The organism is Paenibacillus sp. LK1, from assembly GCF_002750415.1.
In the GTDB taxonomy this organism is placed as follows: domain Bacteria; phylum Bacillota; class Bacilli; order Paenibacillales; family Paenibacillaceae; genus Paenibacillus; species Paenibacillus taichungensis.
This window is the reverse complement of the sequence record NZ_PEII01000018.1, coordinates 1-57671: the sequence shown is the minus strand read 5'-3', so window position 1 is coordinate 57671 and position 57671 is coordinate 1. Positions and strand designations below refer to the sequence as shown.

Here is a 57671-nt window from a genome sequence, read left to right as displayed (position 1 = left end):
TCAAGCCAATGTGCCGCACTTTTATGGGGAAGCTGCAATGAATGGGTGGGCACATGTTGTATCTGAAGTACATGAAGCTGGCGGTCGAATTATTCCACAGATCTGGCATATGGGAGCCAAAGGTCATGTTAATGATTATTCGGAAGCTGAGATTGCTACAATCGTTCAGGAATTCGCAAAAGCAGCCTCAGAAGCGAAACGCGTTGGGTTCGATGGTGTTGAAATCCATGGAGCACACGGCTACCTGATCGACCAATTCCTGTATGAGAAAACCAACTCTCGTACGGATCGTTACGGTGGAGATATGATGGCTCGCACACGTTTTGCAGTTGAAGTGATTGAGGCTTGCCGTGAAGTAGTTGGACCGGACTTCCCGATTGTACTGCGTTTATCTCAGTGGAAGACAGATGATTATCAGGCTAAATTGGCTGAAACACCGGAATTACTGGAGCAGCTTCTCGCACCGTTGGTTCAAGCTGGAGTCGATATCTTCCACTGTTCCACACGCCGTTTCTGGGAGCCGGAATTCGAAGGTTCTGATCTGAATTTTGCTGGATGGACCAAAAAACTGACTGGCAAACCGACAATCACCGTTGGTTCGATTGGTCTTGATGGTGACTTTACAAGTCTGTTCACAGAAGGTAAAGGCGCAAGTAACGTCGGTATCGATGGATTGGTACAACGACTTCAGAATGATGAGTTTGATTTGGTAGCTGTAGGACGCGCTCTTCTGGTCGACCCTGAATGGGCTAAAAAAATTCAAGAAGGACGCACCGATGATCTGGTTCCATTTACAAGAGAGGCGATGACCGTACTTACTTAATTGCAGTTATACTCATTAGGAAGATGTATCTGATAAAGAAAAGCAGTGACATACCAACGTAGCAGTTGGACTGACCCCATAACTTGGGAGAAATAAAACACCTTCAAGAAAATGAAGCCCTGTCATAAGATAGGGAGATCATCTTGGAGGTGTTTTTGTAATGGCAATGGTATCGAAATGGAGAATTAGCCTAATTATTAATGAATCGTCCCTTATTGAGATGTAGCGAACTGGCGGGAGGTATTCCGGTATTCGGTTGGTGACAACCCTCTTTTAGCTGTAAATTGTTTGATAAAGTAAGTGTCATACTCAAATCCAGTGGCACGTGCAATGTCGTTCAAGTTCATCCCTGTGTGGGTGAGAAGATCCGCCGCAACTTTCAAGCGGTGGGACAGCAAATACCCCATTGCTGTTAATCCGCATCTTTCCTGGAACATCTTATTGAGCGATACTCGATTCAAGTGTACGCATTTCGTTAAGTCTTCCAAGGTGATTTTATTGGAATAATTAGTGTGTATATATTCCAGCACTAAATCAACAGGTGATTGTTCATGTTTGAGACTCAAATTTTCTAACACGCCCAAAATCTGAATGAGATATTTTTTTATTCTACATACCCAGCTTGCATCGCTTTGCGCATAAACTTCGGTTCCAATCACAAAAAACCACTCCATTAATTGTGGAAAGGCTTTCTCGGTTACAAAAGGTACTCCGGTGCGTGTTGAATTATTCTGAAAAAGTGAAAGCCCTGTTTGTATCTTAGGGTGGATTGGAAAATAGTCTTCCGTTTCAGAAATCGGGATGCTATTAAGTACATCGGGATGGTAACTGAATGATTGCGCAGAGATATTACGCTTCTTGAGAATTTGTATCGTATCCTCTTCAGACAAACACAGAACACCGGGTGCAGAAACCGCTATTGGTCGTTCGTTAAGTACACCGTTGATGCTACCGGAAGTAAGAAAGATTATTGTAAACCGTTCGGGATAGGGAAGAGAGTCCAAATCATCGGCGGCAACAAATTCAATATTTACTATTCTGTCTTTGTGGCGGTCAATTTGCGGCATAGTGCTCTCCTAACAGATAGTATAGTCAATGTATTCATATAAATCAGTGTAACACAAAGATTCCAGGGATATAATATTATCTAAGTTGAAGAAAGGTGGTTATTATAGTGGGAATTAATATTGCAATAAATGGTTTTGGCAGAATTGGCAGACTTGCCCTTCGGCAGCTTTTTGGTGAGGAAGGTTATCATATTGCCGCCATTAATGACCTGACGAGTCCGAAGATGCTTGAGCATTTGCTAAAGCACGACACAACGCAGGGACGTTATAATGCGAAAGTTGAGTATAGCGATAACAGTTTAACCATAAACGGCGTGTCTATTCCGATTTATGCGGAAAGAGATCCCGGTAAACTTCCATGGAAAGAATTGCAAATTGATGTGGTACTGGAGTGTACAGGCTTTTTCGCTTCCAAAAAAGCATCTACAGCTCATATTGAGGCAGGTGCAAAAAAAGTGGTCATCTCAACCGTAGCTGGGAACGATGTTCCCACTATAGTATATGGTATTAATGAACACACGTTAACTAGAGAGGATACTATTGTTTCGGCTGCATCTTGCACGACGAATTGTCTGGCCCCGATGGTCTATTACCTGAACGAACTGACGCCGATTAAAAAAGGTTTTATGACGACGATACATGCTTATACAAACGATCAAAATACCCTTGACGGCCCTCACAGCAAAGGCGACTTGCGCCGGGCGCGCTCTGCCGCCGGCAACATCATTCCAACGTCAACTGGGGCAGCAAAAGCAATAGGACTTGTAATTCCTTCATTGGATGGAAAACTAGACGGTATATCCCAAAGAGTACCGGTTATGGCTGGCTCCTTGACGGAATTGACAGCAGTCGTGGACGGTTCTGTAACTGCAGAGCAGGTCAACAAGAAAATGGAGCAGTCCCAATCGGAGCAATATGGTTATACAGAGGAAGAACTTGTTTCATCCGATATTATCGGCATGACTTATGGTAGCTTATTTGACGCTACGCAAACGAAGGTAACGGAACTAGGAACAGATACACTGGTGAAAATAGCAGCATGGTACGATAACGAAAACTCATTTACCAGTCAAATGATTCGCACCGCCAAATATCTCGCAGAATTGTAATAGTAACTAAATTTAAAAGAGCCAAACTATCTTAGCGGTTTGGCTCTTTTAATATGTAAGTAGTGAAGGTAGGAGCCTAATCGCTATTTTGCCGGTTAATTCATTAAACTAACGGGTAGGTTAACGTGATTGTATTCATGGCAAATGTATTATCAATAAATTGGATTATTTTGTATATTATCGTAAAAAGAGGTTGTCTATGAATCCTATCATGGTTGATTTTCCAGATGAGTTTTTTACAGAGCGTCTACTGGTTAGATTGCCTAAACCAGGTGATGGAAAGGTAGTATGTGAGGCTGTAAATGCTTCGATTGAAGTGTTGAAGCTTTGGATGAAATGGGCTCAGGAAAAGCACACGGAGTATAATCAGAACTTGGGATAAGAGAAGCACATATTAAATTCCTAAGCAGAGAAAACCTAAGGCTACTTGTATTTTTAAAGGATACCGGGCAATTTATAGCTTCTTCTAGCGTACACAACATCGATTGGGAAGTTCGAAAGTTTGAAATCGGATATTGGATTGATAGTAGGTATAGTGGGAATGGTTACATGACTGAAGCTGTACAAGGTATCACTGATTTTGCTTTTAATCATCTGAATGCAAATCGAATAGAAATACGTTGTGACACTAAAAGCAAGATGATTCCCGAAAGATTGAGCTTTGACCTGGAATGTGTTATTAGGAATGATGACCTGTCTGTTGATGGAAGCGAATTAAGGGATACGAACATATATGCATTAGTTAAATAAGCATCATTTACTGATGCGATAAGTAAGCTAATGGGAAACGATAACTCAATGTTACCAAGAAAGCAGCTGATCAACGTGATCGGCTGCTTTTATTTAAACTAACAGGAAAATTCTTCTTATTAATCGGAAACAATAAATCCATCGAAATTTCCGGCCCTTGCAAGCGACGATCTATTCATTAATGCTAAGTGACAACAAGTGTTTTAGATTGTCATTAATAAATTGATTATCGGCACTGTTGATTCCACGACCGGCAAAATGGCCCCAGATCGATTGGATAGGTTTCAAGACAGCATTAGGTATACGCTTAGCTTCGTATTCATTATCGTCCGCTGTGCAGAAGAGATCCGTGCTCCCTGGCATGATGCAGGCAAGAGCTTTTATGCTTTTAAGCGCTTTATCAAAGTCTCCATTATAGGAGGGGTTGGCACTAATATCTGCATGTTGGCCTGTCCATAACATTGCCAGAACATTATGAGGATCCATATTCATAAAGCTATCTTCCCAGACACCAGCTACAAAATCCTCCAATGTGTCAAATCCCATCTCACGGTAAAGTTCTTCTCTATAAAACGCATGTGATAGTCCCCATCCCGCATACACCCGACCAACGGCACGCATGTCTGTAGAACTTAGTTGGTTCATTTTACTTGAGTCGAAGCCGACTGCAGATAGCAGCGAAGCTTTCACTCCTTCCAGGACCACAAATGTGTGAGGCCAAGGTTTGGCGATACCTCCGAAAGGTGCGATTCGTTCGACCATCTCCGGGTAACTTGCCCCCCATTGAAATGCCTGAATGCCGCCCATCGACCACCCGACCACGAGAGCAATCTTTTGAATACCGAATTTTTCGGTCAGCAGTTGGTGCTGTAATCGAACGTTGTCATAGATGGTTACCTGTGGAAAGGTAGCCCGATCAAATGGAGGAGGCGTGTTACTGGGAGAGGAAGATAGCCCATTGCCCAGCAAATTGGGAACGATAATAAAATATTTCTCTGGATCGAGTGCCATCCCGCTACCAATGAGCCATTCATTCTGAACATGCTGATCTCCAAAAGCCGTTGGATAGACAATAACATTATCCTTCTGTTCATTTAGTTTTCCGTAAGTTTTATAAGCAAGAAAAGCATTTGGTAACGTCACTCCTGATTGTAAGAGTACATCACCCAAATTAAAAATTTCATAGTCCATCGTATAGTCGCTCCCTTCAAAATGAAAAACCACATGTTTAGTGTGATCTCTTGTACTTAGTATAGAGCCGTGGTACTCTCAATAAAAGTGAATAGAATTCAAAGTAGTATTCAATAAAATTGAAAGATGAAGGGGAGAGCATCGAATGGAATTGCGTCAACTGAATACGTTTTGTACGGTTGCAACAACATTGAATTTCACGCGGGCAGCAGAAGTGCTGAGCTACGTTCCTTCCAACGTCACGATGCAAATTAAAGCATTGGAAGATGAACTGGGTGTTCGCCTCTTTGATCGGTTGGGCAAGCAACTCGCTCTTACAACTGCGGGCAAACGCTTTTTAACACACGCCCAAGGTATTCTTGAAAAAATGAACGAAGCTCGTAGTGCTGTCCATGATAATGAAAAACTAACTGGTACCTTAACGATAAGTGCGAATGAGGTTATTTGTTCCTACCGGCTTCCACCTGTCTTCCAACGGTTTCGCTCGCAGCATCCGGGAGTTCGTCTAATCTTCCGCTCAGTTCCGAATCAAGAGCTCAAGCAAACGCTCTTCGAGGGAACCACGGATATTGTTTATATGTTGGATGAACCCATCCGCTCGAGTGGACTTTCGGTGGAACCTTTGCTGGAAGAAAATTTCCGATTGTTAGCTGCTCCAGATCACCCACTCGCCAAACGAACTGTGCTGCAATTGGAAGATTTTCATGAAGAAGTGTTCCTGACGAATGAGAAGGGTTGTCCATATCGAACGATGTTTGATCGGTCATTTGAGAAAGAGGGCATTGATAGCATCACGTATCTGGAGTTTCAAAGTGCCGAGGCTATTAAACAATGTGCGATCTCGGGAATCGGTATCGGTTTTCTTCCTGAAATCGTTGTAGAAGCCGAAGTTGAACGAGGAAAACTTGTTGTTCTTCCATGGAAAATTCCGGATCTGCGGGTGTATACACAGATGCTGTGGCATAAAGACAAGTGGCTTTCACCAATCATGTTATCTTTTATAGAAACATCAAGGGAAGTTTTTCGTTTGCAAAAAGAGAATGAACTGTAAGACTATGTATAAATGAGCAAAAGCAGGTACCGTTTCGTACACGTGGTTAACCAAATGAAAATCCACCAGGAGATTCTTTCCTGAATTCTTGAAGTGAACATGCTAAATAAGAAATTCAATCGATGATCCTTAAACCGAGAATTGGAATTAACACGGCAATCAGTACAAGAAGTAAAATATAAAGACCGCTCATCCAATACTCGGGTGAGCGGTTTTTTAAGTGTTATTGTCGCGGGACACAAACATTGTGTCATTTCGGTTTAGTTAATTATCTAAATAGTATCATGATGTAGATCATCTGGCGAGATAAAAGCACAGGAGTGCGGTTTCGATCTCTTGAAAGGATGCTTTATAGTCCATTAAATTTCCCTGCATGTCTGAAATCATTGTCTTATGATTTTAGAATAAATAATTTCAAGTTTTAAAGTTGATGAATCATATAAATGTTGTTTCTATGATTATAATATTAACAATACTACACAGAGTATTGATGCAGTGAATTTGAAGCAAGAGAGTGTTCTGGATAATTCGCTTGCTTCCAATTGAACGGTGTTACTATGTGTGAAGCTGCCATTGACTTAAGCCCTGATGGGAGAAGGGAAAGATGTTTGCGTGAACAGCAAGGAAATCAACGATGCTTCGTACGAAAGTGTAACAGATCAGCAGCTTCAGGAGCAGTTGAAATATTATAAAGAACGAGCTCCAGAGTATGATGACTGGTGGTACCGTCGAGGCACATTTAATCAAGGAGACGAAGCTAACCAAATCTGGTTCGATGAGATTAATTCGGTTAAGGATGCTTTTAAAGCTGAACATTTTCATGGTGACTTTCTTGAACTTGCGGCGGGGACTGGGACTTGGAGTAGTCTGTTCTTAAAAGAAGCCCTTATATTGACCCTTGTAGACGGTTCCGAAGAAATGCTTTCGCATAATCCGGTAGTATCTGAACCCAATGTAAGAACGATCATTGCAGATCTTTTCAATTGGTCTCCGGATCAGTTATACGATTCAGTTGCTTTTACTTTCTGGATATCTCATTTACCCAGAGAAAGACTGGCGAGCTTCTTCACCATGGTCTCATGCTGTTTGAAGCCCGGAGGGAAAATGTTCTTTATCGATGATCGAGAAGTATCAGGAACCCGCGAGTCTCATGTAGTGGGGACATCTGGGCAAACGATGGTTCGGAAGCTTAATAATGGTGATCATGCTACTATAGTGAAGAATTTCTTTGACGATAACGAGATCGAGCAAATTGCTGCTAGTGTGGGAATTGAATTGCATGTCCATTGCACCTCTAAGTACTTTCAGTATGGGATAGGATCCAAAACTGTCTAAAACAGCAATTATCTCATACTTAATGAAGAAATCACTGAACTAACGGAGCACTTTAGATCAAAAAAATAAAGGAGCAGTATCGTCGGCGGCGACTGCTCCTTTATTACGCTAATAAGCTTTTGATGATCCAGTAGTGCTCATGTTTACCAAATTGGCCAAAAGAGCCAGCCCAAGAATCGACTTACCACTGATTGCAGTCGTTTGCCCTTCAAATCCCTATCTTCGAGCAGATGGTTCCTCATAGCTTTGCAAGCCGGTGTCGCGCAAAGTTCTTCCGACATAGCCTAACTCTCGACGTGCAGCGGCATCGTTGACGGTGAACTCACGCCCAATCATGCGTATCATCGAGCGTGAGATCGGCGGATCGCCGTCTTTCCGTGTGATGTCCCAGATCGTGTCGAACAGCCGGCCAATCGCAGAGACGAGCCAGTAGGACAGCGAACGCATCTTATCGATGGACAAGCCCTGCAAGTTCGCAAGTGAGGCGACAAACTCACGGAAACTCTGCCCTTCCTGATCCTTGATAAAGTAGGCATGGCCGCCTTCTCCGTGTTCAAGAGCGCATTCCTTTCGGTTCGGAATTCAGGATAGTCCGCCTGGTGCCGCCACGGATTGATAGTTTAGCTCAACCGACGCGCATCCGGTCAAAAACAGACTAATACCGAACAATCGATCATCGTACTGTGGAGCGCATCCTTCATAGAATTTTACATCTCTCCATCTTACGATTATTTATCTAGTGATCTTAGCGAAGTGCTCCAGAGTTCGAACCAATTGGGCTGTATAAGACATTTCGTTATCGTACCAAGCTGCGGTTTTCACCAATTGATGGTCACCGACAGTCAGAACTTTCGTCTGTGTGGCGTCGAAGAGCGAACCGAATGTGATGCCTTTGATATCGGAAGATACAATTTCGTCTTCCGTGTAGCCGAAAGTTTCTGGATCGGAAGCTTCTTTCATAGCAGCGTTAACTTGCTCAACTGTTACATTGGTATTCAAAACGGCAACGAGTTCAGTCACAGAACCTGTTGGTACAGGTACACGTTGAGATGCCCCATCCAGTTTACCCTTCAGTTCCGGAAGAACCAAACCAATGGCTTTTGCGGCACCGGTAGAGTAGGGAACGATGTTCTCTGCTGAGGCGCGCGCAGCTCGGAAATCTCCTTTTGGATCCGGAGCGTCAAGCGTGTTTTGGTTACCCGTGTAAGCGTGAACGGTCGTCATCAGCCCGGATTGAATACCAAACTTGTCGTGTAGAGCTTTAGCCATAGGGGCCAGGCAGTTGGTCGTGCAGGAGGCGCCGGAAATGACGGTTTCCGTTCCGTCCAGTGTGTCATGATTCACGTTGTATACAATCGTTTTCATGTCTCCTGTAGCAGGGGCAGAAATGACGACTTTCTTCGCTCCGCCTTTCAGGTGAAGCTCGGCCTTTTCTTTTGTAGTGAAGAAGCCTGTGCATTCGAGAACAATATCAACGCCAAGCTCTCCCCAAGGAAGCTCTTCAGGATTCCGCTTAGCCAAAACCTTAACCTCTTTGCCGTTTACTTTGAAGGTTCCGTCATGGACTTCAATGTCACCTTGAAAAGTGCCTTGCGTCGTATCATATTTGAGCAGATGAGCTAACATTTTAGCGTTCGTAAGGTCGTTAATCGCTACTACCTCGACGCCTTCCACATCTTGAATTCGGCGAAAAGCGAGTCGTCCAATTCGTCCAAAACCGTTTATACCTACTTTTACAGTCACTGAAAATCCCCCTATAAGTTTTATTTATTCCAACAAGCCAATGCCTACAATGAAATAAAAATGACCCAGCACTATTTCAATCTAGAATAGCTTATTGTATAATGTGAAAAGAGACCGTTAGGTATCTTTATATTAGCATGATATTAGTGAATTGCAAGGACGAATTGGATAATTCGTTTAAAGCAAATATATGGTTCATATGGAGGAGATCATGAAAAAAGGGGACAGAACACGAAAACACATCATTATGAAATCGGCTGAAATTTTTAACCAGAGAGGATATGCCGGTACATCGCTAAACGATATTATTGCCGACACAGGAATTCAAAAGGGGGGCATTTATCGACATTTTGCTAGTAAAGACGAGATAGCGCTTGAAGCCTACAATTATGCTGCCAGTATGGTCGCCAGTAAATTTTCTGAAGCGGTCGATCAAGAGCAGTCTGCGTCAGGAAAGTTGGTTGCTTTTTTTCGTGTCTATGAGAATGTCGTAGACGACCCCCCATTTATTGGTGGATGTCCCATGCAGAATACAGCTGTAGAAAGTGACGATACTCATTTGGAGCTTTGTGGTCAGGCAAGGCAAGGGATGCATAACTTCTTGGATATGATGAAAAGTATTATTCGTGACGGCATTCAAGCTGGAGAGTTAAAGGAGGATCTGGATGTGGATGCGCTAGCATCATTTGCATTTTCCTTGTTGGAGGGAGGGATCTTGCTCAGCAAGTTGGATGGGGATAACAAGCACATGCTGATGAACAAAAAAATTTTCTCGTCCTATTTGCAGGAATGCTGCTTAAAGATCAGTTAATCTGATGTACTGGCACATCGGAATAAAAATGGGCATCATCGATGACAACTCAAGTTCAGAATCTAAACTTTCGATGGATCGTCTCTTTTAAGTATAAGCTGTCTTATTCAATAGCCCAGCCCGAACGGGTGGTTTTTATATTTTTCACGCAGTTATAAGAAAGAATGTTTTTTTGTTGCAGTAATGTCGAGGGACAAGAACATATTCCCAATGAAGTCGCTAATTTGGCGGCTTTTTTGTAATCGGTACAAGTTCGTGTCTGAGCCAAGAATAAGAACTTGATCAGAATAACGATTAGAGATATCTGAATATCATACATATGTAGTTAAAACCTCAATAAGTAACATGATTCATGACAGTTTCACATTGTAGTGGAATAAGCGCGGTGAAGGACATTGTACAAAAGGCATGAGCCAGTTACAATACTAGGCTCATCTCAAACAGTTGGCATAAAAATATCCCTCAAACTTTATGGGGACACTTCCAACATGATTCGCTGCTTTATTCAACTAACGGGCAGGTTAGTCATGAAATTATAATGCAGAAATAGTCAAGTTAATCAGAAAAAGGTGCTCCTAAAATTCGGGGAGCACCTTTTTTCTATAGGCCAGGTATACCAGACCGTATGGGTTTTAAACAATGGATGTTACAAGGGGCGATCTGATAAACAGTTGTAATCCGAACAAAACAACAATGCCATTTCCCATCGTTGTAATTGTCAGCCAAAAAAATAAAGCCGAACCGAAAATCATGAAAAGGTAAACGCAGAGATTTATCATAACTTCTCAAATATTACCACAGTTGCAAATAGTCAGCTTGAAAGCCGTTCGACTCTGTGAGCCGGATATGTTGCTTGGTGCCGAAAAAAAAATATGCCCGCCCATATAGGGAGTAAATTTAAAATCGTCACTGGAAGCAAAACTGCCGTCTTTCTTAACGAGTGTGATCTAGTGTCACATGTATTGAACCTCCGAGTGTGACAATATTTCCGATAGCACACAAGATTCGCTTAACAATGAAATAACATTTAAAGGGTACAATATTTTTGGGAGTACATAAAGTGGAGTTATTATGTGGACAGAGGAGAGGTTCGGTTGGAATTCGTAGTAAGTCGCTCTGAAATAATGGAAAGTGTTTTGAAAGCTGCACCGTTTTTTGCTCAGCTTTGCCAGGAGGAAGATATTGCACTAGCTATTGCTGACAAAGAGAGATTGATATTTTATTCGCCGGATCGCAGCAATCCGCGGGATGTAAAACCTGGTTCACTGATCTCGAAAGGTCAAGGTATTGAAGTCGCGATGACAACCAGACAGATGGTCATCAAGTTGATTCCAAAAGAAGTGTTTGGCATCCCATCGCGTACGATTGCGATTCCAGTAATCGATGAGGACGATGAGGTGGTAGGCGCGATTGCGTTCGGAGTTAGCTTGGGTAGACAGTCCAAGTTGTCCGACTTGGCGGAACTGCTCGTCTCGGCCAATACACAAATTACGGTAAGTATGAGCAATTTGCTGGAAACGTCCAAAGAGCTTCGGGAAGCACAGGAATCGATGAGCAAGTCAGCGGATCAAACGAAGAAGGAAGTTCTTGAGACAACGAAGATTGCCGATTTGATAAAAAAGATCGCCTCGCAGACGAACATCCTTGGACTAAATGCTGGTATTGAAGCGACACGTGCAGGCAGCTCAGGAAGAGCGTTCCAGGTTGTGGCCAACGAAGTACGCAAGCTGGCCAGCGATAGTGTGAAGGCGGTCCAACAAGTCGAAGAGCGTATCGGCCACATGAGGGAGAAGGTAGAGACGATTCTCTCTAAGACCTCCACGGTCGATGCGACGGTGCTGCGTCAGTCTGTGGAATTCAAGGAAATTGAAGAGACACTTGCCAGTCTAAATGATTTGTCGAATCGCTTACTGGAAGCTTCGAAATATTTTTAAGTATATAGGGCGCAGTTCCTGGTCCTGAGTATGGATCTGCTGTTGTTCATTCAGACAACTGATGTCGAGAGACAATAACATGGTCTAATTAACTATTCAACCGTTGATCTTAATGAAAAGATCAACGGTTATTTGATTTGAAAATTGTTCTGTTCACATGAAATGAGATTGACTGTAGCTTTTCTTCAGAATCATTTGTGGCAGCTCAATCAATAGTTTATCCATCGTGAGGGGATCATCAAAATTATACTTGTTCTCAGAAACGATAATTTGGTCGGCATGTTTTGAATTCCAGTATGGTAAATGCATTAGTTCTCTATATAACCCTATCGTACGGGGATCGTTATCCATGAGAAAAAAATGAATATCTGACTCGTAGGCACGAGCATGTTCCAGTCGTGTTAGTTGAAAAGGAATACCTGCTTGGATCATTTCCTTCACCTTTGGTGGCGGTTGCATGCCATCAGGATGGTAGACGGTGACCCCAAACCCCTTCATGCTCATAACGTAAAGATTGCCTTCAACAATGGAAAACACGGACGCCGTTTGTTTGACATCCACATGCTCAGCTAGATTTTCCCACATCCGCTTGCTTGCAGTACGAAGTCGATAGATCCATTGTTCTGCGAACTTTTGCCGATTCACTAACTCTGCTAACTGCATAATTCTGGAATAGACGGGTTCATAGCGATCGATAAGTACCGTTGGAGCTATGGATGCTAGCTCGTCGACCCAATCCTGACGGAAACCAGAATGAACAATTAAATCAGGATGAAGCTCACGTATTTTTGCCGGCTCACCAAGTAACCCAACATCCTCAACGTCTTTGATTGCATCCCAATAAAGCCCTCGTTTACCGATAATCTCTACATCTGCGCCAACCGGTTTAATGCCCAAGGAAAGCAAATCGCCAAGTGAATAACCAATGGCAACAATACGTTTGTAAGGAACCTCCGGCATGAGGATGGGAGATGAGTTTACTGACGAAGCCTCCTCATACTGACGAGGAGTAATCCCTTCTGTCTGTTTGAATTTGCGTGAAAAATAGTTTTCGTCCTTGAATCCAACGGCGTGGGCAATCTGCGCAAGCGTGTCATCCGTTTGTAACAACAGCCGCTTGGCGTGTTTCAGACGAATGTCCAGCACGTAGTCCAGCGGTTTTTTTTCGGTAATGGACTGGAACAAGCTGCTATATTGCCATTTGGCTACGCCAGCGATGCTGTATAACTGACGTGCTGTAATGTTTTGCTGATAGTGGGACTCGATATAAGCGACGGTCTGCTTCACGGCTTGAATATTATCGGACATTTCCGTATTCCTCCGAATATTCTCTATCAGAAACAGGAGTAGCTCTTGTAACGGGATCTGCTGTTTCAATCGTGACTCTTCAGGAAAGGGAGAAAGCTTCAGTGAAGTCTTCAACGACCCTACTAGATCAAGAAACCTTGATTCGTCCGTTATATTCATTCGTGTCTCGTATGGAATCATGGACAGAAGTTCGTTGGATGGTGTCGACTCTCCTAATCGGTATACATGAAAAACGATGATGATGGCTGCGGAGGTATCCAGTTGCGGATCCAAATCCAATAATTCGGAGGCCTCCTCATGCTGGTCGATAAATTGGATGCTGGCCTGTGCACCTGGTGCAAGAAGCAATATATCGTTTTTTTCGCTCTGCACGAAATGCTTCCCCAAATGAAGCAAACCGGAAGGTGACCTAAACACGATAAGGCGATGCGCCCCGGGCGGGCTAGCTATACACTGTTTACAGGAAAGCCTGCGTAACAGAATCACGCTCTGAGGGATGTATAAGCTGAATCCTGCGTCTGGAAAATAGTGGATTCCAGTATTGTCAGTAGGTGAATGTTCCATGTCTTGCTCCTTAACATGTGTATTTTCATCGGTGCTTCCGAGCAGCAATCCTAAACAAATAAGTTGCTGCAAGATCGTTTCTGCTTTTTGTGCTATAAAAAATCAGAAATATATTCATTGTTCAATCATACCAAACTCCTTAACATGATTGAAGATGATTTTCATTCTCATTAAAGTATTAAGGGGAGGATTTACCATGCTAAAGAGAAAAATGTTCCGAGTTACATTCGGTATGCTGTTTGTACTTCTGATTACCGTAACAGCGGCTTGTTCTAAACAGGAGGAAGCTGCTCCATCTGTAACTGCCAACGGTGAACAGAAAAAAACTAAAGAAATTACTGTATCTTGGATGAGGGACTTAGGTCCGTCCAATCCGCACGCGTATTATCCATCGCAGTTGTTTTCACAATCCATGATATACGAACCTTTGGTTGAGTACGGCGAAGGAGGAGAAATCAAACCCCATTTAGCTTCCAGTTGGGAAATTAGTGACGATGGAAAAGAGTATACTTTCCATCTTCGCGAGGACGTCAAATACTCGGACGGCACACCGTTCAATGCAGCTAGCGTTAAGCGTAATATAGACGCCATTCTGCAAAACAAAACGACCCATAGCTGGTTGGGAACAGCTAAATTGCTTGAACAAGCCGAAGTCGTAGATGAGTATACCGTCAAACTGGTCATGTCCGAGCCGTATTACCCGGTCTTGCAGGACTTGACGACCGTACGTCCCTTTCGTTTCTTGGCTGATGCAGGCTTCCCAAAAGGGGACAACACGCTGGAGAGCATTCAATCTCCAATCGGCACAGGGCCATGGATGCTTGAAGAGTACAAGCAGGATGAATACAGCGTATTTGTGAAGAATCCGAACTATTGGGGCGAACAGCCTGAGCTGGATAAGATCACTGTCCGCATCATACCCGATGCGGAAACCCGCGTGCTAGCTTTTGAGAAAGGTGATCTGGACCTCATCTTCGGAGAAGGTTCCATAAGTCTTGACGAATTTACGCGCCTGCAAAAAAACGAGAATTTCGAAACAGAATTGTCAGGCCCGCTGGGTACGCGGAACCTGATCCTGAACACGCAGAATACAAAACTGGCAGATGTGCGTGTAAGGCTCGCTTTACATCAAGGATTCGACAAAGCCGGATTGGTTAAGGGAATCACATCAGATGTGGAACAGCCCGCAACGCAGGTACTAACTACTGATTATCCTTATGTTAGCCAAACATTCCCTGGATTTGAGTATGATGCTGCCAAAGCATCAGCCTATTTGGATGAAGCTGGATGGGCAGTCCCAGCGTCAGGAGGGACCAGGGAGAAAAATGGAGAGAAGTTGTCATTCGAGCTGATGTACGATACAACGGACCGTATCCAAAAAGCAATGGGTGAAACACTTCAGGCTGAATGGGCGGGACTCGGCGTCGAACTTCGCTTGACAGGACTTGAGCTAACCGAACAAACCAAACGTTTTCGCGAAGGTGATTACGACATGAACTTCTGGTTCAACTCCGGCGTGCCATACGATCCGCATACGTTGGTCAATGCGGTAGCCGAGCCCACTTTCGGCGTTGCTGAGGCACATGTCAATATTGAAGGCAAGGCAGAGCTTGACGAACAAATCAGGCAAGTACTTGCTTCTGTTGACGAAAAGCGTAGACAGGAGCTCTATGACCAGATATTGCAAAAAATTCATGATGAATCGGTCATTATACCCTTGTCCTATATTCGTCAATTCAACGTATACCAAAAAACACTTGATAACGTATCGTTTCCGGAGAGTCGATGGGATCATCCATTTAACAGCATCCGCCTAAAATAAAAGAAAAGGAAGGGCCGCTCATGGCAGGTTATATTTTGAGAAGAGCACTAACGCTGATTCCACTCGTACTGTTCGCCACATTTGTAGCGTTTGTACTGATGAGGCTCTCTCCGGTTGATCCGGCCGAGGCTTACTTCTCAGCAGCACATATCAAGCCTAACGCGCAAATGCTTCAGGAAAAACGGACTGAACTTGGACTGGATCAATCGTTTATTTCCCAGTATGTGCATTCTGCTGTTCACATGTTGCAGTTGGACCTTGGAACGTCTTACTTGTCCTCCAAGTCCGTGTGGGAAGAAATATGGAGTCGATTACCGGCAACACTGCAATTAGCCGGAACCAGTATGATAATTGCATTTGTCGCCGTTGTCGTACTAGGATATTTCTCGGCGGTGCATGCCGGAAAGTGGATAGATTACGCGGTTCGCTTCCTTTCCTATATCGGAGCCTCATTGCCACAATTCATGCTGGGTTACTTGCTGATCTATCTGTTTTCTCTACAATGGGACTTGCTTCCAGTAGAGGGGAAGGGCACGTGGCAGCATTTGATTTTGCCATCGTTGACTCTGGCTTTAGCACTTGTGGCAACCTATGCGCGACTGTTTCGTGAGAGTATTTTGGAGCAGTTGAAGCATGCGTATGTGGACTATGCGCATACAAGAGGACTGAAATCACACAGCATCATGCTCAGACATGTGGTCCGGATTGCCATCCTGCCCGTCATTACCGGATTCGGTATGAATCTGGGTAGGATGATTACCGGAACAATTATAGTCGAAAGGGTATTCTCTTGGCCAGGACTTGGACGTTTTTTTGTCGAAGCCATCTTCAACCGTGATCTGCCTGTTATCCAAGGCTATGTCTTTTTTGCTGCCTGTCTTTACCTATGTACAAGTCTTCTAACCGATCTTCTGTACATGGCTGCCGATCCGAGGCTTTCCTTGCAAGAAAGGGGCAGGTGACATCATGAAGTTAAGAAGTTCGATTTTTGGCAAACGATTGGTCGTAGGTATGTGCTTATTGTTTTTGGGTATTTGTGCGGCAACCGCCGTCTTTGCACCATGGATAGCACCCCACGATCCTTATAAGATTGGAATGGCTATTAAACTGTTGCCATCTTCGGCAGAGCATTGGTTGGGTACGGACCATTTGGGCAGAGATGTGTTATCCAGACTCATCTATGGCGTTCGCATTTCGTTTGGACTGGTATTAGGTGTCTTTTCCGTGTCCGTGCTTATTGGCGTATCGATCGGCATGTTATCCGGTTATGTCGGTGGCTGGTTGGATCAGCTGTTCATGCGAATATGCGATGGCATGCTTGCATTTCCGAATCTGGTTCTTGTGTTAGGCATTGTTGGCATGCTTGGACCGGGCATATATCAGGTCATCATCGCACTGCTACTGGTACAGTGGGTGTACTATGCACGGATGACCCGAGGTCTTGTGCAACAACTGCGTTCGGAGCCATACTTGATGGCTGCCACTATTTGTGGCTCCAGTCGATTAACCATCTTAAGAAGACATGTTTTCCCACATATTTTTCCGCAGATTGTGGTAATTGGTACACTTGAGATGGGGTGGGCCATCATGGATATTTCAGCCCTTTCTTTCCTGGGCCTGGGCATTCAGCCTCCGACCGCTGAATGGGGAGCGATGATAAATGAGGGACGTGGCTATTTGCGCGAACATCCTTCTCTAATGCTGTATCCTGGAATGTGCATTTTAATGGTAGTGACCGCGTTCAATGTATTAGGGGAATCGTTGTCCCAATTGCTTGGTGTCAAAAAAGTGAAGGAAAGGAGCGCACCCCATGTTCGAAAAGCATCACGCAAGGTCGGCAACTCCTGAACCATTGCTCGTACTTTATAATGTCTGTGCCGACGTGATCAGTGACGGATCCTCTCAGCGGTTGCTTCACCACGTTTCGTTCTCGTTGCAGCCAGGACGCGTCATTGGTCTCGCAGGACAGAGCGGCAGCGGAAAAACGCTGACCTGCCGATCCATTCTTCAATTACTCGATCCCAGCATCCGCGTAAACGGTAGCATCAGGTTAAGAGGTAAGGAACTGAACAATATGACCGAAAAGGAGTTACGGACCATTCGTGGCAACGATATAGGCTATATCGTGCAAAATCCAATGAATGCACTAGTTTCCGTTCACACCATTGGAAGCCAGTTTGTCGAAACGATTCGCACGCATTCCCAGTGCAGCAAAAGAGAGGCTTTGAGTCTGGCCGTGCAGGCTCTCGAAAGTGTAAGGCTTCCAGACCCGGCTGGACTTCTTAAGCGGTACCCGTTCGAGCTTAGTGGTGGCATGTTGCAACGTGTGTTGATTGCACTCACGATGAGCTTGTCACCCTCCATCGTCATCGCGGACGAGCCGACTACCGCCCTGGATACGGTCAATCAATACCGCGTTCTGGAGGAACTCGAAAGGCTAAGGTTAAACAAAAATGTTGCCATACTGCTCATCACGCATGACTTTGATGTCATTGCAGAGATGGCCGATGAAGTTATTGTCATGAAGGAAGGGCGGATCGTGGAGCATAACGACGTATTATCCATATTCAATCGGCCACAGCATGCCTATACTCAGGAATTGCTGCGAAGCCGGTTGAATGACTGAACGGAGGAGTAAACATGGCATTGCTGGAAATTTCCCGCGTTACGCACGCTTATGATTCTGCCCACGGCTTCTTACGGAAATCGAAACAGGAGCCTCAAGCAGTGGTAAAGGATGTCTCTATAACGCTGGAGGCAGGACAATGCATTGGGTTGTTGGGAGGCAGTGGTGCAGGCAAGAGTACGCTCGGGAAAATCATGCTCGGCTTGCAGCGGCCTCAATCAGGCTCGGTACTTATTCATGGTAAGGACTTGTATACGAGCGACAAACGAACGAAGAAACAATTGCGGAAGCATGTACAGGCCGTATTTCAAGATTGTTATTCTTCGGTCAATTCTAGGATGACGGCAGCACAAATCATTTCAGAGCCGCTCGACAATTTTGAGCGGCTATCGAGCAGGGAGAAGGCTTATCGTATCTGCGAAGCTCTGGACTTGGTAGGGTTGCCCGCAAGTGCCATGAACAAGTTACCAAAAGAATTTAGCGGTGGACAACTGCAGCGCATCAGCATCGCGCGCGCCATGATCTCTAACCCCAGTGTCATCGTGCTTGATGAAGCGGTCAGCAGCCTTGATGTCGCCAATCAGGTGCACATTATCAGCGTTTTACGAGATTTAAAGGCACAACGAGACATGTCCTACATATTTATCACGCACAACCTAAAGGCTGCTTTTGCACTGTGTGACCGATGGACTGTATTGGATCAGGGTAGCCTGTGCGGGAGCTTCTCAACGAAGGCTGAAATGAAGGCATCCGAGGAGTCAGCAGTTAAGCAGCTGTTGGACGCTTCACTCTCTACACGTCCGGAACTCGGCACGATTCGCAAGGATAGGTACTTTCTTACTGACACAGAGCAGCGAGAAGGCGCATGGGCATGAATCGCAGCGAAGTTTTGGCAGACACCTACAACGGCGTATTTTCGCCCGCGTTGCTGCGCTTGTATGCCCTGACTTTTTTGTTTTACAGTGCTAACGCCTTCGTTCAGATGATATTGCCTCTTTATTCGCGTAGCGTCGGTTTGGGTAACGATAGAATAGGCATAATCGTGGGTACATATTTGCTGGTTAGCATGCTGCTACGACCATGGGCGGGATTAGTGGTTGAGCGAATCGGGGTTACCCGTATTCTGCGTTTCATCTTATTGGGGCATCTGTGCGTTTTGCTTCTGTACGTATGGCAGGGCAACGTTCCTCTTATCTTTATCAGGGGTTTGCAAGGCGCGGTTGCCGCCTTTTTCTCACTGGTCGTGCAGATGACCGTGATGGACCTGTTATCCGAACGCGACCGAACTCAGGGATTGTCACTGTATTTGCTGTTTGGCTTGTTGCCATCGGTTATGATGCCCGCTCTGGGATGGATCGCCTGGGACCAAGCGGGAATGAACGGATTTTATGCTGGCCTTGCAGTTCTTGGCGCATTGACTCTCATATCGGCTTATGGAACAGGAAGAGACACGAAACGCATTACAGTGGCCACCCGTTCCACTGAGCAGAAGACGAGAAAGCATGATATTACTGTAAGTATACAAGCCACGCTCTGGAACCGTCATTTCATTCTAAGCAGCCTCGTGATGATAAGCACAACGGTTGGATTCGGTGCGATAACGGCCTTCATGGCTTTGTACGTGGTGCAAACCGGGATCGGTAATGCTGGGGTGTTTTTTTTCATACAATCAGGAGTGATCGTAACAACGAGATTTGCTTTGCGTAAGCGACTGCCTTCGGACGGGAATTGGCATTCCGTTTATGTGGGTTTATTGTTATTTTCAATTACGATAGGTCTGGTACTGGTTGCCATTGCCCCGTATACTGGCATGACATGGGTACTGTATGTGGGCGGTATCGCAATCGGCTATGGCATCGCAAACATGTATCCCGTTCTTGCCGCTTACCTGAGCATCGTACTTGGACAAGAACGACGAAAAATATGGATGGGTCTGTTTATCTCCATGTCCGATCTTGGAACCGTAATTGGTAGCATCATCTTAGGGATAGCGGCAGACCATGTCGGTTACACCTCCATGTTCTTGATCTCCGCTGGAGCTTCACTCAGTATTGCCATCCTTGTAGCTATGAGTAATCGTTGGATGAATACCCATCATTGAAAAGCACTGAAGTTAAGACGACAAAACGACAAATTGATAATATCCCCTTTTAGTAGACAAGAATAAAAAGACATCTGGAAAGATGGATTTAATCTTGTTGACCAGAAGGGGATTTTTTATGGAAAATAGCAATGAATCACTTGTAATTCAACGGCTAATATGAGTTTGGGCTTTGAAAACTTCTAGGATGGCCCATCAATAATTGGACGGAAACTAGAACGTTGTCATACTCTATTTTGACAAAAATTCTACCACCGTAGTACTGTCAAGAGATGAGTAATATTGAAAGAGAGGTATAGAAAGGTGAAACAGGTACTTGTAATTAAGAATGAACGGTCTTTAGCAAAGAAAATCGTAAGCGGCCTAAAGCAAGACGGCTGTTTCAGTTTAAAACTTCATAATGAAAATCAAGGTTTAAATATAGTATTTGACCTAGATTGGGATATTATCGTATTAGATTGGGATTCACTAAGTATATCTGGACCGGAAATATGCAGACAAATACGAACTGTTAAAACGACACCGATAATCATTTTGACCGACAATGTGTCCAGCAAGGATTGCATAGCAGGGTTACAAGCAGGAGCAGATGATTATATAAGAAAACCATTTGTGAAAGAAGAATTAGTAGAAAGAATAAAAGTTATTTTAAGAAGAGAGGATGGTTTCCAGCCAAACGAGACAAATTTTTTTCAGTTTAAAGAACTCATCGTTGATGCATCAAGCAATATTGTGAAAAAAGGGGATGAAAATCTCCGCCTTACTAAGCGTGAGTACGAATTGCTTGTTTTTTTAATCAAGAATAAAAATAGAATATTGAGCCGTGAGATACTTTTGAACCAGGTGTGGGGATATGATACAGCAGTCAATCCAAATGTAGTGGATTTATATATTGGGTATCTAAGAAAAAAGCTAAAATGCGAGAAAAAAGACAGATATATCAAAACCGTACATGGCAGGGGTTATTCAATGATTGAACAATAATCCATATCAAGCATAATCGAAAGAACACGACTACCTTCACAAGATTTTCACATAATTAAAGACTATACTGTTCCACAGAACGTTTAAATGAAAATGATTATCAATAGCAATTGAGGTGGTGGCAATTACTATTCCATTCAATCTATTAACTTCATTTTCCTAAAAATCACATTAGTAGGGGGGAGCTAATACCAAGATAGATTGCGAACATACTCAAGTGCAGGAATAAGTATAGTAGGCTGAACTATGCAAAGCTAGGGCCAGGATAATTTGTATGTCTGACTAAAGCTGGAACACTAGATACAACAAGGCTTGGGGTTTAGTATCAATGTTGTTATTTACTAGTGCTACATATGTTGAAAGAGTACTTTTCGCTTCTATTTTTGCACTGACAGGCACATGGCTGTTTATGCCAATATTGAATTTGATTATAGGGAGAGAGTATTGGAAATGAGAAAATTTAAATTAACTGTCTTTTTAGCAATTTTTGTTTTGATGTTGGTAGCTTGTTCAAATGCAAGTAATGAAAATGGAGAAACTGCAACTAATGGACAAGAAAGCAATTCTACTGAAGCTTCAACGGTCGATATTACTGATGCTCATGGCACTGTTACTGTTCCTGTAAACCCCAAGAAAGTGATTTCTTTAGATAGTAGAACTTTTGAAACTTTAGCTGATTGGGGAATCAAATTAGTGGCTGCTCCAAAGGATGTTATGCCTGCAGATTCACCATATGTAAGTGATGACTCCGTTCAAAATATTGGTAATCACCGTGAACCAAATCTTGAAATTGTAGCAGCGGCAGACCCTGAACTTGTAATTATCGGTCAAAGATTTGCTGGCTATTATGATGAAATAAAAAAATTAGTGCCAAATGCAGCTGTTATTGATCTTAATTTTGATGTTTCTGAGGAAGCGGCTACACCTGGGGAAAACTTAGTAAATGGATTTAAGGATGCTACAAATTCTTTAGGGAAAATTTTTGATAAAAATGAAGAGGCTGAACAATTGGTAGCTGATTTCGATAAAGCTATTGAAGACGCTAAGTCAGCCTATAATGGTTCGGATACAGTTATGGGTGTTGAAGTTGCTGGTGGGAATATTGGTTTCTCTGCTCCTCATTTTGGACGTGTTTGGGGACCTATGTATGATATTTTTGGATGGAAACCAGCATTAGAAATTGAAAATGCTACTTCAGACCATAAAGGAGACGAGATTTCTGTAGAAGCTATTGCACAAAGTAATCCCGATTGGCTTCTCGTACTAGATCGTGATGCAGCAGTATCTTCTACGAGTGATGCCGTTCCAGCTCAGGATGTTATTAATAATTCAGCTGCTCTTAAAAAGGTAACTGCTATTTCTAAAGGGCAGATTGTTTATGCGCCAAATGACACGTACACAAATGAATCCATCCAAACTTTTATAGAAGTATTTGAAAACCTTGCAAACACTTTAGCTAAGTAGTTTAAAGGAGTATAACATAGTGCCGAAAAATATAATCGCCGAGGTTGAGAATAATTCTCAACCTCGGCTTTATAAGTACAATAAGATATGGACAAAACCATTTATATTAACGATTTTAGTTGTTTTTATTTTATGCATTATATCATTGTTTACTGGAGCGTATGACATACGTGGACAAGAGGATGGAATGGAAATGTTTTTCATCACTCGTGTTCCAAGAACAGTTGCTCTAATGCTTACTGGAGCTGCTATGTCCATGGCTGGACTCGTAATGCAACTTATTACACAGAATCGTTTAGTTGAACCTACCACAACTGGAACTATTGAATGGTCAGGGTTGGGACTTCTTTCTGTATATTTATTATTTCCTGCACCCACTTTAGTTCAAAGAATGACTGGTGCAATCATTTTTTCTTTTATAGGTACAATGGTTTTCTTTTTATTTTTAAGAAGAGTTAAACTTCGTTCGTCTTTAATTGTACCGATTATCGGGATGATGCTTGGAGCAGTCATTTCGGCATTTTCTACTTTTATTGGACTTGTTTTTCAAATGACACAGAATATTGAAACTTGGTTTGTAGGTTCTTTTGCACCCGTTCAAGTTGGAAGATATGAATACTTGTGGCTCATTGTCATCGTTACTTTTCTTATTTTTATGTATGCTAATAAATTGACTCTAGCAGGACTAGGGGAAGATGTTGCAACAAGTCTTGGAGCGAATTATAATAGGATCGTTTTTTGGGGTACTGGTCTTATTTCTCTTGCAGTTGGAATTGTTGCAGCCGTTATTGGAAACTTACCTTTTTTAGGTTTAATTGTACCCAATATTGTTTCAATGTTTAGAGGCGATGATCTTAGGAGTAATTTGCCTTGGGTATGTGTGATAGGAATGGGTACTATAACGGTTTGCGACATCATTTCTCGAACCATTATCATGCCTTTTGAAGTACCTGTCTCATTGATACTTGGAACAGTAGGGGCAGTCGTATTTATTCTTATTTTATTGAGACAGAGGAAACAAGGGAGGCTAAGATGAGCACATTGGAATATAGAAATAAAGAAAATGTCAAAGTCGATTCTAGCCTCCATAATGCAAAAAGATCAGCCAGAGCTTTTCGTTCGAAGAAAGAAGAAAGACGTTATTGGATTTTGCTGATCACATTAATTGTTTTGGGTGTTCTTTCTTCGTATGGACTTTTAGTTTATAACAATCCAGTTCCCATAGATTCACCTTCTTTTATACCAGTTGTTAGAAGAAGGGTAGATGCTCTTGTTGCAATGATTATTGCTGCGATTTGTCAGAGTTTGTCGACGGTTGCTTTCCAATCGATTACGAATAATCGGATTATAACTCCTTCACTTTTAGGATTTGAATCACTATACTCAACCATTCAGACTAGTACCATATTTTTCTTTGGTGCTGGTGCATTCATCAATTTTACTGGCATTGGATCGTTTGCATTTCAAGTTATTGTTATGGTCTTGATGAGTTTGATCCTATATGGATGGTTGCTCTCTGGGAAGTATGGAAATCTACAACTTATGCTCTTGGTTGGAATTATTATTGGAGCTGGACTGAGATCTGTGTCAACTTTTATGAGAAGACTTCTTGCGCCGTCTGAGTTTGATATTTTACAGGCAAGATTGTTTGGTTCTGTTAATAATGCGAATTCTGAATATTATCCTGTTGCAATTCCAATTGTAATCATTGTAGCTTTGCTTATACTTGCGTATTCCAAGAAATTAAATGTAGTATCACTTGGAAAAGATGTCTCTACTTCTTTTGGAGTTAAACATCAAGCAAGTATAATTTATACACTAATATTAGTTTCTGTTTTGATGTCCATTTCTACGGCTATGGTTGGACCACTTACTTTCTATGGGTTTTTAGTTGCAACTTTGAGTTATCAAGCAGCGCCAACTTATGATCACAGATATATTTTTCCGATGGCTCTTGCTATAGGATTTTTGATCATAACGAGTGCTTACTTTTTAATGTATCATATATTCAATGCTCAAGGTGTGGTTTCAGTTATTATCGAACTATTTGGTGGAATCATATTCTTAATTGTGATTTTAAGGAAGAGGGCTTTATGATAAAGATTGATAATGCTAGAAAGTTGTATGCTGATCAGGTGAAAATAGGACCCTTGAATATTGAAATACCAAAGGCTTGTTTTACTTCTTTAATTGGGCCTAATGGTGCTGGAAAGTCTACGACACTTTTAATGATTGGAAGACTTTTGGGTATAGATGAAGGCCAAATTATAGTGGCGAACATGGATATTTCTGAATCTAAATCAAAAGACTTAGCCAAAATTGTAACTATCTTGCGACAAGAAAATCATTTTGTAACAAGGCTTACTGTTAGACAGCTAGCTGGATTTGGGCGTTTTCCCTATTCTAAGGGAAGATTAACGAAAGAAGATGAGGTTATTATTTCTAAGTATATCGATTTTTTAGACTTGACTGATCTGGAGAATAGATATTTAGATGAGCTATCTGGTGGTCAAAGGCAAAGGGCATATGTAGCCATGGTTCTGAGCCAAGAAACGGAATATGTGCTTTTGGACGAGCCTCTAAACAACCTTGATGTTGCTCGTTCTGTTCAAATGATGGAGCATTTGAGGCTTGCTGCAAAGGAATTTGGAAGAACAATTCTGACTGTTATGCATGATATTAATTTTGCAGCCAAATATTCTGATCGAATTTGTGCCATGAAAGATGGACAAATTGCAGCTTTTGGAACAGTAGAAGAGATTATGAATTCAGAAATTTTGACAGATATTTTTGAAACAAAGATAGAAATTATCGAGGGCCCTTATGGGCCCATAGCGATTTATTAGTTACAATTTTTCCGGAAAAAGCATTTCATAATAGGGATGTAAACAGTCGTCTTAGAGATGACTGCTTACATCCCTATTCTTATTTAATGAGAAATTAATTTTCCAGAATCAAATAGCGATTTTAATCAAATTCAAATTCCAAATTCACACCTTTACGTTCAATTACTCCGTACACTCAATAGAACTATATCAAACTAATAAGCAAAAGAAATAATGGCTGCACAAGAAGTTACCGAGCAGCAAAAGATATAAGCAAAGATTTAGTAGCGATTGCTTCCGGAAATGGGGAAGCAATCGCTATGTTTTCGTGCGGATATTTTTATTTTTTGTCCTCCACATGTGTACAAAAAATAAAAAAGATGATACATTGAAATTAGTTTAACTCCTTTTATAACAGGGTTTTTTTAAAGAATACTATGTCTCCTGTACGAGGACATACGTATATCGAGGAGGGAATGGAATGTCAAGTCAAGCATTGGACCAATTTTTAATTTCGAACATCGAGGATCTAAAGACTAAAGGTCTATATAACGTCATCGACACGCTGCAGGGTGCAAATGGTCCTGTTATTCGTATCGACGGAAAGTCCCTAATCAATTTGTCTTCCAATAACTATTTGGGACTGGCAACAGATCACCGCCTGATTGATGCTTCAGTTAAGGCGTCGCAGACATACGGGGCAGGCGCAGGGGCTGTGAGAACCATTAATGGTACGATGGATCTTCATATTAAGCTTGAAGAAAAACTGGCCCGTTTCAAAAAAACGGAAGCCGTTATCGTGTATCAATCGGGATTTAACTGCAATATGGCTGCTATATCCGCGGTAATGGACCAGCATGATGCGATTTTATCTGATGAGCTGAACCACGCTTCGATTATTGATGGTTGCCGCCTGTCGAGAGCAAAGGTGATTCGCTTTAAGCATTCGGATATGAATGATTTAAGACAGCAGGCGAAAGATGCCAAGGAATCCGGTCAGTACCATAAAATTATGGTCATCACCGACGGGGTTTTCTCCATGGATGGTGATATAGCAAAGCTGCCCGAAATCGTGAAAATAGCAGAAGAATTCGATCTGATTACTTATGTGGATGATGCCCACGGTTCGGGCGTTCTCGGAGCAGGTGCGGGAACCGTGAAGCATTTTGGATTGTCCGACCGCATTGACTTTCAAATTGGTACTCTTTCCAAGGCGATCGGCGTTGTCGGAGGTTATGTGGCGGGTAAAAAACAACTGATCGAATGGTTGAAGCTGAGAAGCCGTCCGTTTCTGTTCTCGACATCGCTACCTCCGGCTGTAATCGCTTCTTGCAGCGCTTCTGTCGACATTTTGATGAATGACAAAGAACTGATCGAGAAGCTGTGGGAGAACGGCAATAAATTGAAAAATGGCTTGAGACTGCTTGGATATGATGTAGGCCAAAGCGAAACGCCGATCACACCTTGTATCATTGGCGACGAAGTAACCACCCAACAGTTCAGCAAACGGCTCTATGAAGAAGGCGTTTACGCCAAGGCAATCCTGTTTCCGACAGTTCCGAAAGGAACCGGAAGAATACGCAACATGCCGACAGCTGCCCATACCAAGGAGATGCTCGATCAGGTGATCTCCGTTTATGAGAAAGTTGGCAAGGAAATGAAGCTGATTTAGCTGTATTCGCGGGAGTATATTTCGGGAGGAATGTCTTATGAACAAGATTTTGGTGACTGGAGCACTGGGCCAAATCGGTTCTGAGTTAGTTGTTAAATTACGTGAAATTTATGGTGCGGATCACGTCGTTGCTACGGATCTCAGGTCATCAGCCCACGAAATTACCCGATCCGGGCCATTCGAGCTGCTGGACGTGACGAATGATAAGGCGATGTTCGAAATCGCCAAGCGGTACGAAGTTGATACCGTCATCCATTTGGCTGCGCTGCTGTCGGCTACCGCAGAGGAGAAACCGCTGCTTGCCTGGAATTTGAATATGGGCGGATTGATGAATGCACTTGAAATATCCAGGGAGCTCGGCTGCCAATTTTTCACTCCAAGCTCCATTGGATCTTTTGGTCCTTCGACTCCGAAAGACAATACCCCGCAGGATACGATCCAGAGGCCCAATACGATGTACGGTGTGAATAAAGTGTCCGGCGAACTGCTTTGTGATTATTATTTTCACAAATATGGCCTGGATACTAGGGGGCTGCGATTCCCGGGTTTGATATCTTATATGACGCCTCCCGGCGGAGGAACGACAGATTACGCTGTGGAAATTTATTACGCAGCCGTGACGACTGGCCGGTATACATCTTATATCGCCAAGGACTCAAACATGGACATGATGTATATGCCGGATGCCCTGAACGCTATCATCGAATTAATGGAAGCGGATTCTTCCCGGTTGATACACCGAAATTCATTTAATGTTACCGCAATGAGCGTGGATCCGGAGGCGATCGCTGCAGCGATACGGGATGAGTTTCCCGGCTTTATCCTCGATTATGACGTTGATCCGAAGAGACAGGCGATTGCCGATAGTTGGCCGCATTCCATTGATGCGACGGCAGCGAAAACAGAATGGGGATTTCATGCCCGCTACGATCTGAAGGCCATGACGAAGGATATGCTTTCACAGCTAAGCGAGAGACAAATGCTTCGCAAGGCTTAAAGTTATTATGAATTCGCTGTGCAAACCGAGTAGAAATACAAAAGAAGCTGCATCAAGAGGTTTAGCGTTACCCGGACCTTTGGTTGCAGCTTCTTTTTTACATCCACCAACCCAGACATTTCCGTGGTCTGTGGCTTATCAGATAAAGAATACGGCATAAAGTTTGCAACAGGACGGACCGAGGTATGAAAAAATTAAAACACAGAAGTGAAAGAAAGGGAGCTGCTGTTTATATTCGTGAGCAAGAAGCACATGATCAAGCAGTAGACAAGCTGAGTGTAAAAGAATACGAAGATCCATTCAGCATTAATAAAAGCAAATAGAAACAAAACCAGTTTAACTGGTAAGTGAAAGTGACAAATAACACTGAGCCTGAACAGACCTGCTGTCAGGCTAGCGTCTTTAGGCGCAGTTTGGAAACAGGGGGTTATACCCCTAAAGTCCGTATATTTTAATATAAATGAGATAATTAGGGAGTATTAATATTAGAATAGAACTTTACTTACATACCAGGATTATTTTAATCTTTAATATGTTATTATGTGGCCATGAATTATTCTATGGCCTCTTCTTTATTTTGATGATGTAAGGAGCGAGATTATGGATAAAAAAGAAAAGAAGTATATTATTGCTATTGTTATACTTATTGCAGTTGTATTGGGTGTTATATGGTATTTTAGAGTGGGATATTTATTAAAAAAACCAGAGATGCCCGAAGCAAATATTGAAATTCAAACAAAAATGGTTGATAGGGGCACTATTAATCTAAGAAACGCTGAATACACGGAAGGACAAATAAAGGTCGGATATGAAGTGAATGGATTCAGTTTGAAAGAGTATAATGTTTCTTGTAAGCTTTATAATGACGGAAATTTAATTTCATCTTCTGGCTCGACAGATGGAGGCTTAATAGAATTAGACAAACAGCATTATTACTTTGTCGGTTTTGAGAATATAGATCAAGTTAATCTGCCTGACTCTATAAATCTAACTGTGGAAATTACTGTGATACCAAATGATTCTGGACAAAAACCTTTAACAGCATCATTCAATGTGGGCCTTGCTAAAGAAATGTAAATAGAATCAAATATCATAATAACGAGCAGTTTAGTTGAGGATTAATTAGAGGGTACCTTATCATGAATAGGGCGAAATTTTCGTTTTGGCGCTGAAAATAGCATTCAAAAAGCAAATGAAAACAATGTAAACTAATCGGGCTCCCACTATTCTGAGGGTGCCCACTTTAATTTTTGGACGATTTTAGTCGAGGCTTAGGCTAAATCAATAGGGAAGATGAGGAAGTGCTGCAAGCTATCAGCTACTATCAAGGCTCGATTGCAAGTCCAGCTACCTCCTTATTCTATTGAAAATTGAGGTTGCAAATGCCAAGGACAAGAACTTGTACCGATTACCGTATTGGGACAAAAACATGTTCCTATTTCCGATTAGGCATATATCTAATCGTTTTTTTCTCGTTAATTCATTAAACTAAACGGGCATGTTAACTTAATAATGACAGGTAGGAAACAATTTAACGGCAGAGGTGAAGGCGTCAAATTTTGGTTATATCGTTTTAGAAGAGTTCTACTAGTAAGTCATGAGTCCAACTCCATTTTTCTTCATAATCGGTTTCTAAGCACCCATTTTAATTCCGTGGAACAATTCAAAAAAACGGCCGCTGTTCGCATCGTTTGCGACAGGGTCGTTTTTTGTTTTTCGTAGGCTAGCTTCAAATTGCTATTCACTCTTGCCAAACACTCATAGGGTCCCATGGCTTGATTTGATTACCATATTTTGCGGTCAAAAAAACTTTCATGTCTTCCAGTTTAGCAGGCACCTCGTTCCAAATTGGAAGGGGGGGTAACCCTCGTTTGCTTTTCAATAGGATGTCCACTGTAACATACAAGCGTTCTGGCTGAATCCAATGAAGGAAGCGGTAAATATCAATTTGCTTAGTCAGGGACAAGGCATCAATTTCGTCATTGTAATGCTTGTTGAACTCGCTGATCAGGTTCAGGAGGTAGTCTCTCTGCTCCTTCACGAAGTCCAGGCCGCAGATGGCGCCATGTCCTGGAATAACGATTTCGGGTTTAATTTCATCAATAATGCGGTCAAGTACTTTAACCCAATTGAGGGTTCCCTCTTCGCTGTATGCCGTACACCCGTTAAACACGACATCGCCGGCGAACAGCACTTTTTCTTTTGGCATCCACAGCAGCAAGTCGCTGTCAGAGTGTGCTGGAGCAACGTTGTAAATCATTACTTCCGTATCGCCAAGACGGATGTTGATATCGTCTTTTATCTCAATATTCGGGAGCAACCATTCTACGCCTTCCAGGTCGAATCCTTCAAATTCAGCTGCAAAAAAACGCTCGCCCGAAGTCGATTCCGGAGAATCCTTTCCTCTTTTGATGACGCTGTCCATCCAGGCGATATTTTCTGTAAGACGCTCTCTGGACGCTTCCTTGTGCATAATAATGCAAGCATCTTCAAACACTTTGTTTCCCCAGGCATGGTCGCTATTATAGTGCGAGTTCACCACATATGCGGGAGAGCCGCCGTTGCTTACTTCCTTAAAAGCCTCCCGCATTTCCCGCGCATGGAACAAATCGAAGAACGTGTCATACACCAGCCCTTCACCCTTGTTGATGAATCCGGCATTGGCCCAACTGATGCCGCGATACGGCGAAATACCGGCAAAGACGCCATCTGCGACTTCAAAAAATTTAACGCGAGGTTTTTGAATAATACGTCCATACTTCATAAAAATTCTCCTTCGTGTATATGTTTTTTTGGTAAGTCATACTGACTATGTCCTCATTATAGAAAATGGAAAACAGAAATGCAAGCATGTACTTGCATGCATTAATTCCATACTGTATGCTACTAACAGAACAACATCACACTACATGGATGGAGGCGCTGCAATATGAAACTAGTAACCTTTCAAACCAATACATCCCAGGAACCTTTGTTTGGGCTTGTAATTAACGAGAGATTTATCGTGTCTTTTGCTGCAATCATGAAAAAGCAGGGAACGTTCTCTGACAGTCTTGAAAGTATGGACAGCTATCTTCATTATTTGCCGGAGAGTTATGATGCTGCTAAGGAAATGATGCAATATGCTATCGAACAGTTGCATCAATTCAATGAAAATGAAATCAGCCTGATTTCAGCGGTAAACCTGCTACCGCCGGTTCCGAATCCGGCTGCGCTTATCGATTTTGGGCTGACGCCAAGACATCTGAGAAATGCTGGCGTAAATCTGCTGCAAAGAGAATATACAGGGCCGGAAAGAGAAGAACTTAAACGGAAAATCGCCGAAAAATTCCAGCAAGATCCGAATAAAGTGAATTTCAGTTATTACAAGTGTAACCATAATGCTGTAATTGGCGATGGGGATACGATTCATTGGCCATCATACTCTTCATACCTGGATATTGAGCCGGAGCTGGCCTTTGTTACAGGGAAGGGGAACTGCGTTGCAGGTTATGTTATTTTTAACGACAGTACTGTCCGCGATGTGCAGTGGCCGGATTTCCAGGCGATGACCGGACCGACGCGCTGCAAAGATTTCGATCGCAGCAAAGGGATAGGGCCATTTCTGGTAACGCCGGATGAAATCGACAACCCGCTGGCATTGGACGTGGATGTGCGTATCGGGGAGAGACTGCACTGGAAGGGAAGCACATCCGAGTATTCTGCACACCCTGCAAAAGTGATGGAGGAGGTTCTCAAAGTTTTCACGCCACTCCCGGGCACGATTATAGGAATGGGGACGATACCGGATTGCTGCGCAATCGAGACCGAAGAATGGCTGTTGCCCTCTGACCGAATCCAGATTACATTTGATAAATTAGGCACGCTCACGCAATTGGTGCCTGATCATATCAAAATTACGGAACCAAGCCGCTGGGATAAAAGAAGTGATTTACCTTAAATAAACGTTTATGAAAATGATGAACCCCTACCCTGCTGCATATACAAAACTTGTAGTAGAATAGATTTAACATATGCTAAAGGAGCAATATAATGCAAACTTCAGACAGAATCATTGAAGCCGCGACACGGCTCATCAAAAAGAATGGCTATCGCGGAGTAAGCACCAAAGCCATTGCAACGGAAGCTAAAGTCAATGAATCTACGATTTTTCGGCAATTTGGAAGCAAGCAAGGCATATTGGAAGCCATCATTGAAAGACATTCGGATATCCCGCAATTTGAGAAGCTGTTAAAAGAGGACGCGACCGATAATCCGGAAGTCGATCTGCTGAATGTAAGTCAGCAGTACCGATTGTTCTTCCATAAAAATGCGGACATCATTTTGATTGGCATCCGCGACAAAGGAATGTTTCCCGAATTAGACAGAGTGCTGGCCGATCCGCCGGTGAAGCTGCACTCCTTGCTGGTTGAATATTTTGAACGCCTGCAGAAGAAAAAAGTTATAGCCAGACAGGATGAGCGCCTTGCCGCCATGTCTTTTCTCTCGATGTGCTACGGCTTTCAGATGAGCGAGCTGATTCACGGGCAATATCAGTCCCAACTCGTCACCGAGGAAGATTTCTACAAGCACAGTGTCTCATTGTTTGTAAAAGGAATTTTGTCTCAGTCATAAGCTTTGTGAGATGTGTCTGTATTTGCATACGAAATGGACCTCGGTACTAGGCTGTTGCTATACCGTGGAACTTCTTCATCTCAGCGTTTTTATACTCAAAAACTAGTCTGCATTTATCAGTATTAACGTAGAATATATACCATAAATATGGTGATCATTGATCGGCTGCCTTTATATAACTAAAGGGCAGGTTAGCGTGGTATATTTAATTTAAAGTTCTAACAAGGAGGCTGCAAATGAATTCGATAACCTCGAAAGAGTTTGCAGAGTACTGTGCTTATGAAGAGTGGTCAAATTATAAAGCACATTGTATCTCATTAGACGAGTTCATTAGTGACTGGTTACCCAATATGGTGGAGGATCAGCATAAGCTGTCGATCTTTTGGAACAGAGATGATTCTGCAGTTCTTGAGATTCAAGTGCTACTAAATGATTTAGTGAAGGAACTCAAAAAGTATTGATCCATCGTTACGCTAACGGGGAACGTTAGCTTAATAAAACTTAAGAAGGCATCAAATTGATCAGCTGCTGATTTCAACTAGCGGACTGACAATAGGGATCGTTGCAGAAATGCTGACGATCTTTTTTTTGTATGTGTTTAATTATGAGTATATAAATCACGAAAAAGGGCTCCTCTGTAGACCAGGACACCCCAAGTGCGGGTCAGCGATCACGTACCTGGATATAAATGGGTGTTTCCCGGCAAAAAAAGGTATAGAAAGCCAATGCGCGGATCTGATGCTCTTTTATCAGTAATTATGGCGTAAAGCCAGAGAGCTTGAAGAAAAAGAACCGGAGAATGTTAGGCGAATAGATGAGATTTATGAGATGATCATGGACATTAGTAAGATATTTGAGGTTAGAGCAGGACACAGCTCAATAGAAACAAACTCTATATATCTTAAAACAGAAGATTCTATTTTCTGGCATGGGTACTTGTAGGGGGGAGAATGCATGTTGGAGGAGATATATTTCATTATTTCCTGAAGATAAGCAGAGCATCTCCTGAAGGAGATGCTTATTTTCTTGAGTAGACACATTGTTAGGATTGCTATTGGGTATCATTCGTCCTAAATCGAGGAAGTATAAATATATTACTCTCTTTTTTCATTATCTAATCGCCGACGAAATACCAAAGCCGAAACAGCCAATATAATAAAAGATAATGTTGAAGCAGCAGTAAACATCTTCAACACATTTCCTATTGGGGGGTTAAACAACAGAGCAATTGAGATGATTAAAACGGCACCTGTTAAACCCATTCCCAAAATCGAGATCGCTAAAATCTTGTTCATCAAATCACCTCACAGCGGATATTTCACCATTTAAAGAGATTAAATGAGTGGGGCTGGAAGAAAGTTATCAAGAGTCCTAAAAAAACTATAGTGCTAAGGTTATTTGTCAACACAATGTAAATATATATCTTTCTATTATGCACCGAGACGGGACACAAATACTACTAGAAAAAGTGATTTCAGAATTTCCATATGCTAGACATCTAGGTGAGCGTTAAAAGGATAATATTAAAGTGAACATTTATTGTTATTTATTAGATCCTTTAATATGATTGAATTAAATTAAACAAAGAAAGGTCTAAAGTAATTTGTATGATTTTATCGTTCTAATGGAAAAATTAAACTGACCCCTCCGCTATTTTCAGCGAGAGAGGCCCGTTACTTGTCAATTGCAGTACTTATATATTGTGCATGCCCTCCAAAACAGCGATCAAGATGAAGAGTTGTTACTAGGCGATCTGTCAATTTTTTTGGTTCGTTCCGCCAGTTCAGTTATTGACTTAATGTCTTGATCAGTTAATAGATCTAGAAAATACTTGCGTATTGCCTTTGAGACTATGGGAAGGGCTTCATCCAAGGCTGACTTTCCGACGGATGTAATAATGACTTGCACACCGCGATCTGTGTCTAGTGGTTTCCTCAGAACTAGACCACGTTTTTCCATACGCGTTAGATGATGAGATAGTCGGCTCTTATCCCAATCCATCGAGTCAGCTAATTCTTGTTGGCGAAGTTTACCATCCCCAAATTGGACTAAACGATCTAATACTCCAAAATCGCCTTCTGATAGTCCTGTATATTCAGACATTTCTTTTACAACGCGACCGAAGACTCGTTTAAAGGAGCCTTTCCACGTATTCCATAGTCGCATTTCGTCTTCGTTTAGTTCATTAATATCCATGCTAATATAATACCATGGTTGACACATCAACCACAAGATGTTAGAGTTTGTTTTATGAGTTGACATGTCAACCGAGAGAGTTGGATTTGTCTTTTGGTTGATATGTCAACTTAAGAGGGTCATAAAGATCTGCAAAAGATGTATAGGAAGGTGAAGAAGGAGAGAAAAGTGCATAAACCTGTGCCTTGGTCACTGGGGCAAACAAAGGAAACGGGCATCAAATAACGAAAGATCTCGCGTCACAAGGATTTACCGTGCTCATCAACGTTCTCAAATGAGAAACGCCAGCGAGTTAATCTCTAGTACTGACTCACTAGCGTAACGCCTACAAATATAAGGAGTGTGTTATTAAATGGAATATGTGAAACTGGGACAAAGCGGCTTGGATGTTTCGAAGTTAAGTCTTGGAACCATGAGCTTCGGCGTACCTGAACGGGGCAATACTCCATGGTCATTGGATGAAGAGGACAGCAGACCGATCATTAAAGAAGCAATCGAAATGGGCATTAATTTTTTTAGTACTGCTAACATGTATTCGGACGGAACAAGCGAAGAAATTCTTGGACGTGCATTAAAGGATTTCGCCCACCGTGATGAAATCGTCATTGCTACAAAGGTATTTGTTCCGATGCGCAAAGGTCCGAATGCAATGGGGCTTTCCCGTAAAACCATCATGACCGAAATTGATAACAGTCTAAAACGGCTTGGAACGGACTACGTCGATTTGTACCAGATCCATAGGTGGGATCCTAATACACCAATCGAGGAGACAATGGAGGCTCTTCACGATTTAGTTAAGGCGGGAAAGGTTAGATATATCGGAGCATCCTCCATGTTGGCATGGCAATTTGCGAAAGCGCAGCATGTCGCGGAGCGCAATGGCTGGACTAGTTTCGTTTCCATGGAAAATAGACTTAACTTGCTTTATCGTGAAGAAGAAAGAGAAATGCTCCCCCTTTGCAAAGATGAGGGCGTTGGCATTACTCCTTACCTGCCTTTGGCGGCAGGCCGGTTAACCCGGGACTGGAATGAGCAGACCTTGCGATCCGAGAATGACCAAATAGCAAAAGCGTTGTTTATTAAAACGGAAGAAGCTGATCGCAAAGTTGCTGAAAGAGTAGCGGAGGTTGCCGCTAACCGAGGGATTCCGCGCGCGCAAGTTGCTCTTGCATGGTTGCTGCAAAAGGAAGAGGTCACAGCACCAATAATCGGTTCGACCAAAATCAGCCATCTCGAAGATGCGGTTTCAGCGTTATCGGTTAAATTAACGTCTGAAGAAATTAGCCGTTTAGAAGAACTTTATATACCACATGCATTAGTATAAATTGGACACATATCCTTTACTAAGATACCGATTTGTATCGATATCCTCACCAACATCGATTCTATAAGCTAAAACTTTTGCATAAACTCTTCTTGGATGCGAACCTTGAAGAGTTTATTCGCTTTTTCGATGTGACAAGCAGCTGAAGACATTTGGGAGCCGACTAAAAAAAGGTAAACCTGATTTCAGGCATACCTTATAGGCAAAATGGCGGGGAACTTTCATGAACAACCCCTAATCTATTGAACATGGATTGATGATCGATAGCGATAGGGTATCAGTCTAATTACATTGCGAAGCACGCGATTATCCTAACACAGGGATAAATGCGTGCTTTTTTGTTTTTATTTGTAGTCACTCAGGAGGTAGCAGGAAACGTAATGATAGTTCAATTCAACAAAGAAAGCGGCTGATCAATATGGTCGGCTGCTTTTTTTCAACTAACGGGCAGGATAGCAAAATAAATTCTCTTCATTTGGTGAAAACTACCTTTAAAATGCTGAGGATGAGGGTTTTAGAAATGAAAAGATGTATCGGATCACTGCTAACAGTCATCATTTTCTTTGTGACAATACAGCCCGTTTGTGCAAAGCCAAACGATGAACCATTGAAACGGCTTGTACTTACTTTGTTAGCTCCAAAAATACAGGAACAGATTAACCAATACTATACAAGTAAATTAACTGTATCACCTACGTTTGCGCCTTTTTTGAATGGAACTGATGTAGACGTTAAATATCATTCTTCGCATATTGATGTTCAGGTTAAAACAATCCCGTACGTAGGACCTCATTTGGATGTTGGACTCGACTCGATGAGGTTTAGTATAGATAACTCCGGATCAGTAGTGGTTCTTGAGTATAAGCACATTAGGGATTATGACTTGCCTACTCTAAGAAGGTAACCGATTCTCATTTTTTGTTGGGCTCTCGGTGACATAAGTAAGTAACAATGAAGGTGAGCCAAGATTGACACGCAAAATTAAAGCAGCCCGCAGCAAAGGTATTCGTGGGGCTGCCTTTTCAATTGTGATTATAAGTTGTAATTAATGCCTTCGCCAGCGCCTGTGCGGGCATTTATGTATACATGAGAAACGCCTTCAATTCCAGTGACGGGAAATGCATATACGAGCTTGTCGTTGCGGAGCTCCAGCTTTGGCTTACCCGAAACGTTAACTTTTGGACCAAGCTTCGCTGAGGCTTGCTCCGCTGTAAGCTTCGGGTGAATGGGGAAGGTTTTATTGTAATAGGTAAAATACTTAGACGCATCGAAGCGCTTTAACGCACCGGTACGGCGATCAAATTGCCATACGACTTTCATCTGTGGAATGGAAACTTGCTCCCGGACCGGAATATACGTGAGATAAATGGAGGTTTCTTTTATCTCTTTCGCTACTAATGTCAGACGTTCGCCAGACCAGCGAGCCATCCAGGTATCCGCAACCGCGACAACCTGCTTTAAGTCCATAGATTGCTCTACATCTCCTTTTTCGGAGATCAAGCCCTTGCGTCTCACTTGGAGCACGTGTCCGCTTTTACTCAGTGTTGCAATATAGGAGCTGGTTGGTTTCCCATCGGTGTCCGATAAATTGAAATCCATGACTTCTCCGAACTCGGGGCCGATTCCGCCGGAGGACATGTGGACGATTTGCTTACCTACTCCTTTATTCCAAGCCTCGCCCATGAAAATTTTCGCTTTGGCCGCAAGCTCCGTAGCCTTATACGTGGTTTCCCCGGCAAACACGGTTCCTGGCTTCAGAGGTATGTAAGGATTCTGGTTGTACAGGAACTCGTTAAAGGCTTTATTGCCGGACGTAAAGACCGAGTCGAGTTGAGACAAAGCCTCTTCCATTTCGGTCGAAATCTGTTGTATATCTGATAAAGAGGAATCAACAGCTTTCTTCCTCATCTGCTCTAGATACGGTAGAGCGATCCTCGCGAACGTTCTCAAGCGTTGAATTTGTTCTAATTGATCTGGGTTGAGCGACATTCCCTTCTCGCTGGCAGGATAGGCCAAGTAGCGGCTGCCGTCCGTGATAAATGACTCATACGAGGACCGAGATGGAAAGTTCATTGTAACGGATCCGATCCTTACATATTCCAAGATAAAATTGGCATGTTCAATTGCAGATTGAAGTGCTGCTTGCCGATCCGCAATCGTAGATGCCGCAAGAGCTTCCGCAAGCGCATAGTCGAAATCGCGCAGGTAGATCGCTTGCATATGCGACCAGTATTGCGTATTGCGCTGTTGTTGCTGCTTCCATTGTCGATTATCCTGATGCTCGGTATAACTGAAATACGCGCCTGCTAATGTCGTCACGCAAAGCAGGCCGATGATGGATTTGGTAAGAACGTTCATGTCAATTAAAACTCCCGTCTTTGTCTTCATAATGCTTATCCACTTTAACAAAGATGAGAACACAGTTTAATGAGTAAATTTTACCAATATAGATTCCTAGTCCATTGCGCCAACTCTTCATGCATGAGGCTTATGAAATGCAAATTAGAGGTGGGAAATAGTATCATTAAGGCGTTAGGTTCCTATTTTTGAATTATCTCTTCAGGAACGCCTACAGTGACGGCTTCAAGTGTCTCATAGTTAATGAGGAGGAACATAGATAAAAACTTTGCCTACGATCTGCTGAATTGTGGTCTAGGGGGGAGTAACTTATCCCGAAAATAAACGTCTCATTTACTTTACTATCACTACTCAATTAACTTAACTACTTTTTATAACTATCCCATAAGTCAGCGATTTCAAGAAATGGGAAAGTAAATGGGAATCGGTACAAGTTTTTGTCCTCAATTCGACTATTTTCCAAATCCCTAATAAATCTTCAAAGAGCAGTGAGTGAGGATACGTCTTTAAAGCGTCACTTAGATAGTAATGGTATACAAATTGATCTTACTAATTATGAGATGAAATACGGGGCAGGCAATGTTTTTAGCATTTGATCTGGTAAACCTTATAATGATGACAAATAGAGTTTGCTCTGGCGCGTGAGTGATAAACTCTTCAATGTCGAAAAGTACCCTTTCAATATAGTAGTATTGTCGAGGGACAAGAACATATTCCCTAGCACACTGATATTTGGTTTTACCCCATGTTGCGTTTGATAGGCAAAGCAAATAGCCCCCACGAATGGACGGGGCTAAGATTTGAACGGTTCAATTTACACTCCATAGTTATACGAACCTGCACGTTCTACGATTATATTCCAGTCTTCTTCTTCAAAAAGGATATTGTTCTCATCCTCGGGTTCGCCGATCTGTACTTCAAGGCAGACCAACCTGGTTTCAGCGAAAATAGAATAGACGCTCTCCGAGATCATCGCGAACTGAGTGCCCAGAGTCATCTGTGTGACCTGTCCGTTGATAAGCAATTGACCGCTGCCTGCAAGTACCATCCACGCTCTACATCCTGCCCGGTGCCAGTTCAACCCGATATGTTTGCCCGGTAGAACCGTTATGTTTAATATGGTTACAGTTGTACTCTCATCTTCTACCGAACTCTCGATGACACGATAACTGCCCCAGGTTGCTTCACCATACATCGGTTTTAATGGCAAGTTGCCTAATTGCGCTTTAATTTCATTTGAATTATTTTTGTTGGCAATGAGTATGCCGTCCGGACTTGCGGCAGCGATAATACCTGGCACGCCAATGACTTGGATGGGGTAGGGAAGCTCGTTAATAATATAGGAGTCGGAGGAAGAGCCCGAGATTCCACCGTGTCCGATTATATGGGAATCTAACTGTGCGCACAGCGTATCCCAGCTTCCGATATCCTGCCATACTCCCTTATAAGGCAGGACTACGGCCCGCTGAGCCTTTTCTGCAACATGCTTGTCAAAACTGCGTTCAGGCAACGCTTCATACAGGGATGACAATTGATCATAATGAACCGGAAGCCCCATTTTTTTAATATGGGATATCATAAACTCGACGGTGAACGCGTACACACCGCAGTTCCATAGTGCCCCACGTTGTAGCAGAGTTTCAGCAATGGTGGCTTCGGGTTTTTCTATAAATTGTGTTATGGGCGCATAAGCATTACGTTCTTCCCCACCCGGCAGGATGTATCCATACTGTTCTGAAGCATGTGTAGGCCTTGTCCCAATTAAAGCGATATCGGCTTGAGAATGTTTCAAGATGTCCGGTAGTAATTGGAAGTTGCTGAAAAAATCTTCACCTGCGAACACATCAGCTGGCGCGATACAGATCACATCGTCATCTTTGGCCATTCGGAAGGATTGCAGATATAACGTCGCTAAGGCCGCCGCAGTAAAAGTGCCTCGTTTATATGGTTCCCCTATGACTGGTATTTTGCCTTGAGTATGTCGAGCCGTAATATTAGCCTGATCCTGATGTGAAATAATGAGCGTTGAATCCGTCAGGGATGAACTGTCAAGCTGGCGGCATACTCTGCGGATCATGGATTCCCTACCTCCAGCGGGTGATGGAAGTATATCTATGAACAGCTTGGAGCGAAGCTCATTGGATAACGGCCAGAGCCTTTTGCCAGAGCCACCGCACAGCAGTACGATATGCATGGGCTTCCTCCTTAAGCTCAGGGAGCTTTACTATAGATTTTCCGTTTATGAAAGGAAAGAGAACGGTATTTAAGGGCCAGATTACGGATTTGTTGCTCTTTTAACGAAGAAGCGTTCACATTCAGACTTTTATTCATGGAACTTTTAAGGACCATGCTGCCTGGGTTCTTCGTGTACATAAAATTGGCATACGTTTCATACTCGGAGAAACCAAACTGCTTTTTCTTATTGATATTGGAGATGATCGCTTTGTACCATGGCAGTTTATGAACCGCTTCAATTTTCTGTTTCAAGGCAGAGAGTTTAGATTTATCGAAAAGCATATAATGGGTGACAAAAGAGCGGGGACGCGGAGCTTTCATGCCTAACAACTTGCTGTAGGTATTGAAATATTCCGGCTGGCTCCAGTCACGGCAGTAAAATACTGTTTTGCCTTCTACAAGAAATGAATGAGGTTTAATCAGTACGGTATCCGCATCCATGACTAGAAAGTATTTTGCCTTCACAATGGAATCTCCGTTCATTTTGAGCAACTGCTGATATAACCAGCCTGACCGATTCCACCGGGAGGACTGGTAGTGTATCTCGTTTTTGGTTATAGACAGGACGGATCGCTCATTAACAAAAATGCAGTTTTTACGGGAACAAAGTTTTCTGATTTTGGTGCTGACCGGAGAAACAATATATATGCTTCCAATGGGATGTTTTACATAACGGCGAATGTTATCGATGACGAGGGGAAGGGTAGTCAAATCTTTTTCGATCGCTGGTATAAGAACATCAATCTTAGGCGCATTATTCAACCGGATTCCACGCTGGACGGACATCTTCTCAACTCCTTGCACAGATCGTGATGACTTATTATATGGTATGTGTGCAAAAGTGTTTTGGTCAGGGCATGTGCAAATATACATTTTTACGAATAGGGGCTTTTGTTCAGGGTTCCTTTATCGGTATTACATATAATGCATGCAGGATCTTGATCAAACAGCGAGCTTTGATGCGGTTGCTGAAGGGAGAGTTTACGACATGGGAGTTGATAAATTGCAGCCGTTAAGAAGCAAGTGGTTAAAAACAAAATTGATCATTAATAATGAATCAATAAAACCGTATATCCCCGACACACAGAAATATAACAAAACGAATCTGAAATCCATGATCAGCAAATATGGAATGGTCTATGTCAAACCCGAGAGAGGTACTTTCGGGATGGGTGTTATTAAGGCCGAGATGGACAGTCATCAACATTTTGTCTATCAGATAGAGCAAAAACGCCTGACGTTTGACAGCTTTGAATCGTTTTATAGCAGTCTGACTCGTTTGGTGCATAAAAGAAGTTATCTGATTCAGAGAGGAATCCATCTGCTTAAGCACAATAACAGACGTTTCGACATCCGAGTTATGATACAGCTAAGCCCTACCAAACATTGGGAAGCTACCGGAATCATCGGCCGACTGGGTCATCCAAAGAAAATCGTAACCAATTATCATAGTGGTGGAACCCCGATGGATATTCACAAGCTGCTACAATCGCATGCATCCACAAAACGCAGGAATGAACTGGTTCAGGAGATGAATGAGCTTAGCCTGCGCATAGCTCGTCATATGAAAAAAAAGTACCCTTATCTAATGCAAATCGGTGTGGATATCGGCCTTGACCACAGTCTGAAACCCTGGATTATAGAGGTGAATGTCAAACCGGACCCATTTATATTCAATCAATTAAAGGACAAGAAGATGTATCGCAAGGTAATACGATATTACCGCCATGCTGTGCCCAAAAAAACAGACTAACAGATTGGATTTTTCATAGGAATGGATGGAGAAGGTTTCAAGCTCAAGAGTCGCTAATGTGGCTTTAGGGTCTGAATAATGCATTTCATCCCAATTCGATTCCGAAACCTATGATAAAATAGTATATTCGAGAGTGCCAGTAACAGACACAACTCAATGTTCGTTAATTCAGCTGACGTATTGCCGAGATGGTCTTAATGGCTATAGGGTAGATGATATTAATGTTATTGCTTTTTAGAAGCAGATTAAGATAACGAGAAACTTTTGCACAAAAGAAATGTAATCAACAGCAGCCGGTATTCTGGCTGCTGTTTTTAACTAACGTACTGACAATAGGGATTGCTGACGATCCTTTTTTGTATACTTTTATAGACAGTCAAAAAGAATATTCACTAGGCTTTCTTGAAAACTTCAAGTAAGTTAGTAAACCTAACTTATAGATTAAAGATATTATCAGAAATCTCACAACCTTCCAGCAATCTACTGCGTTATATCAGTAGACCTAAAGAAAATAAGATCAGCATTTCCAACACTTTAGGAAAAACATTGAAAAGGAGGTTTCAATCCATGAAAGGAAAAAAATTAGTATCGCTTTTACTTACTGGAGTTGTTGCTGGCTCTATAACAACAAGAAAGCAGCTTATCATTGTGAATGGCTGCTTTTACTCAACTAACGGGCAGTTTGCGTAACTTCCAGGGAATGTAAACATCTAAATAACGTAAGGAACGAGGAGGCAGACAATTCATGGGAGGAACGAATGTATGGGATGCGGAGTGGGAGGTTAACGAAGAGCAGGCGCGGACGCTGATCGGCAGACAATTCCCTCAGCTGTCATCGAAGCAAGTGAAGCGATTGGGCTGGGGCTGGGACAATACGGTTTTTCTCATTGGTGACGAGTACGTGTTCCGGTTTCCAAGAAGATCGATTGCAGTTGGCTCGATTCATATGGAAGGGAAACTGCTGCCGAAGCTGGAGGCATATATGACCATCCCCTATCCAAAACCGTTGTTTTATGGCGAAGCAAGTGACGAATACCCGGCACCATTTCTTGGCTATGCCTACGTGCCAGGAGATTTCCCAATCGGTTTGACGGAAGAACGCCGGGCTTTATCGGCAGAGACGCTGGCGAAATTTTTGCGGAGATTGCATGAGTTTCCGGTGCAGGCGGCGCTAAAGTGCGGAGTTCAACAAGATCATCGAAACTTGACTGACATAGCATCGCGCAAAGTGAAATTGGAGGGCTTTCTATCGAAGGTGGTTGAACACTTGTCGTGGGAGGAGTCCGGTGTGATCGAAGCATATATTAGCAGGCTGCAAAAGGACCGTGTCGAGGCGGTGAATGCACTGCTACATGGGGATCTTCATTTCAAAAATATGCTTGTGAATGAGAACGGGATCGTTTCCGGCATCATTGATTGGGGCGATCTGAGCGTAGGCCATCCGGCTTGCGATTTAAGCGTTGCTTATAGCTTTTTACCACCTTACGCTCGCGGCGTGTTTTTCGAAACGTACGGAGGAGCGGACGAGGAAACGAAGCTGCTGGCGCGGCTGATCGCGGTATACATCCCCATACTGATCTTAATGCAAGCGGTTGATGACGGGAATGAAGCGATTGCGGCAGAGGCAAAATCCAACATCATGCGGGCACTGTCGGATTAGGCTCATTATTTCGTTGCGGCTATGGGGCTATGGCTATCGGCACCATTTTGTCGTTTAAAGGCAGCGATAAGGTACGATCCGCCTTCTCTGATGCCGTTCTTGTCCAGCTACGGCAATAGGTACAAGTTCTTGTCAAAATGTGTCGCGGGACAAGAACATTGTTCCATTCAAAGTCGCTTATTTAGCGGCCTTTTTGTTTTAAGGAACTAGATTCTTGTCCCTTGCTGAGGAAAAGAACATTGTACCATTGCCGAAAAGGACAAGAACATTGTGTCATTTTCGATTAGATAATTATCTAAATAGTTTCATAGCTGGAATTCATGTAGAGTGACTAAAGAAAATAACATAAAATGTCGCGTAAATAGCGTTTTTGTTTAAGGAACCAAGCTTATTTCCAAACTGAGGACTAGGACATCGTGTCATAGTCGATTACACAAATAGGTAATTATAATATGATACCTGCTTCTATAAGCTCGGTATAAAAAGACAATTTGTATAGTCATTGCTCTGCTGGGACTGTTTTCTCATTTTGCAAAACGAAAGGATGCAGACAAATGGGCATCATCTTCTCGGTATCGGCTATGGATTAGTCGCTGCCGGTTTCTATACCGGATTGACCCTGATTAACAAATTTATTCGTGGGCTGGAGATTGGCGCGGCATCGGGAGTGTTCTCGGTACCATTTGCGGAGCGAGGGGCCCGTGTAACCGCCGTAGAGACCTCTCCGCCGCTGATTGAATTGTTGGAAGAAAACATTTTTTTTAATCGGCTAATGTTCCAATACGTTAATCTCGCCGTTTAGTGTTTTCTTTCAGTTAGGTTAGGCATTGGACTTCTCGTATAAATTTACCCATTGTTGGACATATTTAAAAAAACATTCCAGATGACACCTAAGGAGCACCTAGCATGACTACTCAAGATTCCTACTCGAACCAGCAATCATCAGAATCGTTCAAAGATTCAAGTTTTAACTGCGAGGATACAGCATCGTTTGTTCATGCTATACAGGAATACCTGCATAGCCCTCCCGATCTTATTATCCATTCAATGGTTATATCTTCAGATATTCCTTGCCAATGTGTATTTTTTGAGACGCTAACAGATAAGAATAAAATTGAGCATGAGCTGCTCTCATTTTTAGCTGAGAAAAAGGAATTCCAAGAATCCTTCAGTACAGATGAAATTATCGCGGTCCTAAAGGGACGTATTCCTTTCAGCTCAGTATCATCCACAAGTGATTTTAGAGTGTGTATCGACAGCCTCTTAAAAGGTGCCTGCCTCATTATAGTGTCAGGTGCTCCAGAAGTGTTATGGATTAACGTCTCTCAGACCAGTCAGCGCAGTGTTGCAGAGCCTATGACGGAATCAACTGTACGGGGACCACAAGTTGGGTTTACAGAGGAAATGGCAATTAATCTCTCTCTGATCCGCAAGCGAGTCCGAAATGAACATCTTTGCATTCAGGAAGTTACAGCTGGAACAGAGACTGATACAAAAATTTCAATTATTTATATGAATAATTTGGCTTCGAATGAAGTGATAGAGGAGTTTCGCAAGCGTCTTGACGCAATTCATACAGACAGTATTCTGGACAGCGCCTATGTAGAGGAGTGGTTGAAAGAGAAGAGCTATTCTCCATTCTCAACACTGCTCAGTACAGAGAGGCCCGATATTATAACTTCACACCTTCTGGAAGGGGGTGTAGGTGTACTTGTAGACGGGAGTCCAATTGCATTGGTGGGTCCTATTACGTTCTTCCAATTTTTTATCGCACCTGAAGATTACTATCAGAGTCCAGACATTGCAACAATGCTTCGATGGATCCGATTTCTTTCTTTTATGTTGTCAATATTCGTCCCAGCCCTTTACGTGGCCGTCGTATCCTATCAGCAAGAACTACTCCCCCATTCTTTGTTAATCAGCATAGCAGGGCAAAGGGAAGGCGTCCCTTTTCCAGCCTTTGTAGAGGCTATGCTAATGATGATCACATTTGAGGTGCTACGGGAGGCGGGCTTGCGTATGCCACGTATAGCCGGACAAGCGATTTCAATCGTTGGTGCATTGGTACTTGGTCAGGCCGCAGTTACAGCGGGCCTTGTCTCTACGGCAATGGTAATTGTAGTATCGATTACAGCCATCTCCAACTTTGTAGCGCCTTCTTACAGTTTCGGGATTACTCAGCGGATTTTACAATTTTTCTATCTAATTCTTGCGGGAGCAATGGGCCTTTTCGGCGTTTTATGTGCAGTGCTGCTTACCGTCGTGCATCTTGCTTCCATGAATTCTTTCAACGTCCCTTATTTGTCTCCAGTTGCTCCCACCACTCTATCCGACTGGAAAGACATTTTAATCCGTGTGCCACGACCTTGGATGAGGGAATATCCAAAAATGAAAGGGACTAAAAGAAGGAAAAGAAGGAGGGGCCTATGAAATCTGTCTTTCTGAAGCTTATAGTTGGTGGACTCACTATAAGCTGTCTCACTGGCTGCTGGGACCGTGTTGAGATTAATGAACTGGCCGTTGTTGGGCTGGTAGGATCAGAGATGGACAAAAAGACTCACGAGCAAATTGTCTACTACCAGATTGTTAATCCCGAAGCCTTTTCTTCAAGCTCAGCAAGTGGTGGATCTCCTGTATTCACTTATACATTTCGTAGTCAGACCAAAGGAGCAATTGGTCAAAAGTCAAGTTATATGCTGCCTCGAAAACTTTTTACGGATCATTATCAGTCTCACATCGTCACTGAAGCCTATGCCAAAGAAGGTATGCGCTCTTTTCTTAACTATTATGAGCGTCAGTTCAACAGGCGATCCAGCCTATATCTGTTCATCACTGATTCTCCCCTATCTGAGGTTATGAAGACATATACTCCGCTTGAGAAACTTCCCGGGCGGCTTTTACGATCTCTGATTAGCAATACACATAAGGCTACCGGTCAAATTAGCTTGAAATCCCGTGTAAAGGATTTGGTCGAGAACTTGGATTCTTCTAAAGTAACGGTTTTGCCTATCGTCAGTTTAAAAGGAGCAAAAACACCAGACCATACCACGGGCAGTTTCGAAAACATTGATGTTAGCGAGAGCAACCTGATCCTTACCGGTGCTGCGCTGTTTAATAAAGACCGAATGGTGGGGAAAATTACCTTGTGGGAAAATGGTTATTACAATATGTTGAAAGGTGAGACGGATACTTTTTTTCAGTCCATCGACTTAAAAGGCAGTTTTGTAGATTTGTATGCTAATAAAGTCAAGACTAAGCAGCATTTGTCGCTAGTTAACGGGGAACCTGTATTGAATATTGAGGTTACCGCCCAACTTGCCATTCGGAATAATAATCAGAGAGAAAAACTTGATTGGGACAATGTCTCTCAAATTTCAAACCAATTTAATCAACAGATTATTGAGAATTCCCATAATCTTTATAAGAAAGCGATCAGAAACAAATGGGATATGTTCGGACTCGGAGATATGATCAAATATAAACGGGGGCGAGCATGGAATTTTCTTCAGAAGCAAAGTGAGGCTTGGACTCAAACCAAGCTGCAATTAACCGTCAGGAGTACAATTAATGATGTTGGCGAAATCATCGATCCGTTTAAGGAGGGTGAAGGGAATGGGACAGAGTAAAATTACGGTTTGGCAATTTTTTGTTCTGACTTTAACTTTTTTAATCGGAACGTCATTTTTTTTTACCCCTGGTGGGTTAATTAATGTTGCCAAGCAAGATGCTTGGATCGTTCCGCTTTGGGCGGGAACTTCCACTATTTTAGTGTCCCTAATATGGTTAGAACTCTCCAAGCAATATCAAGGTCTATCGATTATCCAGATTTGTATTAAAGTAGCGGGAAAGAAGCTGGGAAGTCTGCTAGCATTGATGTATATCTCCTACTTTATTCAATTAGCAGTATTTGTTACTCGTAATATGGGTGATTTCATGAAACAAGCAATGATGCCCATGTCACCTATAACCGTGTTTCATCTCATGTTTCTCGTTATAAGTGGATATGCCGTATACAAAGGCATCGACACCATAGCTCGATCTTCAGAGTTATTATTTATCATTATGGGGGTAACGTTTATCTTCATAGTCTGTTTGGGATTGACTCAATGGGATTCAGGGCGATTTCAGGGAATGTTTAGAATGGATCTATGGAAGACGATGAAGGAGACCCGTTCAATCTTTGGCTTCCCATTCCTAGAATCGTTGCTTTTCCTAATGCTGTTTCCTTTCGTTAAAAGTAAATTGAAGAGTAGCTTTATCTTGGCAATTGTAATTGCAACAATTATGCTAAGCTTTTCAACGTTTTTTACGATAGGGGTGCTTGGTGTCACGCGTGCTTCCCATGATACCTATCCGTTGTTTGTCATTGCGCAGGAGATTCATATTGGGTCCTTTTTCGAACATATGGAATCTACGATTGCATTGATCTTGTTAGTAGCTATCTTCATAAAATTATCGATCGCTTATTATTGCTCAGTTCTCGGCATATGCCAACTCTTCCGGATTAAAAATAGATCTTGGATAACGCTTGCGCTCATTTTGCTTATTTCAGGTCTGGCTCTGGGATATGATAATGTAGTGGAGAATATCGAATTCAGCAAAAAATATGATTTTGAATATACGTTAATCTATAGCGTATTCATTCCACTATTGCTTTTAATTGTCACTTGGATACGTAGGAGCAGAAAAAAATCCATGAGGGAGACGACCTCATGATCTGGTTTATTGTGTTTTTTATAACAGTACTGGGGATTTGTCTGTTTATCATGATTAATAAACGTAACGCAAAAAAGGAAATTGTAGTTTTCTTAGTGATTGCCTTATTGGGATTTACTGATTGGATCAGCATTTTTCTGAACAATAAATTCAAACCCACCAAGTTAATCTCCATACTAATGGATTTCGTAGGCTTATAGGATTTAAGTTGAAAGAATTATTTTGGTTGTAATATATTATTCGTATTAATCAAATAAAGGGGATATAGATAGAAAATTGTCGAGGGACAAGAACATAGTCCGATTGCCGATTAGATGCACATCTAAACATTAATCACATGAACTTAATACTGTATTAAGACCATAACGAAGACTTTATTTTCTGATTCCCTAGCTGTTGCCGTTTCATTTTTAAGAGCCAGTCTAAACTATGACTTTACCCAAGCGGGGTTTCGTCATCATTAACGCCTTCCGATGTTCCTCCCCAGGTTTCACCCCATATGCGCATCTCCCGAAGTACAGGTATGTACGCCTTTCCTTTATCTGTTAGCGAATACTCAACAGTAACAGGTGAGGTAGGGAACACCTGACGGTTGATGACTTCATGCCGCTCAAAATGACGCAGGACATCCGTTAAAGACTTGATGCTGACATTGTCTAAATATCTTCGCATCTGATTAAATCGCTGCGGACCCAGACTAAGTAAGGTGAGTACCAAAATAGCCCATTTTCCGCGAACAACCTCCAACGCCTCGCGAATGGAGATGAGACATTGTTCGTCCTCTTTGCTTATATCCACAAAATCATCCCTTACTATAGTATAGTTAGTCTAATTTATAGAGCTATATAAAAATAATGTGTCTACTTTAAAGTATACACTAAATAATTTATAGTAACAATTAAGCTCATTTAACTGCAATGGTTGAATTTGTTTTGAAGGTCGACTACAAATTATTTAGAATATCTTGTGCCAACTTGGGGCAAGGAAATTATGAGGAGGAGAGAAGCATGTCCGTTGAACAATCGTCACAGAAGGTGGAGGCGCAGTTTTTTGATGTTATTCAAGATCGGAGATCTGTAAGGTACTATGATTCCGAAGTAAAGATCTCACGGGACGAAATGAAGGATATATTGCAGCTAGCTACACTGGCTCCTTCTGGCGCCAATCTCCAGCCGTGGAGATTTCTCGTCATCGACTCGCAGGAGCTAAAACAAAAACTGCTTCTGATCGCCAACAGCCAGCAGCAAGTGATTGAGGCTTCAGCTGTCATTGCGATACTCGGAGATTTAGAAGGCTATAAATTGGCCGAGAAAGTATACGGGATGGCGGTCGATGCGGGGTACATGCCTGAAGAGACAGCTAATTCATTCGTGGAGCGATACCAAAGACTGTTCGCGAGTATGCCTCCAGAAAATGTACTCCGAAAAGTATTTATTGATAGTGGACTGGTATCCATGCAGCTAATGCTTGTCGCTCGTGCAAAAGGCTATGATACGGTCCCGATGGGCGGCTTTGACCAAGTAAAATTTGTAGAAGAGTTTGATATTCCGGCGAGATACGCTCCTGTTATGCTTATCGCCATCGGCAAGGCGGTGAAGCCCGGACACCGGACGGTAAGATTACCGATAGAAGATGTCGCTTTCTTTAATGAATTGCCTAAGGATTGATATTAATCATTTATGTAATATAAAAGAAGCTAAAGGATATGAAATGCACCTCCAATTGTTAACCACTACTAACAATTGGAGGTGCATTTTAAGTTTTTTGCGGAGATCAAGAAACTTCGTAATGAGGTGGTACCTGATCCTTATTGATCATTAATGAGGATGTCCCTGGACATTTGCGCTGTGGGGCGGACCACTATTTCACTTACATCCACGCCATTTGGTTGCTCAACTGCGAACGCAATAGCTTTAGCGATAGAGTAGGGGGAGAACCCAATGTTCTGATAAGCTTCGAGTTTGGCTTTCATCTCTGAGTCATTTATGGCGTCCAGGGAATCCAATTGTGTGGATCCAAGGTGAAACGATCGTTACTCGAAGCTTGTTGCTGGCATCTTGAAGCAGGCCCTCAGAAATCGCACGAACGGCAAGCTTTGTCCCCAGACTGGCCTTCGGCTCGCTGAACAGTATGGTGTGGAAGACCTTTAAAAAATTTGATTACACTGTGTATAAATTAACCTTAGCTTCATATGGTCTCAATGTAATAATATTTTGAGTATCAACAAGTACAGTTTCCGACTTGTAGTTGGAAATCAGTATTTATCCAGGTTGAGGAGTATATGGATATTTAGGGTTTGCAAAGACATAAAAAATAGAGCATGCAACTGTAAAGGGGTTGTACGCTTAGTATTTGCATCCTAAACGTACAGGATAGTTCCAATTTAATACGTTAGCCATGTATAGAACCATAGATTAATCTTCACTAAGTGTGGAGAAGCAATTTAACATTGCATTTTCAAAAAGAGAATTTATGGTACATTAAAAGTGGTTAAAATTTGAATTGTAGGAGACATGGTTAGGATGGGATATGTAGTAAAACTGCCGAAAGCTGCTGTCTTTGGAGCTGCAAATGGAGTAATATTCATGACTTTTTTTGGAGCCCTTTGGTCTGCAATTGGTATTATTGGTTCAAATAAACTGGGAGCTCCTTGGCTGCTTGTTCTTTCAGGTATTGTGACATTAACGTTGCTAATCGGAGCTATTTCGCTAATTGGGAAAGCACGTAACGTGAACCATGTCACTACACCGAAAGAGAGGGAAATGAGGAATAAAATTAACCGGAAATTTGGTGTGATCTGTGGTTTAGAAGGTCTGGCAATCTTGATTACAAGTGTGCTTTGTAACTTATTTGATCGCTTTGAAGTCTTTTTCCCGATCATGGCTATCATTGTCGGAGTCCATTTTTTTCCTTTAGCGCGATTGTTTCGAGAGAATTTTTATTATGGTACAGGTATAGTGCTCAGTATTCTAGGCATCATTTCTTTGTTTATACCACTGAATACCACTTTGGGCGATGTATCTCTGATTGCGAGGTCTATTTTTATCGGTTTCGGTTCTGCTTTGACGCTGTGGGTGACAGGTTTAAGGATCTGGATAACCATGCTCAAGCAATTGAAGAAATAGGAAAAGGATATGCTCTGCTGAATCAGTTAACTTCATGGAGTCCACGAGACTCTTTTAGGGTAAAGAAGTCGTATTAAGGCCAGTATTCAATTAACGGGAAACGATAGCTCAATAAGATAAAGCAGCTGATCATCGTGATCGGCTGCTTTTGTTAAGCTCCCTCGAAATGATACAATTTCCTCACACAGGCTCATTGATTACAGCAGTTCTTCCAGCAGAATTGAGTATTACCATTTAAGTAAAAATGAATCGATACTTAATAAATGCTTATGTCCTTATCAGCATGATAGTGCTAAAGGAGAAATTCAATCGATGATATCGTACACACCACAAAGGGTAGGGAACGGTCGAGGGACAAAAACTTGGTATCATTTCGTATTAGGTAATTATCTAAATAGTATCATGAGGGAGAATATCGAACCACACTAACCGAACCAAATACCGACAACACAACTTTGTTTGTTCTTACCATATTTTAATCTCCTGTAACAGAAGTAGGGGGCGCATCTGTAGTTCGACCGGCCTTAAATCCGGAAGCGAGCAGCAGGACCAAAAATCCCACGGCGACGCCCCACAAAACGAAGGCGTTTGAGCCGACCGCGTCCAGTCCTCCGAAGTACATCACTTCCCGCAGCCCTTCTGCCGTGAACCGCAGTGGCGTCCACGAATAGATCCAATCTCGCGTTGTCTGCGACAAGAACTCCGGAGCCATGTTCAGCAGCGGCATGGAGAAGAACATCAGCAGTACGAGCAGAGGCATAGCCGGAAATCCGATCCAATTGAGTAATGAAGATTGCAACAAGAAGAACGCCGATCCAGCCAACCATAAGAAGAACCAAGTCTCCCTCGCGTTCGCTAGTTCCATGCCGTACCACGACAAAGCCATCCATACGGTGAAGCCTGACGCTATACCAACGGTCGCAAGTCCCACGATAGCTTGCAGCGCACTTACTGTCCATCTCCTTGAACCCGCGGCGACTGCCTTCTGGCTAGCCAGGAACAAAACTATCCCGGTCACCAGACTGCCGATCCACATGATCTGGGTCAACAAACCTGGCGCATTCCCCGACGCATTATTCACTCCCGGTGGATGCACGACGTCCTCCTGAACGGTCACCGGTGTCATTAAAGCTGTTGCCGAGTCAACAGGAATTTGCTCCGTTTGCTGCCCGATCTGCTCAAGCAGCAGCAGCAACAGTTCCTCGCTTATCATTTGCATCGCTTGCCTCATGGCCTGTCTTACGACCAACGAGGCTTGGCTGTTCATCCCTTCGTTGGCGATGATCTTCACATTAGGATGAATCGGTGAGGGAGTTGCTAACGAGAGTAAACCGCTGCTCAAATCCGCCGGAATCACTATCACTCCGTAATATTCGCGTTTATCCAATCCTTCCCGAGCCGTTTCCTCTGAATCCACGATATGCCATACGAACGGCATTGCCGGGTCTGACACCAACTTTTCCCGAATCATTTCCCCAACCGAAATCGTTCCTCCAGTCGACAGATCCGCCGGCCGGTCAAGGATAACGAGGGCAACTGGAAGCTCCTTGGGCTTCGATCCCATCACCGATCCCATCATCGCTACCCCGAATACGGTCAGCACGATCAGGACGAGCACTAATCCGATCCACATCATTTTTTGTGTCAATATTTTCATGATTCTCTTCCCCTCATCACTTCATTGCATTGAACAAAAATAGCGTTGCTGAAGCAACGCTCCTGTATCCATTGGACTTTAAAATTTTCCATTAAAGTACATTCGTGAAGCGAAAGACATCACCGTAAATAAATTTGGCGATGTCTTTCTTGCGATTCAGCTACACAAACTTCAAAATCTACTGTTCGTATTTTTTCGTTTTTCTTCCGGTAGAATGGCCTCGATAACGTCCCAATGCTCAGCGATCTTTCCATCCTGTACGCGGAACAAATCGTAGAAAGCAGTATGTTGACCATCAAATTGACCTTCGCTCACGGTAAGAACAAAATCGCCTTGCCCGATAACTTGATGGACATGAGTATATTGAAACTCAACTTTTTTCTCCTTCAGAGCCTGCAAAGCAGCGTGAAGACCAGAAAGGCCGTCTGCAATATGAGGACTATGCTGAATGTAGGTATCTCCATCAAAGTAAGAGGCAAGCAGATCAGGGTTCTTTCCGAGCAAGATGTTTTCAACATAGCTTTTGACAAATGCTTTGTTGGCCTCCGTCTTGTCGATATCCTTAATCGTAACCGGTCCGTCAATCATTGTATGATTGCTTGGTGTCTTTTCCACCATCTCTTGCAAATTGTCCCAATGTTCAATGATTAGCCCATTCTCAAAACGGAAGATATCAAATACGATTTTAGGGCCGTGAAAATGATATACAGAATGAAGAGCCACATAATTTCCGTCAACTAAAGCCCGCTTAATGCTTACCTTTGTACCAATTTCCTTTAAATGATCAAGAGCACCAAGCATGGTTTCAGGACCATCGAGTAAGGCCTGGTTGTGCTGAATATATTGATCTGGATGAACGTAAGCCGTAATCGCTTCGGGATTGCCGCTTTCAAAACTTTCCAGCACGGCGACTGTCTTACGAACAAGCTCATTTTGATGGTTGAATTTCATTAGTAAATCCTCCTTGGAATTTTTTTGGTCATTAGATAAATAATGAACAAAACGTTGTTTATTTATCTGATGCTTATTATAATAATGGTTAATATAACGCTCAATATTCAATATTTTTAGCTATGATGGATAACAGACAACTTCATTAAACTTTGTCGCTTAACGACCTAAATAAATTTAGGGGGAACGAATACAATGAATAAAAAAACCGACTTAAGAATACTGCGCACGAAACAATCGATTCGAAAGGCGTTTTATGAGCTTATTCAGGAAAAAGGATACGAGGCGATTACGATCCAGGATATTGCCGATCGGGCTATGATCAATCGAAATACTTTTTATCTCCACTACCAAAACAAGCCTGATTTATTAGATACATGCATGAATGAACTGTTAAGCGATTTAAAGGATGCAGTCGTTCTTTGTCCGATCACCATGAATCTTTTCAGCATTTCTCTACTCGAGACAGTCACGCAAACTGTACTGGAGCATATTTCCCTAAGTATGACCTTTTACCGTTCCATGTTAATTGAAGAGAATCGAATCTATCAGTTTCAAGCGAAAATGGAGAATATCATTAATGATAAATTAATTGAGGGGTGGAAACCTGCTAAGGAAAACTCCACACTAGCGATATCCAAGGAATTGCTGATCGAATACCTCGGATCGGCTTTCATGGGCATTGTAATTTGGTGGATTAAAAACGATAAACCCCTTCCTGCAGATGAAGTTTCATCTCAGTTTAGTAAAATTGTTGCCTATGGGCACTTAAGAGCTGCCGGCATCGCCGTAGAGGAATAAAATTAGCGAGAGTAGAGGGAGCACAGGCACTAATAAAGGGTGTAAACGAAAAGCCAACGACGATTTGGTTGGTCATGCTGTCTCAGCCGACCACCCCGATATTGAAATCAAGAACAATTACTGGATACCGTCTAAGCGTTGTTGAATAACGCTTTAGCGGTATTTTCATATTCATGGAGAACATTGCGTTTTTTTAGACGGTTACGAATATCAATAAATTTAAAAGGATGCCAATACGTTAATTTCGCGTTTGGCATCCTTTGTTTTTTACTTAATAGTAGAGGCTTATTGCATCATGGTATTTTTGTTAAAATGAGAACTACTCATTTCAATAAGAGTATTATTATTAACCCATGTTAGCGTGCCAGCATGATTATTTCTAAATGGGCTATAATGGTTGAAACGGTTAAGAACTTGGTCAATGTTAATGAGAATCTTTATCTGTTTAACTAAGCTAACTGGCAAGTTAGCGTAACAATGGTAAACGTTATAATCTATATAAAATGACCTTAACCACTTAAACATATGATGAGAGGTTAAACGCTGGCGGCTAGGTATTAAAGAATAACAATTTGGGACTGAAAATAGCTGTTGTAGATCGTAGAACTAACGGCTAAAAAATTTGGTTTTCCTTGATGGAGCTACTACGAGTCAGATCTTTGGAAGAGCAAGTGAATTAGACTTAGAGTTGTGCAGCACGGAGTATAGCTCTATACAACGAAGAACTATAATGGATAGAAAATTTTATATTCCCATTTCATTTTCTATGGTTAGATAAACAAGAGTAAAAAATTATGTACTGATTTTTTACCGATTAAATAGTTGTTAAGGTTGTCAATAAACAATGTAACGCAATCAGGAAACTATAGCGTAACAAAAAATGGAGGATTCTGCGGGCGGATGTTGCTCCATTTTTTTGTTAAACTAAAGGGCAGTAATCTTGAAATAAAGGCAAGGTAAATGTTCCATCCCACGCTTGATGCATAATAATATCCAAAAATATTAAAAAGAATACAGTCGGGAGGTAGAGATTGTGCAAGATTTACAAGGGAAAATTGTTCTCATTACGGGAGCCAGTTCTGGAATTGGTCGGGCGACGGCGCAATTAATGGCTTCTAGAGGGGCAAACGTTGTCATCAACTACAATACAAACAAAAAGGGAGCAACAGAAACAGTTACTGCGATTCGAGAATTGGGTGGTGAATGTATAGCTGTCCAAGCAGATGTTACTAAGAAAGACCAAGTTGAGGTAATGGTTCAAGAGGTTGTTTCGATTTATGGAGCCGTTCATGTATTGGTAAATAACGCTGGTGGAGGCATTAAACAGAGCACATTCATGGATATGACCGAGGAACTTTGGGACGATACCTATGCGTTGAATGTAAAAAGTATCCTTCTATGTTCACAGGCGGTATTAAAAGACATGCTTTCACGAAAAAGTGGTAAAATTATTAATCTTTCTTCGGCAGCGGCTCGTATTGGAGGTTCGGGCGAAAGTATCCACTACGCCTCAACAAAAGGTGCAGTAAACACGATGACAGTTGGAATGTCTAGGGAGTTTATTGAATATGGGATTATTGTAAATGGAGTCGCCCCCGGAATTGTTGAAACACCATTTCATGATAAGTTTGCCCCTGAAGATAACCGCCTCGAACGATTAGTAGCATCCGTCCCAATGAAACGTGCTGCAACTCCACTGGAAATAGCAGAAGTCATCTGCTTCCTCGCATCAGATGTAGCAAATTATATTTTAGGGGAAATCATTACCGTAAGTGGTGGTAGATGAGTGAAAAGAACTTGTACCTATTGCCGGAATGGACAAGAACATAGTCCGATTGCCGATTAGATGTACATCTAAGCATTAATTACTTGTACTTAAAGCTTTATTAAGTACCATAATACATGAAAATGTTCACATTGTTATGTGACAACTGACAAGATGAGAGGTTAAACACGGTTGCTCGGTATTAAAAAGGCGAAATATCGGACTGAAAATAGCTGCTGAGGACTAGAACATGTTCCTGTTGCCGATTAGGCGTGTATCTAATGGTCATCTTGCCCTTCAATTCATTAAACTAAGGCAGGTTACACTAACGGTAGAGCG

General features: G+C 42.4%; 48 protein-coding genes and 3 pseudogenes (1 of these 51 running past the window's edge). 38 read left to right on the top strand and 13 right to left on the bottom strand.

From position 1 onward, the window contains the following. A protein-coding gene (locus CS562_RS29345; RefSeq protein ID WP_179087153.1) for an NADH:flavin oxidoreductase crosses the window boundary here: on the top strand, positions 1 to 823 show its 3' portion. 218 nt of this gene lie to the left of the window's left edge; only the last 823 of its 1041 coding nucleotides appear in the window; its start codon lies beyond the left edge, outside the window; the stop codon is at positions 821 to 823. A 212-nt stretch (positions 824 to 1035) separates the two neighbouring features. Here the strand turns inward: CS562_RS29345 and CS562_RS29340 are convergent, their stop codons facing one another. Further along, complete coding sequence (locus CS562_RS29340; RefSeq protein ID WP_099859102.1) at positions 1036 to 1890, bottom strand: helix-turn-helix domain-containing protein; 855 nt, start codon at positions 1888 to 1890, stop codon at positions 1036 to 1038. 107 nt (positions 1891 to 1997) lie between these two features. On the opposite strand from CS562_RS29340, the gene gap (CS562_RS29335) reads away from it, so the two are divergent. Together gap (CS562_RS29335) and CS562_RS29330 are read left to right on the top strand one after the other, a co-directional pair. Beyond that, positions 1998 to 2999 carry a type I glyceraldehyde-3-phosphate dehydrogenase gene (gene gap / locus CS562_RS29335; RefSeq protein WP_099859101.1) on the top strand — a complete coding sequence of 334 codons (1002 nt, stop codon included), beginning with the start codon at positions 1998 to 2000 and terminating at the stop codon, positions 2997 to 2999. 199 nt (positions 3000 to 3198) lie between these two features. After that, positions 3199 to 3749 (top strand): annotated as a pseudogene (locus tag CS562_RS29330) (GNAT family N-acetyltransferase). 171 nt (positions 3750 to 3920) lie between these two features. Here CS562_RS29330 and CS562_RS29325 read toward each other — a convergent pair. Beyond that, a complete protein-coding gene (locus CS562_RS29325) occupies positions 3921 to 4940 on the bottom strand; it encodes an alpha/beta fold hydrolase (protein ID WP_099859100.1) in 1020 nt (339 codons plus the stop codon). A 145-nt stretch (positions 4941 to 5085) separates the two neighbouring features. Between CS562_RS29325 and CS562_RS29320 the strand changes: the two genes are divergently transcribed. Both CS562_RS29320 and CS562_RS29315 read left to right on the top strand, forming a co-directional pair. After that, positions 5086 to 5991 carry a LysR family transcriptional regulator gene (locus tag CS562_RS29320; protein ID WP_099859099.1) on the top strand — a complete coding sequence of 302 codons (906 nt, stop codon included), beginning with the start codon at positions 5086 to 5088 and terminating at the stop codon, positions 5989 to 5991. Positions 5992 to 6603: 612 nt separating this feature from the next. Then, positions 6604 to 7326, top strand: coding sequence for a class I SAM-dependent methyltransferase (locus tag CS562_RS29315; protein WP_180287245.1), 723 nt, complete (start codon positions 6604 to 6606; stop codon positions 7324 to 7326). 732 nt (positions 7327 to 8058) lie between these two features. Here CS562_RS29315 and gap (CS562_RS29305) read toward each other — a convergent pair. Continuing rightward, the gene (gene gap / locus CS562_RS29305; RefSeq protein WP_099859097.1) at positions 8059 to 9069 is read right to left on the bottom strand and encodes a type I glyceraldehyde-3-phosphate dehydrogenase; all 1011 of its coding nucleotides are present in this window, start codon (positions 9067 to 9069) and stop codon (positions 8059 to 8061) included. 211 nt (positions 9070 to 9280) lie between these two features. Here gap (CS562_RS29305) and CS562_RS29300 point away from each other — a divergent pair, with 211 nt between their 5' ends. After that, a complete protein-coding gene (locus CS562_RS29300; RefSeq protein ID WP_099859096.1) occupies positions 9281 to 9880 on the top strand; it encodes a TetR/AcrR family transcriptional regulator in 600 nt (199 codons plus the stop codon). A 1094-nt stretch (positions 9881 to 10974) separates the two neighbouring features. Then, positions 10975 to 11814 (top strand): methyl-accepting chemotaxis protein, encoded by an 840-nt coding sequence (locus CS562_RS29295; protein ID WP_099859095.1) that lies wholly within the window; start codon positions 10975 to 10977, stop codon positions 11812 to 11814. Between the two features lie 153 nt (positions 11815 to 11967). On the opposite strand, the gene CS562_RS29290 is transcribed toward CS562_RS29295, so the two are convergent. After that, positions 11968 to 13494 carry a helix-turn-helix domain-containing protein gene (locus tag CS562_RS29290; protein ID WP_180287244.1) on the bottom strand — a complete coding sequence of 509 codons (1527 nt, stop codon included), beginning with the start codon at positions 13492 to 13494 and terminating at the stop codon, positions 11968 to 11970. 388 nt (positions 13495 to 13882) lie between these two features. Here CS562_RS29290 and nikA point away from each other — a divergent pair, with 388 nt between their 5' ends. From nikA to CS562_RS29215, 15 genes and pseudogenes are all read left to right on the top strand, one after another. Further along, a complete protein-coding gene (gene nikA / locus CS562_RS29285) occupies positions 13883 to 15508 on the top strand; it encodes a nickel ABC transporter substrate-binding protein (protein ID WP_099859093.1) in 1626 nt (541 codons plus the stop codon). A 20-nt stretch (positions 15509 to 15528) separates the two neighbouring features. Further along, a complete protein-coding gene (gene nikB / locus CS562_RS29280; protein WP_099859092.1) occupies positions 15529 to 16470 on the top strand; it encodes a nickel ABC transporter permease in 942 nt (313 codons plus the stop codon). 4 nt (positions 16471 to 16474) lie between these two features. Next, positions 16475 to 17356 carry a nickel transporter permease gene (gene nikC / locus CS562_RS29275; RefSeq protein WP_099859091.1) on the top strand — a complete coding sequence of 294 codons (882 nt, stop codon included), beginning with the start codon at positions 16475 to 16477 and terminating at the stop codon, positions 17354 to 17356. Further along, positions 17319 to 18134, top strand: coding sequence for an ABC transporter ATP-binding protein (locus tag CS562_RS29270; protein WP_099859090.1), 816 nt, complete (start codon positions 17319 to 17321; stop codon positions 18132 to 18134). Before nikC ends, CS562_RS29270 begins: the two co-directional genes overlap by 38 nt. A 101-nt stretch (positions 18135 to 18235) precedes the next feature. Then, positions 18236 to 19009, top strand: a complete 774-nt coding sequence (locus CS562_RS29265; RefSeq protein ID WP_257219645.1) for an ABC transporter ATP-binding protein — start codon at positions 18236 to 18238, stop codon at positions 19007 to 19009. Next, positions 19006 to 20235, top strand: a complete 1230-nt coding sequence (gene cntE, locus CS562_RS29260; RefSeq protein WP_180287243.1) for a staphylopine family metallophore export MFS transporter CntE — start codon at positions 19006 to 19008, stop codon at positions 20233 to 20235. The genes CS562_RS29265 and cntE overlap by 4 nt, the downstream gene beginning before the upstream one ends. Positions 20236 to 20538: 303 nt before the next feature. After that, positions 20539 to 21219 (top strand): response regulator transcription factor, encoded by a 681-nt coding sequence (locus tag CS562_RS29255; RefSeq protein WP_099859131.1) that lies wholly within the window; start codon positions 20539 to 20541, stop codon positions 21217 to 21219. 450 nt (positions 21220 to 21669) lie between these two features. Next, positions 21670 to 22683, top strand: a complete 1014-nt coding sequence (locus tag CS562_RS29250; protein ID WP_099859087.1) for a siderophore ABC transporter substrate-binding protein — start codon at positions 21670 to 21672, stop codon at positions 22681 to 22683. 19 nt (positions 22684 to 22702) lie between these two features. Next, positions 22703 to 23719: an ABC transporter permease gene (locus tag CS562_RS29245; protein WP_099859086.1), complete on the top strand. Its 1017-nt coding sequence runs from the start codon at positions 22703 to 22705 to the stop codon at positions 23717 to 23719. Next, positions 23716 to 24780 (top strand): iron chelate uptake ABC transporter family permease subunit, encoded by a 1065-nt coding sequence (locus CS562_RS29240; RefSeq protein ID WP_099859085.1) that lies wholly within the window; start codon positions 23716 to 23718, stop codon positions 24778 to 24780. The genes CS562_RS29245 and CS562_RS29240 overlap by 4 nt, the downstream gene beginning before the upstream one ends. Beyond that, a complete protein-coding gene (locus CS562_RS29235) occupies positions 24777 to 25529 on the top strand; it encodes an iron ABC transporter ATP-binding protein (protein ID WP_099859084.1) in 753 nt (250 codons plus the stop codon). Before CS562_RS29240 ends, CS562_RS29235 begins: the two co-directional genes overlap by 4 nt. A 460-nt stretch (positions 25530 to 25989) precedes the next feature. Further along, positions 25990 to 27180: a glycine C-acetyltransferase gene (locus CS562_RS29230; protein ID WP_099859083.1), complete on the top strand. Its 1191-nt coding sequence runs from the start codon at positions 25990 to 25992 to the stop codon at positions 27178 to 27180. A 37-nt stretch (positions 27181 to 27217) separates the two neighbouring features. Next, the gene (locus tag CS562_RS29225; protein ID WP_076288767.1) at positions 27218 to 28177 is read left to right on the top strand and encodes an L-threonine 3-dehydrogenase; all 960 of its coding nucleotides are present in this window, start codon (positions 27218 to 27220) and stop codon (positions 28175 to 28177) included. 230 nt (positions 28178 to 28407) lie between these two features. Beyond that, positions 28408 to 28500: pseudogene (locus CS562_RS29220) on the top strand (IS200/IS605 family transposase); the annotation flags it as partial. 277 nt (positions 28501 to 28777) lie between these two features. After that, the gene (locus tag CS562_RS29215) at positions 28778 to 29254 is read left to right on the top strand and encodes a hypothetical protein (RefSeq protein WP_099859082.1); all 477 of its coding nucleotides are present in this window, start codon (positions 28778 to 28780) and stop codon (positions 29252 to 29254) included. Between the two features lie 664 nt (positions 29255 to 29918). Here the strand turns inward: CS562_RS29215 and CS562_RS29210 are convergent. Continuing rightward, a complete protein-coding gene (locus CS562_RS29210) occupies positions 29919 to 30941 on the bottom strand; it encodes an MBL fold metallo-hydrolase (RefSeq protein ID WP_099859081.1) in 1023 nt (340 codons plus the stop codon). Positions 30942 to 31106: 165 nt separating this feature from the next. On the opposite strand from CS562_RS29210, the gene CS562_RS29205 reads away from it, so the two are divergent. The 3 genes from CS562_RS29205 to CS562_RS29195 all read left to right on the top strand — a co-directional run bounded on the left by CS562_RS29205 (position 31107) and on the right by CS562_RS29195 (position 33252). Beyond that, on the top strand, positions 31107 to 32117 hold the full coding sequence (locus tag CS562_RS29205; RefSeq protein ID WP_076288765.1) for a fumarylacetoacetate hydrolase family protein: 1011 nt from the start codon (positions 31107 to 31109) through the stop codon (positions 32115 to 32117). Positions 32118 to 32209: 92 nt separating this feature from the next. After that, a complete protein-coding gene (locus CS562_RS29200; RefSeq protein ID WP_099859080.1) occupies positions 32210 to 32791 on the top strand; it encodes a TetR/AcrR family transcriptional regulator in 582 nt (193 codons plus the stop codon). Positions 32792 to 33027: 236 nt separating this feature from the next. Further along, positions 33028 to 33252 (top strand): DUF2750 domain-containing protein, encoded by a 225-nt coding sequence (locus tag CS562_RS29195; protein ID WP_099859079.1) that lies wholly within the window; start codon positions 33028 to 33030, stop codon positions 33250 to 33252. A gap of 633 nt (positions 33253 to 33885) precedes the next feature. Here CS562_RS29195 and CS562_RS29190 read toward each other — a convergent pair. Next, a complete protein-coding gene (locus CS562_RS29190; protein WP_099859078.1) occupies positions 33886 to 34086 on the bottom strand; it encodes a hypothetical protein in 201 nt (66 codons plus the stop codon). Between the two features lie 430 nt (positions 34087 to 34516). Then, on the bottom strand, positions 34517 to 34987 hold the full coding sequence (locus CS562_RS29185; RefSeq protein WP_099859077.1) for a MarR family winged helix-turn-helix transcriptional regulator: 471 nt from the start codon (positions 34985 to 34987) through the stop codon (positions 34517 to 34519). Between the two features lie 352 nt (positions 34988 to 35339). On the opposite strand from CS562_RS29185, the gene CS562_RS29175 reads away from it, so the two are divergent. Beyond that, on the top strand, positions 35340 to 36311 hold the full coding sequence (locus CS562_RS29175) for an aldo/keto reductase (RefSeq protein ID WP_099859076.1): 972 nt from the start codon (positions 35340 to 35342) through the stop codon (positions 36309 to 36311). A gap of 418 nt (positions 36312 to 36729) precedes the next feature. Beyond that, positions 36730 to 37215 carry a DUF3888 domain-containing protein gene (locus tag CS562_RS29170; RefSeq protein WP_306555390.1) on the top strand — a complete coding sequence of 162 codons (486 nt, stop codon included), beginning with the start codon at positions 36730 to 36732 and terminating at the stop codon, positions 37213 to 37215. 128 nt (positions 37216 to 37343) lie between these two features. Here CS562_RS29170 and CS562_RS29165 read toward each other — a convergent pair whose 3' ends face one another. The 3 genes from CS562_RS29165 to CS562_RS29155 form a co-directional block, all read right to left on the bottom strand. Further along, positions 37344 to 38630, bottom strand: coding sequence for a PepSY domain-containing protein (locus tag CS562_RS29165; protein WP_125477344.1), 1287 nt, complete (start codon positions 38628 to 38630; stop codon positions 37344 to 37346). Between the two features lie 853 nt (positions 38631 to 39483). Further along, positions 39484 to 40863, bottom strand: a complete 1380-nt coding sequence (locus CS562_RS29160) for a sugar phosphate nucleotidyltransferase (RefSeq protein WP_099859074.1) — start codon at positions 40861 to 40863, stop codon at positions 39484 to 39486. A 17-nt stretch (positions 40864 to 40880) separates the two neighbouring features. Beyond that, positions 40881 to 41690 carry a DUF6492 family protein gene (locus CS562_RS29155; RefSeq protein ID WP_099859073.1) on the bottom strand — a complete coding sequence of 270 codons (810 nt, stop codon included), beginning with the start codon at positions 41688 to 41690 and terminating at the stop codon, positions 40881 to 40883. Positions 41691 to 41892: 202 nt separating this feature from the next. On the opposite strand from CS562_RS29155, the gene CS562_RS29150 reads away from it, so the two are divergent. From CS562_RS29150 to CS562_RS29125, 7 genes and pseudogenes are all read left to right on the top strand, one after another. Then, a complete protein-coding gene (locus CS562_RS29150; protein WP_257219643.1) occupies positions 41893 to 42657 on the top strand; it encodes a YheC/YheD family protein in 765 nt (254 codons plus the stop codon). 567 nt (positions 42658 to 43224) lie between these two features. Then, positions 43225 to 43347 carry a hypothetical protein gene (locus CS562_RS33615; RefSeq protein WP_257219642.1) on the top strand — a complete coding sequence of 41 codons (123 nt, stop codon included), beginning with the start codon at positions 43225 to 43227 and terminating at the stop codon, positions 43345 to 43347. 55 nt (positions 43348 to 43402) lie between these two features. Continuing rightward, entirely contained in the window at positions 43403 to 44317 is a 915-nt protein-coding gene (locus CS562_RS29145; protein ID WP_099859071.1) for a phosphotransferase, read from the top strand. A gap of 643 nt (positions 44318 to 44960) precedes the next feature. Then, a pseudogene (locus CS562_RS33145) lies at positions 44961 to 45074 on the top strand (methyltransferase domain-containing protein); the annotation flags it as partial. Positions 45075 to 45223: 149 nt separating this feature from the next. Beyond that, positions 45224 to 46747, top strand: a complete 1524-nt coding sequence (locus CS562_RS29135) for a spore germination protein (protein WP_099859070.1) — start codon at positions 45224 to 45226, stop codon at positions 46745 to 46747. Beyond that, positions 46744 to 47943 carry a Ger(x)C family spore germination protein gene (locus CS562_RS29130; protein WP_099859069.1) on the top strand — a complete coding sequence of 400 codons (1200 nt, stop codon included), beginning with the start codon at positions 46744 to 46746 and terminating at the stop codon, positions 47941 to 47943. Before CS562_RS29135 ends, CS562_RS29130 begins: the two co-directional genes overlap by 4 nt. Beyond that, a complete protein-coding gene (locus CS562_RS29125; protein ID WP_099859068.1) occupies positions 47930 to 49033 on the top strand; it encodes a GerAB/ArcD/ProY family transporter in 1104 nt (367 codons plus the stop codon). Before CS562_RS29130 ends, CS562_RS29125 begins: the two co-directional genes overlap by 14 nt. 435 nt (positions 49034 to 49468) lie before the next feature. On the opposite strand, the gene CS562_RS29115 is transcribed toward CS562_RS29125, so the two are convergent. After that, the gene (locus tag CS562_RS29115) at positions 49469 to 49831 is read right to left on the bottom strand and encodes a winged helix-turn-helix transcriptional regulator (RefSeq protein ID WP_076288747.1); all 363 of its coding nucleotides are present in this window, start codon (positions 49829 to 49831) and stop codon (positions 49469 to 49471) included. Positions 49832 to 50040: 209 nt separating this feature from the next. Between CS562_RS29115 and CS562_RS29110 the strand changes: the two genes are divergently transcribed. Together CS562_RS29110 and CS562_RS29100 are read left to right on the top strand one after the other, a co-directional pair. Next, entirely contained in the window at positions 50041 to 50700 is a 660-nt protein-coding gene (locus CS562_RS29110; protein ID WP_099859067.1) for a nitroreductase family protein, read from the top strand. 855 nt (positions 50701 to 51555) lie between these two features. After that, the gene (locus CS562_RS29100) at positions 51556 to 52158 is read left to right on the top strand and encodes a DUF7010 family protein (RefSeq protein WP_099859065.1); all 603 of its coding nucleotides are present in this window, start codon (positions 51556 to 51558) and stop codon (positions 52156 to 52158) included. 475 nt (positions 52159 to 52633) lie between these two features. On the opposite strand, the gene CS562_RS29095 is transcribed toward CS562_RS29100, so the two are convergent. Continuing rightward, positions 52634 to 53815: a YhgE/Pip domain-containing protein gene (locus CS562_RS29095; protein WP_099859064.1), complete on the bottom strand. Its 1182-nt coding sequence runs from the start codon at positions 53813 to 53815 to the stop codon at positions 52634 to 52636. 171 nt (positions 53816 to 53986) lie between these two features. Further along, positions 53987 to 54766, bottom strand: coding sequence for a nuclear transport factor 2 family protein (locus CS562_RS29090; protein ID WP_099859063.1), 780 nt, complete (start codon positions 54764 to 54766; stop codon positions 53987 to 53989). 195 nt (positions 54767 to 54961) lie between these two features. On the opposite strand from CS562_RS29090, the gene CS562_RS29085 reads away from it, so the two are divergent. Further along, complete coding sequence (locus tag CS562_RS29085; protein WP_099859061.1) at positions 54962 to 55567, top strand: TetR/AcrR family transcriptional regulator; 606 nt, start codon at positions 54962 to 54964, stop codon at positions 55565 to 55567. Positions 55568 to 56600: 1033 nt separating this feature from the next. Then, complete coding sequence (locus CS562_RS29075) at positions 56601 to 57353, top strand: SDR family NAD(P)-dependent oxidoreductase (RefSeq protein ID WP_099859060.1); 753 nt, start codon at positions 56601 to 56603, stop codon at positions 57351 to 57353. Positions 57354 to 57671: the final 318 nt, after the last annotated feature.

Bases quoted from the DNA above. Each gene is read 5' to 3' on its own strand.
- CS562_RS29110 (WP_099859067.1), top strand. From the start codon at position 50,041: ATGTCCGTTGAACAATCGTCACAGAAGGTGGAGGCGCAGTTTTTTGAT.
- CS562_RS29135 (WP_099859070.1), top strand. From the start codon at position 45,224: ATGACTACTCAAGATTCCTACTCGAACCAGCAATCATCAGAATCGTTC.
- CS562_RS29095 (WP_099859064.1), bottom strand. From the start codon at position 53,815: ATGAAAATATTGACACAAAAAATGATGTGGATCGGATTAGTGCTCGTC.
- CS562_RS29160 (WP_099859074.1), bottom strand. From the start codon at position 40,863: ATGCATATCGTACTGCTGTGCGGTGGCTCTGGCAAAAGGCTCTGGCCG.
- CS562_RS29195 (WP_099859079.1), top strand. From the start codon at position 33,028: ATGAATTCGATAACCTCGAAAGAGTTTGCAGAGTACTGTGCTTATGAA.
- CS562_RS29215 (WP_099859082.1), top strand. From the start codon at position 28,778: ATGGATAAAAAAGAAAAGAAGTATATTATTGCTATTGTTATACTTATT.
- CS562_RS29085 (WP_099859061.1), top strand. From the start codon at position 54,962: ATGAATAAAAAAACCGACTTAAGAATACTGCGCACGAAACAATCGATT.
- CS562_RS29225 (WP_076288767.1), top strand. From the start codon at position 27,218: ATGAACAAGATTTTGGTGACTGGAGCACTGGGCCAAATCGGTTCTGAG.
- CS562_RS29320 (WP_099859099.1), top strand. From the start codon at position 5,086: ATGGAATTGCGTCAACTGAATACGTTTTGTACGGTTGCAACAACATTG.
- nikB (WP_099859092.1), top strand. From the start codon at position 15,529: ATGGCAGGTTATATTTTGAGAAGAGCACTAACGCTGATTCCACTCGTA.
- CS562_RS29190 (WP_099859078.1), bottom strand. From the start codon at position 34,086: ATGAACAAGATTTTAGCGATCTCGATTTTGGGAATGGGTTTAACAGGT.
- CS562_RS29235 (WP_099859084.1), top strand. From the start codon at position 24,777: ATGATAAAGATTGATAATGCTAGAAAGTTGTATGCTGATCAGGTGAAA.
- CS562_RS29100 (WP_099859065.1), top strand. From the start codon at position 51,556: ATGGGATATGTAGTAAAACTGCCGAAAGCTGCTGTCTTTGGAGCTGCA.
- CS562_RS29200 (WP_099859080.1), top strand. From the start codon at position 32,210: ATGCAAACTTCAGACAGAATCATTGAAGCCGCGACACGGCTCATCAAA.
- CS562_RS29210 (WP_099859081.1), bottom strand. From the start codon at position 30,941: ATGAAGTATGGACGTATTATTCAAAAACCTCGCGTTAAATTTTTTGAA.
- nikC (WP_099859091.1), top strand. From the start codon at position 16,475: ATGAAGTTAAGAAGTTCGATTTTTGGCAAACGATTGGTCGTAGGTATG.
- nikA (WP_099859093.1), top strand. From the start codon at position 13,883: ATGCTAAAGAGAAAAATGTTCCGAGTTACATTCGGTATGCTGTTTGTA.
- CS562_RS29090 (WP_099859063.1), bottom strand. From the start codon at position 54,766: ATGAAATTCAACCATCAAAATGAGCTTGTTCGTAAGACAGTCGCCGTG.
- CS562_RS29150 (WP_257219643.1), top strand. From the start codon at position 41,893: ATGGGAGTTGATAAATTGCAGCCGTTAAGAAGCAAGTGGTTAAAAACA.
- CS562_RS29145 (WP_099859071.1), top strand. From the start codon at position 43,403: ATGGGAGGAACGAATGTATGGGATGCGGAGTGGGAGGTTAACGAAGAG.
- CS562_RS29340 (WP_099859102.1), bottom strand. From the start codon at position 1,890: ATGCCGCAAATTGACCGCCACAAAGACAGAATAGTAAATATTGAATTT.
- CS562_RS33615 (WP_257219642.1), top strand. From the start codon at position 43,225: ATGAAAGGAAAAAAATTAGTATCGCTTTTACTTACTGGAGTTGTTGCT.
- CS562_RS29155 (WP_099859073.1), bottom strand. From the start codon at position 41,690: ATGTCCGTCCAGCGTGGAATCCGGTTGAATAATGCGCCTAAGATTGAT.
- CS562_RS29270 (WP_099859090.1), top strand. From the start codon at position 17,319: ATGTTCGAAAAGCATCACGCAAGGTCGGCAACTCCTGAACCATTGCTC.
- CS562_RS29250 (WP_099859087.1), top strand. From the start codon at position 21,670: ATGAGAAAATTTAAATTAACTGTCTTTTTAGCAATTTTTGTTTTGATG.
- cntE (WP_180287243.1), top strand. From the start codon at position 19,006: ATGAATCGCAGCGAAGTTTTGGCAGACACCTACAACGGCGTATTTTCG.
- CS562_RS29130 (WP_099859069.1), top strand. From the start codon at position 46,744: ATGAAATCTGTCTTTCTGAAGCTTATAGTTGGTGGACTCACTATAAGC.
- CS562_RS29230 (WP_099859083.1), top strand. From the start codon at position 25,990: ATGTCAAGTCAAGCATTGGACCAATTTTTAATTTCGAACATCGAGGAT.
- CS562_RS29170 (WP_306555390.1), top strand. From the start codon at position 36,730: ATGGTCGGCTGCTTTTTTTCAACTAACGGGCAGGATAGCAAAATAAAT.
- CS562_RS29175 (WP_099859076.1), top strand. From the start codon at position 35,340: ATGGAATATGTGAAACTGGGACAAAGCGGCTTGGATGTTTCGAAGTTA.
- CS562_RS29240 (WP_099859085.1), top strand. From the start codon at position 23,716: ATGAGCACATTGGAATATAGAAATAAAGAAAATGTCAAAGTCGATTCT.
- CS562_RS29185 (WP_099859077.1), bottom strand. From the start codon at position 34,987: ATGGATATTAATGAACTAAACGAAGACGAAATGCGACTATGGAATACG.
- CS562_RS29300 (WP_099859096.1), top strand. From the start codon at position 9,281: ATGAAAAAAGGGGACAGAACACGAAAACACATCATTATGAAATCGGCT.
- CS562_RS29205 (WP_076288765.1), top strand. From the start codon at position 31,107: ATGAAACTAGTAACCTTTCAAACCAATACATCCCAGGAACCTTTGTTT.
- CS562_RS29325 (WP_099859100.1), bottom strand. From the start codon at position 4,940: ATGGACTATGAAATTTTTAATTTGGGTGATGTACTCTTACAATCAGGA.
- CS562_RS29125 (WP_099859068.1), top strand. From the start codon at position 47,930: ATGGGACAGAGTAAAATTACGGTTTGGCAATTTTTTGTTCTGACTTTA.